Origin of the sequence: Bradyrhizobium sp. 45 (assembly GCF_023073155.1) — a bacterium.
GTDB classification, from domain to species: Bacteria; Pseudomonadota; Alphaproteobacteria; order Rhizobiales; family Xanthobacteraceae; genus Bradyrhizobium; species Bradyrhizobium canariense_D.
In genome coordinates, this window is record NZ_JADPIX010000134.1 from 1 (window position 1) to 55,942 (window position 55,942).

Here is a 55,942-nt window from a genome sequence, read left to right on the forward strand (position 1 = left end):
TCCGCAACCTGACCAGCTCCGACGGAGCAATCGCTACCGGCGTGTCACTGGAGAGAGGAAGAATGGTAGCTTGACAACAAACCGCAATTAAAGGGCCGATTGACAAGGTGCAAGTCTCGATCGCGCTCGACAGCTGAAGACCGCGAAGCATTTTCGGATTTCCTCTGCAACCATGGACGGCTTGTGACGTAGATGATGTCGGAGCTTGCGAGAACACTATGGTCGATCGATCACCAAAACACGCCGAGGAACTGGACCGATTCCGCAAGCTTCACGCCGAGACGACGGATCCTTTGGCTGCGCGGCTGCTGCAGGACATTATATCCGAACTCGAAGCAGATCTGAATCCGCAGCGGCAGGAGACCGGTTCGAAGGTGGAACGCGGCTAGTTCTCATGCTCCGCCACGGCCGCTTGGATCGCTCGGTCAAGACCATCCAACTGGAAGGGCTTGCGCAGCATCGGTCTATTCTTGAAGCCCTCGGGTATATCTTCTTGCCCGTAGCCACTCGCGAAGACGAACGGAACAGATCTCTTCGCGAGAATTTCCGCGACGGGAGTGCTTGTCGGACCTCCGAGGTTGATGTCTAGGATGGCAATATCGAAGGCCGGATCGTGCGCAAGTCGCACCGCATCCTCGATCCGCCCTGCCTCGGCGACGACAGCGTGTCCAAGCTCCTCGATCATGTCGACGAGCATCATTCGGATCAAGGCTTCGTCTTCGACGAGGAAGAAAGATCGTCTGGGGCGGTTCACGTGGATCCTTGGAGAAGGTCGATGCTCCCGCAGCGGCCGGCACGACGCCCGGAATTCACGAGGGAAACGGATAAACGACCTCGACCGGGGTCGAGGTCGCCAACCTATGGGCTAGGTTTTGCTCCCGGCTGGGGCTTTGGGGGGCAAGGGGGCCGAGAGCAAGGACTCGACGCGGTGGAATGCCGATCGTTCCCTTGCGGATCGACGTAGCGCTCTCAGAACCTCGTCGTACGCGTGATGAGCCTGAGCCTGACTGCTCCGCGAGGCTGATCGGCTGCCTATCGTTGGCAGCCACACGAGGCCCGCTGGAGCGGCAGACTGAACTGTCGATCCATCCAGAATGGCGCCGCCCTTGCGGGCGGCGCCTAGATCATCGATCACCAGCGGCCGGTACCGAAGCTGAAGCCGATGCTCGGCCCGCCTCCGTAATAGCCGTATCCGCGATCGTAATAGCCCGGACCGCCGTAGGAGCCATAGCTCCTGCGCACGACGTAGCTGTCATCGTCGCCGTAGTAACGCTGCACATAGCGGGGACCGCGGGTGCGGAAGCAGCGGCCGTACTCGTTGCAGACCAGGCGAACCTGATCGACGTTTGCCGCCTCCTCCGATCCAACCAGACTGGGATTGAGCGGAGCTGCCGAGGCCGCCGACGCGAGCATGGCGGTGGCCGCAAACGCTACGAGAGCAATAGTCCTCATGTTCGTTCTCCTTGTTGTGACGAGATCAATCGATCTCTTCGATGACGCGACGTTCCTGCGGTTCGACGATGTAAGTCCGGCTATCCCGGTTGATGTACCGGTACTCCCGCAGGCTCGGTGCGTCGCGATAGACCTCCTCGGGGAACGTCTCCACGTCTACGTCTGCCGGCAGGCGCTCACCCCTGCGGATTTCGGTGCGCGCGGTGCTGCCGGTGGTCTGCCGCTCGCGCTCGACGGGACGCGCCTCGGAACGCGCCTTGGCGTGCTTGCGGATCACTTCGCGATCGCGATCGCTGAACGTCACCTTGCGCTGTTCGGTGCGGGCCGGCGCAGCCGCGGTCGAACGACCCGAGTACGGGAGGACCGCGACGATCTGGTAGCTCGAAGGCTCCACGATCACGATCTCGTCCTTCACCAACACGAAGTTGTAGCCTCTGTACTGCGGCACGACCTCGACGACCTCCGCCGGGAGCGGCTGCAAGCGGACATCGCGCGGCACCGCCGTGCCCACCGACAACGAGAAGTTCACGTTGTTGAGGGGCTGCACGTTCAGATGCGAAATCGACGTGCTGATCCGGGTCCGTTGCTGATCGTTGATGTTCACCGACGCGTTCACGTTGGTGTTCGAGGAGCGATCGGCCGTGTTCTGCTGATTGTTCGGCTGCTGCGCCGTGTTGGTCGAACCGCTGCCCGCCGGGGACTGTGCCTGGTTGTTGCCCGGAGCAGGCGGATTGGCGCTCTGCGTCTGGGTATTCGTGTTCGAAGGAGAATTGGTCTGCGCCTGGTTGGAAGGCGTAGTTGTCTGATTGGACGGCTGATTGGTCTGAGCCTGGTTGGTCGAGTTGTTCGAGGCAGGCGCCTGCGTGGTGTTGGTGCCGGCACCCGAATTGGACGGCTGGCCTGCAGCGGTCTGACCGCTCGAGGACGGCGACTGCGTCTGGGCCGAATTCGTCGAAGGATTGGCGGACTGTGCGGATCCCAAAGATGAATTGGTCGGCGAAGTCGACGGCGTCGTGGATGTGGAATCCTGCTGACGAGACGGCGGATTGGAGTTCGACGTGCTCGGAGACGACTGGGCAAAAGCGGAAGTCGCGATCGCGACTGCAGCGGTGGTAGCCAAAAATAAACGCTTGTTCATCTGAACCTCCTTAATGCGGACGTCGGACAACCTGGGGCGAGACGCGTGGTTCCATTCGGGGAAAACTAGGCAATTGCGCGAGATGTGCATTTTCTTTTATCCCGAAATTGTGCAAATCGTGAGAGTGGGAACTTCGGTCGCGCAGCGTCGTTGGCAATGACTACTTACGAGTCATTTTCACTTTGAGGAGAACACCATGAAGAAGCTTATCGTGTGCGGCGCTCTTGCCGCTTTCGCCCTCGGCACGCAGGCCGCCAGCGCCGCCGAGTTCTACATCGTGCGCGATGCCACCACCAAGAAGTGCACCATCGTCGACACCAAGCCGACCACAACCACCACGACGGTCGTGGGCGACGGCGTCTACAAGACCAAGGTAGAGGCAGAGTCCGCGGTCAAGACCACGAAGGTCTGCACCGAGCAGTAATAGTCGCGACGGCGGTAAGAGCCGTTTAAGCATTCTGACAACGATTGGAGGAAAAAATGCCCGTACTGATTTTGTGGGCCGTTCCAGCCGTCCTGGTTGTTGGCGGCGTCGGCTATTTCCTGGTTCACATGCACTGAGCGGATGACCCCGCACGGATGAACGGCCCGCCCAATGATTTGGGCGGGCCGTTTTTCATTGCGCCAGATCGGTACACTAGCCCTGTGGGCACAAAAAAGGGCCCCGTAATGGGGCCCCAATTCGCCGAGAGCACTCGTCGCGCTTAGTTGTAGTCCGAATATTTGAACTGCGGTAGCGCCTTCAACTGCTCCTTATTGCCGCTCATGACGGCGTGGTCAGGAACCCAATCGTTCGCGGTGCGGTTCGTCGTGGTTGTGGACGCGGTCCCGGTCGTGGTGGTGTCGCGGGCCGGGGTCGACGTGCCGCTCGAGCTCGTTCGAACCGGCTCTTCAACGAACTTCAGCTTGTCCATGGAGACCGCGATGTCGTGCTCGCCCATGCCGAGGAAGCCACCGATGCCGATAACCACCGCGTTGATCTTGCCGTTCTTGTCGACGAGCAGTTCGTTGACATCGCCGAGCTTCTCGTTGGCCTCGTTGTAGACGTTCAGGCCCATCAGCTTCGAGGCGCGCCAATTTCCCTTGAACGCCATCTTCGCATCGGCGGGGTGGGCGGTGGCCGCCGGCGCCGTGCGATCGACGGGCTGAGTGGATTGCGCGAAAGCAGCGCCGCCGATCACAGCAGTGCCAAGCAACGCGACGGCAAGGAAGCTTTTCATGGATTATCTCCTCCAACGTGAGCCGCATCCGTTCGGATGCCCGGCTTCAACGCCCCGAATTACCGCTTGTTCCCGACGGGGAACGGATTGCCAAGGATTCGATCGCGCCTGTCCGACAAACCAGCCGCGCAATAGATCTCTCACGCGAGGCGTCCTCTGCGAGCGACCAAGTCGCGATATCGGGCGTCGTACTCCTTCGCCATCCGGCTTGCGGCGAAGCGCTCCTCGAACCGGGCGCGGACCACTCGTCTGTCCAGCCGGCCCAGTTCTTTCACTGCTCTGATCGCCTGCTCCTCACCGTCGACGATGAAGCCCGTGACGCCATCCTCCACGACTTCCGGTACCGAGCCTGATCGATAAGCGATCACGGGTGTCCCGCAGGCCATCGCCTCGATCATCACCAGACCGAACGGCTCGGGCCAATCGATCGGAAACAGCAGGCCCGCTGCGTTCGCGAGAAACGGCTGCTTCTTCGCGTCGTCGACCTCGCCGACGAGCTGAACCGCCTGGCCATCGATGTTCGGCTCGAGCTCGTTCTTGAAGTAGGCCGTCTCCGCCGAGGGATCTTGGCCGCGATCCGCAGCGGCATCCGGGCCGCGCGCGCGATTCGTATAGCGTCCTCCGGACCCTTGTCCGCCGTCAGCCGCCCCAGAAAGGCCAGGTACGAACCTGGTTCGTAGGAGGGCCTAAACATGTCCTTGGGCAGTCCGTGCTGGATCGTCGCGATCCAGTTCGCTTCCGGAAGCGGCCGACGCTGGTCGGCGGAAATCGAGACGAATGGAGCGTCCGCAAAGGCACCGATTACCTGGGGCAGGCCGGGCAGATCGAGCCGACCGTGCATCGTCGTCAGGAAAGGCACGCCGGTCCGGCTCAGCACCGGAAGAGGCAACCAGTCGACGTGGGAGTGGATCACGTCGAAGTCGCGCGCGCGCTCGGCGATGGCCTCGATCAGAAGCGCGCAGGCGGCGTTCGGATCCGCACCCTTCCGCCCCAGGCGCAACGCGCGCGGCCACACCGCGTGGAGCTTTCCCTTCGTCTTCGAGTCCCCGCTTGCGAACAGGGTGACGTCGTGCCCGGATTCGACCAGTTCGTCCACCAGCCAGGCTATCACACGCTCGGTGCCGCCGTAGAGCTTTGGAGGTACGCTCTCGGCCAAGGGAGCAAGCTGGGCAATCCGCATCGGCTAGGCCCCGAACACGGACCGCAGGACCGTGACGATCCCAGCGGAAATGAGGGATGAAATCGCAAGCAGCGTCCAATTGGGCCTCGTGCTTCCACGGACCACGCGCGCTGCGAGCGTCTTCACGATCGTCAACATTCGTCTGGAGGAAGCCGCTGCAGGTAGGCTATCCCAAGCCAGCGAGTTCTTCGGTATCGCTCTCTCGCGCTTCCGACCTGCTGTGGAGGTGGCGCTCCAGAAGGCAGCGCCGGCTGTCATGCGCATCGACCTCGGGGTGCCGCGCCCGATACACCGTCCAGGCGGTCTCCGTGGCGTTCTTCAAGACGACTTCGTCGACCATACTTACTCTCTCCGGAGACCGAACCCAGTCGCTGCCAACTCAAGGCAATCTGGAAGGTTTCCAGTTTTTCCCGGAAGTATACGAAAGGAGGTGAGTCAGGAGGCGAGGATCCATTGCCCCCTCGCCGCGGGGGTGCAGCTGCAACCATTGCCTATTTTTCCCGTTATCGACAGGGCGCAGCAATGTGAAAGGAATCTCGATGAAGAAGATCGCGATGTCGGCGCTGCTGGTCGGCGCTCTTGGTCTGTCCTCGGTGGCCGCCACGTCTCCTGCAGAAGCCCACTGGCGAGGGGGCTGGGGACCGGGCATCGCCGGCGGCCTGTTGGCCGGCGCTGTGATCGGCGGGCTTGCCTCGTCGGCGTATGGATGGGGACCAGGTTATGGCTACTACGGTGGCCCCGGCTACTATGGAGCGGGCTATTACGGCGGACCCTATGCGTACGACTACGGGTATGACGAGCCGTATCGCTGGGGTGGCGGGTACGCCACCACGACTTACTACACGGCGCCCGTGTCCTACGGCTACCGCTACCGTCGAGTCGTGCGACCTGCATACGCCTATTACCGCGGATCCTACCCGGTCGTTCGGCACCGCTGGCATCGCCACCACTGGTGAGAGCGGTCCGTCTGAACGCAACGAAGGCCGCGCACCCGAAGGCGCGGCCTTTTCTTTCCGCTTACCACAATCCACCGGAAAAACGGGTCGTGCCGTTCGAAGGCAAGGCGTCGTTCGGGCGCTCTCGTCGCCGGCCTCGTCGAGCGCTTTGGATGCGGGCGCGCCTGTGATGCGATGCGTCCGGGCGGTTCTTTCTTGACCTCGGGCTACGGGTGGCGCAGCCGCGCGGAGAACGAGGGCGAAGCGTGGTGTCCGGCGTAGATTGAACGAAGTGAGAGCGAAGACGGACGAACTGCTGCGAGGCGGGCGAAGGCGGCTGCAACATCAATTGCTTGGGCCGCCACCAAATTTTTCGGTGGGCCGGCTGATTTTGTTGGTGCTAGACATGATCAATATCACGACACCGTTGCGACACGCGATGTCCGCGAGCGCATCCAGCGGCGGATGTGTGGCGCCGCTTCGGCCTCTTTCACACCTGCCTCTCTCATTTCGGGACTGACCATGCGAAAGCTTCTGGCGATTTTGGTGATCTCGTGCTGGGCCAGTTTGGCTTACGCACAAAAGGCCGACCTCATTGTCACGAACGCAAAGCTCGTGACGCTGGATCCCGCATCGACGATCGCGCAGGCTCTCGCAGTCCGCGACGGCAGGATCGTTGCTATTGGCGGCAACGATGCCGTGGAAGGCCTGATCGGGCCCGCGACGCGCCGGGTCGACGCAGGTGGACGCACCATCATTCCGGGATTGATCGATTCCCATATTCACGCCGTGCGCGCCGGCCTCACCTACGCAACCGAGGTCAACTGGATCGGCGCAAAGACGATTCCCGAGGCCATGGAACGCTTGCGCCAGGCGGCAACAGCGCGCCCGGCATCCTGGATCATCGTGGCCGGCGGCTGGAGCGAATTGCAGTTTACTGAGAAGCGGCGGCCAACGCTCGCCGAGGTGATGGCGGCCGTTCCCGATAATCCGGCCTACATCCAGCTGTTCTATTCCGCGGTGCTAATGACGCCGAAAGCGCAGCAATCCCTCGGGATATCAGCGGATCAGTTGCCGGCCGGTATCACGACTGAGCGCGCCGCATCGGGCGACGCCACGGGGTGGCTCAACGGCTCCATCGTCAGTATCTCCGCGCTGTTCGATCGGCTGCCGAGGCCGAATTTCGAAGAGAATGTCGCGGGGACCCGGCAGTTCTTCACGGAGCTCAATCGTCTCGGCGTGACCGGGATCGTGGATCCCGGCGGCTTCAGCATCTATCCCAGCCACTACGCGGCCTTGCAAAAGCTCTGGCGTGACAAATCATTGTCGGTTCGCGTTGCCTTCAGCCTGTTCGCCCAGAATGTCGGCGCGGAATTCGACGAGTACAAGACTCTCACGCCGTTCCTGCCGATGGGATTCGGCGACGACATGCTGCGGTTCAACGGACTAGGCGAGCGGATCACCGGCGCCATGTACAACAACAATGCGCCCGACGCGGCCGCCAAGGACAAGTTCCGCGAGATCATTCGCTGGGCGGCCAAGCAAGGGCTGACAGTCACCATCCACTGGCAGGAAGACAAATCCGTCCATCACCTCCTGGACCTCTATGACGAGGTCAACAAGGAGACGCCGCTCGCGCCGTTGCGCTGGTCCATCGCCCATCTCGACAACACCTCGCCCCAAACGCTGGCGCGCATGAAAGCCCTTGGTATCGGCTGGACCATGCAGGACGCGATGTATCTCGGAGGCGACCGTATCGTGGCGCAGGTGGGCGAAGCCGCGCGCAGCATGCCGCCGATCGTGACGGCGTTGCGCATTGGGGTCCATGTCGGGGCCGGTACGGATGCGCATCGGGTCGCATCCTACAATCCGTTCGTGGCGCTGCAATGGATGCTCGACGGCAAGACCGTCGGTGGACACTCGACGCGCGGCCCGGACGAAACACCCAGCCGCGAAGATGCCTTGCGCCTCTACACAGTGGGAAGCGCGTGGTTCTGCTTCGACGAGACGCGGCGCGGCACGCTGGAGACCGGCAAGCTCGCCGACTTCGCGATTCTCGATCGGGACTTCATGTCGGTCCCCGTCGAGCAAATTGGCGCCACATCGTCTCTGCTGACGGTCGTGGGCGGTAAGGTCGTCTACGCAGCGGATGCTTTCGCGGGCGCAAGATAGAGCTGGAGGCTTGTTGTTCAAGGCGGCTGTCGGCTTACCGGCGCGATTGCATCTTTGCGCGGTTTCCGCAGGTGGCCATTTCGCACCAGCGACGGGATCTGTTTTTGGTGCGATCGATGAACAGCCAGTGGCAGTCGTGCTGTGGACATCGTTTCAATCGGTCGAGTTCGTCGCCGCGCAGCAGGTCGACCGCAGCCCAGGCAAGCGGACCAAGGATTCGGTCCCCGTGCGTGAATTCGATGGTGGCCGGCGAACCGGTCAGCAATGCGGCCGTGAAGGTACGGGCCGCAACATCGTGGATCACCGCCATGCCCAGCGCCGGCGGTTCGTCGCCGTCCGCGATCGCAGCGCCTACCTGGTCGATCGCGTTGCGCAGGCGCCGGCCATCGTAGACCAGCAACGCCCGCTGCCTTGCATTAGGCGAAAAATCGACGCCCACCAGTCCAGCATCCCTGGCCCAGGCCAGCATTCCCTCGGCGTCGCGCAAGTGATCGACCTCTTGGTCCGTGCCGCGCCAGCTGATCGTGTTGGCGAAATCGAGCGCCAGATTCCCCGCTACGCGGTGAAGCGGCGGCGGTCGATCGGCGATGCTGCGCAAACGCTTCACGTCGGACGTTCTTCCCAAGGCCGGAGCAGCGCCATCGCGGCGGCCACCAGCATGAGGGCAGCGCCGCCGATCTCGAGCCAGCCGATCGCCTCGCCGAACAACCACGCACCGGTGCCAAGCGCGATGATCGGAGAGACAAAGGCATACAGACCTGCGCGCATCGTACCCCATTCACGCAGCAGCACGAGATAGATCGTATAAGCCACGATCGTTCCGAGCAGCAACAGGAACAACAGGCTGCCGATTGCCGCCGGAGTGAGGAAAGCGTCGAGCGTGTCTCTCGATACGGGTTCCAGCACCAGCGAAAGGACGAGCAGGGCGGCGCCGCCGATCGCCGCCTGCACCATCGTCAGCGCCAGGGGCTTCACCGGACCGACCAACGGACGCGCGACCACGCTGCCGACGCAATAGCTCACGGTCGCGGCGACGATCGCCGCGAGCCCAAGGCCGCTCGCATCGGACTCGGCCCCGAGCCGCGCCCAGAACAGCCCGATGACACCGACACAACCGATCGCGAGCACGACGGCATGATGCCAGGTCGGCCTCTCCTCGCCGGTCAACGCGGCGAGGGCAAACAGCAGGACCGGAATCAGGGTAAGGTTGACCAGCCCCGACAGCCCTGATGGCACGTGCTGCATCCCCCAGAACAGCAAGCCGTAGGTGCCGGTGTTGACCAGCAGAGCTGAAACGATCGTTGGCCGTGCGCGGCCTTCGGCGAATGCGGCGCCGGCCCCGCGCACCCCGATGGCCAGCAGTGCGGCCGCCAGCAGGTATCGCGCGGCGGCGAGCAGCAGCGGGGGCAGATCGCCGAGCCCGACCTTGATGGCGGCCCAGGTCAGCCCCCAGATCAACGACATTGCGGCGAAGAGGACAAAGTTGCGCACCGTCGTGCTCAGCGCATGCCGTACCGATCGACCAGAACGCGGTGGATTTCCACCCTTTGAGGGAGTTCGATCAGGAGTTCGGGATCGCGGTCGAGGTGATGCACCTTGGTCGGCTCGGCCTTGGTGAAGGCAGTCATTGCCTGCATGTCGGACCAGTAAGAGATGGTCGTGAACCATGTCTCCTCGTCAAGGTCCTCGCGCAGCAGCTGGACGCCGAGCGCCGTCTTCTCGAGCGGCGGAATGCCTTCAGCGCGCAGATATTGCTCGTAGCTGTCGGCGATGTCCCGCCGGGTACGACCACGCCAGATTCGTGCGATGGAAGGATTGGTTGGCATGCTTGCTTCCTCCTTTAGGCGGCGAAGGGACACCAGCGCGGCGAAGGCCGCGCCGTGGGACGATCAGGCATGGACACCCGCAAGGAAGGCGCGGACCAGGGGCAGCGCCTCATCGAAATGCGTCTCGAGCAGCCAGTGTCCGGCGCCGTCGAGCAGGTGCAGATCGACATCAGGCAAGTCGCGGCGATAGGCGCGGGCGGACTCGGCCGGCATGTATCCGTCTTCGGGGCCCCACACCACGAGCGTTGGAGGACGGTGCTCGCGCAGATACGCCTGATAGCGCGCGAACCAGCCGAGATTCTCCTCCAGCTTCTCCATCAGCCCGACGCAGACCTGTCGGCGCACTGGCGTGTCCATGAGTGGCCAATGAAGCTTCCAGAGGTCGGGCGGCACCCGGGCAGCGACGTCGTCCGTCACTTCGCCAACGAACTCCGCACGGAAGCCATCCTCGCTCACGGCCTCCTCGAGCGGCCGGTGCCTCGCCGGCGTCTTGTCGGCCCACCAGGCCTTGATGGTCGCGTATTTCGGGCCCAGCACATCCTCATAGATATCGCCGTTCTGGATGATGAGCGCGGCGATCCGCTCGGGGTGAGCGATCGCGTGCCTTAGCCCGATCTGGGAGCCGTAATCGTGGAGCCACAAGGCGTATCGTCCGAGGCCGAGCGCATCGGCGAGGCCGGCCAGCACGTCTGCATAGGCGTCGAAATCATAGGCGAATTCCGACGGGTCGGGCGTGCCGCTGTAACCAAAGCCCGGCCAGTCGAACGCGATCGTCCGCCACCGGTCGGCGAGCGCCGGCATCAGCCGGCGGAACTGGAAGGAGGAACAGGGATAGCCGTGCGGCAGCAGCAGGACCGGCGCGCCGGCGCGTCCCGCTTCGCGATAGAAGATCGACATCCCGTTCAACGCCAAGCGCCGGTGCGTGAGCCCGCTCGCCATTCGGGCCTCCATCGTCTTTACACCACCTAAATGCATTTAGGCGGTGAACGTTCCGAGGCTAGGGAGCCGTGTGGCGACGAACAATCGGCGCGATCACGCGCCATCGTTGTGCGGGTGGTGCCGCAGCCGACATGAGCGTAGGGCTTATCTGGCACCGTTCGGCTGTTCCGCTGGGCTGCCCACCAGAAACGCTGCGTGTTCTCGCCGAGAACCCGCCCATACAATGCTCAATCAACCGCTCTTTCGCGGCAGGAGCCGTCCATGACCAATGAAAAAGGCCCCAACATCAAGAAGAAGCAGAAATGCAAGAACTGCGAAGGCAAAGGCCTGCTCAAGAAGGGCGACAAGGTGGTGAAGTGCCAGCGCTGCAAAGGCACGGGCGTGCGGTGATGATGAGGTGATGGCCTCCAATGCGGACGGCGTACTTTCCCAGGTTGCGCAGGCTCGCGACTGACGTGCACCGCATCTGACATCACGATTGGCACTTCCTGCGGCAAGACGCGTTGCGGTCTTTTCGAGGGAGCTGCAGATGACCAAGACCGACACGGAGGGCGTAAAGACCGGGACACCGCCGACGGGTTCGGCGGCGCTCAACCCCGGGGACGAAGCCGCACCGGGGACGATGGGCACCGGCGAAGATGTGTGTCCGGATTGCCATGGCAAGGGGCGGATCGACGGCGCGCCCTGCGCGACGTGCGGCGGCAGCGGGACCGTGATCCGGGCCGTCGGCGGGGCCTGAGCAAAGCGCGGGCCGCGCGGCGCTTGAGCCCGGCTGTGGCTTTCGATCGCGGCTTCATTGTTCCAGCAACGAACGGCCCTCGCCCGTGTTTTCCGGATGCGAGACACAATGAGGCGCGCCATGACCAAGGATGCCGGACTGAAGCCCGACGATTTTCCCATCGAAGCCGACAAGGACAAGCTCAGGACCCACAAGGGCGAGCCGGTGGCCTCGGCCGAGTCGGAGAAGATCGCGGATCAGATCGCCGAACGGCTGAACGAGCATGCTCACCAGGAAGAGCAGGATCGTTGGTCGGCCTAGGCAATTCGCCTTGCCGACACCCCCATCCGGAAAGAGCAACGGATAGTTTGTAGGACCGAGCTCGCAGGAACGACGTCGTTGGAACGACCTGGGGCCGTTGCGTATTGGGCCGCGCCGGGTCCTTGCGATTCCGGCAATGGCGGCCTCGGCTCGAAGCCCCGCCCCCGGGCCACAGGCCGGGGCCGCCTGACGGGGGATCGGCCCGGCATCTCAGGCCGTCTTGGAGGACTGCGCGAGAGACCATGGAGGCGCCCACACCAGGGATGCAAAACCCGCTTCGACAGGCGCGGCTCTACGGCTACCTGATCGAACGCGAGGGCGCGCTGTTTCATCCCGGCGGCAGCCACCCGCTGTGCAGCGCAGGCATGACGCGACGCATGATCGAGGCGGGCTGGCTGGTGAAAGCCGGCGATCGCTACGAGTTGACGCCGCAGGCGCAGGAACGGATCGCCCCGCGTGCGATGAGCTCGGGATGACTCATCGTCGCTGTCGCGGGATTTCCGCTCCCGCCCAGGAACAGGTGCGTGCCGAGATCTTTGCCTCGGCACGGCATGTGACGACGTCAAGCACAGGAGCGGACATGAAAAAGCTGGTTCTCGCAGGGCTCGTTGCGGCTCTCGCATTCCCCTCTTCCGCATTCGCGCAAGGCGGCGCGGGTGCGTCCAGGACCGGGTCGAGCATCGACTCCTCAGGCACCGGCGGCACGACGGGAGCGGGAGCCTCCGGCCTCAACACGTCATCGGACAACAATGGCGGCGGCGCGAACGCACCGGCCAAGTCCTCCACGACCCGGCCAGGCGACAACGACACCAGGCAAACCCAGGGCGGTCAGCAGGCTATGCCGGGCTCAGGCTCGACGGGAGCGAACCGCAAATAGGCGCGCCGCGAACCGCTGACCGATTGCCCTCACGCAAAAGGCCCGGATGATGGTCCGGGCCTTGTCTCGTCACCACCAGGGATCCCAATAGGGCGGTGGAGCGTAGGCGTAAGGCACATAATAGGCCCGCCGCACGACGCGCGGTCCATAATAGCCGTAGGGCGGGCCATAGAAGCGCGGGCCATAATAGGCATCGGCCGCCAGCCCCGCCGCAAGCGCACCGGCAACAAGACCGAAGCCGATGCCGGGACCGCCCCAATGGCCGTGCCAGCCGCCGCGCCAGCCATGGGCTTCCGCCGGCGAGGCCGCCGCCACGAACAGGGCCGAGATCATCGTCAGGACCAAAGCAAGTTTCTTCATGTGCGACTCCCAGAACTTGGAAACCGACCGCAAAACGCCAGACCGGAATTGAAGTTTCCGAGCGTTCCCAAAAATTTTGCAGCGAGCCGACGGACGCGAATGCGGCCGCCGGCCGCGCGCGGGCGAGAGCGGCGGCTCCCGCCCGCCGCTTCATGCTTACTTGCCTTTGATCGCGATGCGCCTCACCTTCTGTTGTGCCGCCGGTGACTTCGGCAGGGTGACGGTGAGAACGCCGTCGTTGAAGGAAGCCGCGACATTTTCCTGGTCGACGTCATCGACCGGAATGCGCCGCTCGAAACGGCCATAGTAACGCTCGCTGAAGAGACGCTCCTTGTCTTCCGTTTCGCTCTTCTTCTCGCCGCTGATCGTCAGCACGCCGTTTGCAAGCTCGACGTTGACGTCCTTCTGTTCGAGACCGGGAAGCTCGGCGACGACCTTGACTTCCTTGTCGCTCTCGTCGAGTTCGACGTTCGGCCAGCCCATTGCGGTCGAGGAGCCGAACGGACTGAGATCAAAGCTGCGGAAGGCGTCGTCGAACAGCCGGTTCATCTCACGATGAAGCGCAAGCAGCGGGTTGCCGGCTTCGCCGCGCTGAACGGCCATGTTGCGTGAGCCGTTGTTCCACGGAATGAGATCGCGTAGTGCCATTGTCGTTTCTCCTTATCTCCTGTCTTGATGGTCGATTGGCGCAGCTCGGCGCGCGGCGAGGGCCACGCACGCGCTGCAAAGCCCGGACGATCAGCTCGTCAGGCCGCCTGCTTGTGCTCGATTTCGGGTCGGCGTTGCCGGCAGCATCGATCGCGATGCGACGCGGCGGAACGGCGATCGAAACCGATGGTCGAACGCCAGAGGGGAGACATATCGTCGGTTCTCATAACCACATCCTCCTGTGAGCAACATGGATTAAGAGCATCACCGGGGCGAGCCCCGATGGCCTTGCTGGACCCTGCTTTGGCGTCCGGCACCGCACTCGCATGCGGCTGCCAAAAGAATTAGGAGGCGGCGATTTGGTTTCAAGAGCCGGCTGCCAGGCGCCCGCCGATAGCAGCCCGAACCTTTTCGAACGCGCGCATTTCGATCTGCCGCACCCGCTCGCGTGAAACGCCATACCGTGCCGCGAGCTGCTCAAGTCTCAGCGGCGGCTCGGAGAGCCAGCGCGCCTCGAGAATGTCGCGCTCGCGCGGCTTGAGGACGCCCATGGCGCCGGCGAGGGCTTCACGCCTCCGTCTGGTTTCTTCCTGCTCGGCGTACGCGGCTTCAGGACTGGACGCGGGGTCGACGAGCCAGTCCTGGACTTCGCCGCCGTCGGCGTCGTGCACCAAGGCATTGAGCGACAGGTCGCCGCCGAGGCGCCGGTTCATCTCGATCACGTCGTTCTCCTGCACGCCGAGCCGCCGCGCGATCCGGCTGGCGTGCTCGGGGCGGAGATCACCATCCTCCAGGGCGGAAATTTCCGCCTTGGTCCGGCGAAGCTTGAAGAACAGCTTCTTCTGCGCCCCGCTGTTGGCAATCTTGACCAGCGACCAGGACCGCAGGATGTATTCCTGGATCGACGCCTTGATCCACCACATCGCGTAGGTCGCGAGCCGAAAGCCCCGCTCCGGCTCAAAACGCTTGACGGCGTGCATCAGGCCGACGTTTCCTTCGGAAATGATGTCCGCAACCGGCAGGCCGTAGCCGCGATATCCCATCGCAATCCTGGCAACGAGCCGCAGATGGCTTGTGACGAGATGATAGGCTGCCTCGCGGTCGCCGTGCTCGCGCCATCGCTTGGCGTAGGCGATTTCCTGATCGGGCCGCAGCATCGGAAACTTGCGAATTTCCGCCAGGTAATGTGTCAATCCGCCCTCAGACGACAGCATCGGAACAGTTGCAGTGCGTCCCATTGCCCACCTCTTCGAGTTGGTCTGCTTACGCTCCAAAATCGACATGACAAAAAATGGTTTCGGCCGACGATGTAACGACCGGTGGGGCCGGCGCGTGAGTTTGCGGCGGCTCTGGCCGGGTCACGAGATAGAGCTCGCCCGCCACCAACAGGAGGGCAGCGACGGCCAGGGCCAACATGCCGAGCACCAGATCGCTGTAGTCATCCATGCGCGTTCGAAAGTATGTCGATGTCGAAGATCGGCAGCCATCGCTTTTGGCTGTCCGCGACGTCGAACGTCGTCACCGGAATTTTGTTCCGGACTTTCGGCGCCCCGCCGGGACGCGGCCTCACCCCGCCAGCGAATTCCTCGTCGCGCGAAGAATATCGTCCGACAGCTTGGGATCGTCCACGGCGCGGGCAAGCACGAGGGCTCCCACCATGGAGGCGGCGGCGGCGAGCGCCTTGTCCTCGCGCTGGCGTGGCTTCAGATCGGTGGCCATTCGGCTGCTCAGCAAGCCGATCACGCCGCGCACGCCGGCGGTGAAACGCTGCTTCAGGCCGCCGCTTTGACGTGACACTTCACAGGCGAGCGCAGCGAAGGGGCAGCCGGCGGCGGGATCGTCGCGATGCCCCGGCGAGAGATAGTGCGAAACATAGTCCTCGAGCTCGAAGGCCTCGGGGAATTCCTGACCCTTGGCGTCGATCGCATGGGCCACCGCCTCCTCGACCAGCCGCTCCTTGGAGCCGAACTGGCTGTAGAGGCTGCCGTGCGTCATCCCGGCCGCCTCGGCGAGTGCGTCGACACCGACGCCGGCGATGCCGCGCTCCCGCAGCAGGCGCGAGGCAGTCTCGAGAATATGCTCGCGATTTTTGGCGGCCTGTTCCTTTGAGACGCGCATGGGACCGATCCTTAGAGGCGGGGCTTGACTTTTATAATTACGATCGTCATGTATATCAATAGTTACGATCGTAATCAAACGATTTCAGGCCCGGTAGTGGCGTCGGAGAGGCATTATGAACAGGATTACACCGAAGATCGCGCTAGTGACCGGCGCCTCCTCAGGCATCGGCCAGGCGACGGCGGAGCGACTCGCGAACGCCGGCTACAAGGTGTTCGGCACCAGCAGGCGGGGCGCGCAGGCGGGCAAGCAGGCATTCGAGATGCTGGCTCTCGACGTCACCAGCGATGCATCGGTGGAAGCCGCCGTCGGCGAAGTGATCCGGCGCGAGGGTCGCATCGACCTGCTCGTCAACAACGCCGGCTTCGGCGTTGCCCCTGCCGGCGCGGAAGAGAGCTCGATGGAGCAGGCGCGCGCGATTTTCGAGACGAACTTCTTCGGCCTGATCCGGATGACGCGCGCCGTCGTGCCGCACATGCGGCGCCATGGAAGCGGCCGCATCATCAACATCGGCTCAGTGCTCGGCTTTCTGCCGATGCCTTACGGCGCGCTCTATGCCGCGACCAAGCACGCCGTGGCAGGCTATTCGGAATCGCTCGACCATGAACTGCGCACGCGGGGCATCCGGGTCTCCGTAGTCGAGCCCGCCTACACCAAGACGCCGTTCGACGCGAACTTCATGGAGCCCGACGCCACGCTCGACGAATATCGCGAGGCGCGCGCCGGCGTGACCAAGCGGGTGAACGAGGTGATGGCGACGGCCGAACAGCCCGGCGTCGTGGCCGATGCCGTGCTGAAGGCCGCGAGCGCGGTGCGCCCGCAACTCAAATACGCGGCCGGCAGCCTTGCGAAGCGCCTGCGATTTCTGCGCCGGTTCGCGCCCGCAGCCCTGGTGGATGCCGGAATCCGAAAGGATTTGCGGCTGGATGCGACGGCGGCGCTGCAGCCCGCCCGCACCGCGCGGGCTTTCTGAGGGCCGCAATCTTGCCAGTGCGAAGAACCTTCGGACCGAGAGAAAAAATGAGAGCCCTCGTGTTCAAGCGCTACGGCAAGCCGGACCAGATCGCGTTGGCCGATATCCCGCGGCCGACGCCGAAGCCGAACGAAATCCTGGTCCAGGTTCATGCCGCGGGGTTGAACCCGATCGACAACATGATTCCGAAGGGAACGTTCAAGCCGATCCTGAAGTTTGAACTGCCGGCCACGCTGGGCAGCGACCTGGCGGGCGTCGTCGTCGAGGTCGGAAGCCGCGTGACCCGCTTCAAGCCGGGCGACGCCGTCTTCGCCAGCATCTTTGATCTCGGCACAGGCGCTCTCGCCGAATTCGCGACCGTGCCGGAGGATGCCGCCGCGCTCAAGCCGCCGAACCTGGACTTCGTGCACGCGGCCTCGATCCCGATGGTCGGCCTGACATCGTGGCAAGCTCTTAGGGAGCGCATACGTCTCAAACCCGGCCAGAAAGTCTTCATCCCCGCCGGCGCCGGCGGGATCGGCACGTTCGCGATCCAGCTCGCGAAATATTTCGGCGCCAAAGTGGGGACGACGACCAGCACTGGAAATATCGATCTGGTGCGCAGCCTCGGGGCTGACGAGGTGATCGACTACAAGACCCAGCAATTCGAGGAAGTGCTGCGGGACTACGACGCGGTGCTGGGCACGCTCAGGGGCGATGCGGTCGAGACATCGCTTCGGATCCTGAAGCGGGGGAGCAGGATTGCCTCGCTGGTCGGGCCGCCGGACGCCGCGTTCGCGCGCGACCGCGGGATGAACGTCGTCATGGTGTTCCTGTTCGGATGGCTGAGCCGCAAGATCATTCGCCGCGCCGGCAAGATCGGCGCGGAGTATTCGTTCGTGTTCGTGCACCCGGACGGCAGGCAACTCGCCGAGATCGGCGAGCTTCTCAAGGCGGAGCGTATCCGGCCGGTGATCGACAAGGTCTTTCCGTTCGAACAGGCGAAAGACGCGCTGGCCTATCTCGAAAAGGGACGAGCCAGGGGGAAAATCGTCGTCCAGATGAGATGAGGGCGTGGATCCGCCCCGCGCGCAATCGCCTCAGTCCCCACCCCGCCACCGCTCCGGCACGCTCTTGAGCCCACACCCTCGTTCATCGTCGTTTCGAAAACGCAGATGCGTTTTCCGATACGCACGATCGCCCATGTCGGGCCTGATGCAATCTTCTGCATGATACCACATCATCGCTGCAGCGCTCTCATCAGCACGGGAAGACAGAATCCATGATGTCACAATCTGACGAGTCCGCGCCGATGGCGGACATTCCGTACGGTGAGCGGACGAAGATCACCATCGAGCGCAAAGGCCACATCGTGCTGATCGGCATCAACCGGCCTGGCATCGACAATCGGCTGGACCCGGAGGCGACAGAGAGCCTGGCGAGAGCCTACTACCAGTACGATCGAGATCCCTCGCTGCGTGCAGCGGTTCTGTTCGGCTACGGCGAACGCTTCTCCAGAGGTGTCGATGTCGACGCTTACAAGGCATTTGCTCAATCGGGAAAGACGATGATGGAGGGACCCGGCTTCATCGACCCTCTCGGGCGGACCAAACCGGCGCTCACCAAGCCGCTGATTGTCGCGGTGCATGGCGATACCTGGAATATGGCGCACGAAATCTTCCTCGTTGCGGACATCCGCATAGCATCGGAAGACACGGATTTCGGCCAGGACGAGAACACGCACGGCCGCTTTCCCGGCGGCGGCTCAACCGTTCGCTTCCCACGAGAAGCCGGCTGGGGAAATGCCATGCGGTTCATTCTGACGGGCGATCATTGGGATGCGAACGAAGCGCTCCGGATGGGAACGGTTCAGGAGGTGGCAACAAACCGCGACGCCGCTCGCGCGAAGGCCGTCGAGATCGCCGAGAAGATCGCCGCATGCGCTCCCCTCGGCATCAAGACCTCGATTGCGTCCTCGCACCTTGCGCTCGAAGACCCCGAGGCCGCGCTTGCCCAACTTGGCGACCAATATCGTGCGCTGCTCACGACCAGGGACTTCCAGGAAGGGCGGGATGCCGAGGCACAGAAGCGTCCACCCGTTTACGAAGGACGGTGAGAGCTTCACCCACTCTCACCCCTCCACTCTATAGAGTCTCCATTTTTCCGGCACGCCCTTGAGCCGGTGAATGCCGTGATCTTTCAGGTTGATCGCCGACTGCGACGCCATCAGCTCCTTCACCGCGCTCGACACCAGCACCTCGCCGGCGCTCGCCTTTGCGGCGACGCGGGTGCCGATGTGGAAGGCCAGGCCGACCGCCTCAGTGCCGCTCACGGTGTATTCGCCGGCATGCAGGCCGACCCTGATCTCGAGGCCGAGCGTACGCACGGCCTTCTGGATCGCGGTCGCGCAATTGATTCCGGCGGCCGGCGTCTTGAACGTCGCCAGCACGCCGTCGCCCGTCGTCGTGACTTCCTTGCCGCGCGAGCTCTTCAGCTCCTTGCGGACCGCCGCGTAATAATGGCCCATGATCTTGGTCCAGCGGACATCGCCGAGCTTTGCGGCTTTTGCGGTGGAGCCGACGATATCGACGATCAGGATCGTGGCAAGCGCCCGCTTGAGCTCGGTGTTGCCTGCGGCCGGTCGGCGCCGGAGCACGATCGCGCCGGTCAGCGGTTCATAGCGATGATTGCGGCGCCGCGCGATCGCGGCCTTGGCGTAATCCTGGGCACGCTGCGCGCTGCCGCAGCGAATTGTCTTCTGCTGCGGCAGACGCGTCCAGTAGACCTTTCGTCCGTCACCCGCGCCCTGGACTTCCACGGCGCCCCATTTCAGGAGGATCGCCGTGCCAACGCGCCGGACACACCACGCCTTCGACGTGTAACCCGATACGTTCGACTGATGGATTCCGATGCGGAGGAATTTTGGCATGTACTGCGGCCGATCGATGACACGCTTGGACGAAACGCTTGGTTGCGCTTCGCACCGAGCGTAGTCACACAATCCTGCGTTGGCAACAGGACTCGATGATCGCCCGCTGCTTAGCCGGGGGCCTCCGTCATCTTCAAAACGCAAAAAGCTCGATCGGATCGCTGAAGCCGCGCACCTCATATTTTCCGACATGCTCCAGCTCGAACTCTCGCTCGACCAGCTCGGCAAAGTCGCGTGACAGCAACACTTTCTTTCCCAATTGCTTGGTCAAGGCTTCGAGGCGTGAGGCCATGTTGACGGCGGGACCGATCACGGTGAAGTCGAGCCGGGTGGACGATCCGATATTGCCGTACATGACGTCGCCGACATGGACGCCGATGCCGTAGTTCAGCGGCGCTCGGCCGGTGCCGTCGTTGCGCGCGTTCAACGCGATCATGGCCTGCCTGGCTTCGGTCACGGCATGCAGCAGGTTTGCGCAGGCCTTGGGCTCGCTCAGCGGAAAGATGGCGAGCAGGCCGTCACCGATGAATTTCAGGATCTCGCCGCCATGCCGCGCGATCGGCTCCGACATCGCGTCGAAATAATCGTTGAGCAGATCGATGACGTCGTCGCGCGGCCAATTGTCGGAAATCTTGGTGAAGTCGCGCAGATCGCAGATCATGATCGCGGCGCGCACCGTCGTACCGGTACCGCGCCGCGTGGCGCCGGCCAGGATGAGCTCGCCGGCATGGGAGCCGACATAGGTCTCGAGCAGCGTTCGCGCCAATCGATTCTTAACGCGGATCTCGCTGACCAGCGCCAGCACAGGCAACAAGTTCTTGAGGGCAGCGACATGGGTGTCGTCGAAGCCGCCGGGCCGGTTGGTCGCGAAGGTGACGAGATGGCGCTTGCCGAGCGTATGATAGAGCGGCCAAGCCACATAGTCGGTGAGGCCCTGCGCGCGCATCTCGCGGTAGAGCGCGTGCTTGCGGCCGAGCGCTGGGTCCTGCTCGAGATTTTCGCGCAACTCGGTCGCGCCGTCGAACATTTCGTTGGCGGGACTGCCGATATATTCAGACCGCTCGCGGACGTCATGGTCGACCCGTGCAATCTCTGCCTCGCGCATGCCGTCGGCCCACATGAAGCGGGCGCCCAGCCATTGCGGGTGCTGGATCAGCACGTGAAGGGTTGAGCGCGCCAGCGGAATGCCGGCCTGCTGAAGCCGGATGCACATCTCGGCAAAGATATTGTCGATAAAGCGCTGGTCGCGCGTGCCGTTGATCAACCAGTCGACGACGCCGTCGGACAGCGTGGCGGATTTGTTCTCTGGCGCGGTCATATCTGCCCGTTCATATCGTGGCCGCCCATATCGTGCTTTGGCTTTTGGGCGGCGGCTGCATCAGGGCAGATATCGTGCTCCGGCGCGACGGCGTCAACCTAGCCAGTTGCACGGATTGTGCGCATCGCTCTGGTGGGCTGGAACGCCGTTCAGCCGACGATCTGGATAGAGCCCAGCACGGCCAGCCCCGAGACGAGCGCAAGCGTCGATGCCCCCGTCAGTTCGACTTTCAAGGTGTTTTCGTGCGAAATCGAAAAATCCGTGCCTTCGAGACGGATAGTGCAGTCGCCGCGCGCCGCATAAATTAGATGCGTGCCGGCGGACAATCGCCGCTCACCGGGCTCCTTAAGCGCTTCGAGCTCAAGCGCGACCGCACCGCGCCGGCCCATCAAATTCACCACCTCGACTGGCCCTTCCTCGAGCCTGGTCACGATCTCGAGTTCGCCGGTGAAGCGCACCGTCGTGAACGGCTCGCGCTCGTCGAATTCCTCGGTGGGCGACTTCAGCACCAGCCCGCGTCCGCCGACCACCATCTGCAGGCGGTCGATGCCGGGCATATGGGAGAATGGCCCCGGCGCCACAATCGGCGTGGTCGCGAAGCGCCACAGCAGGCTGTCCCAATCCTTCACTGGGGAATCAGCGCGGTGGGCATCCGCGATATCGGTGAAGATGCCGCCGCCGTTCTTCCAGGGCGAGCGGGCGTAGTCTTCGGATTTCAGCAGTGTGGTTTTCATGCCTTTGAGGCGTATCAGATGAGCAGGCCCTGCGAAACTGTCGCGTCGAGCCGCAGCCTGTTACGGATCGACGTCACATCCCGCTCAGGCCGTTATCGACCGCGAGCGTTTGCGCGGTGACGTAGACGCTCTCGTCCGAGAGGAAGAACAGCACGGCATAGGCGATTTCCCAGGCGGTGGCCTGGCGGCCGAACGGGACGTGACCCTTGCCGCGCGAGGGGCGGCCGGCGCCGGCCTCGCGGCCGTTCGGCGTGTCGACGAGACCGGGATAGACGAGGTTGGCGCGGATGCCGCGGCGCGATCCGAGATGGGCGATGTTGCGCATCAGGCCGCCGAGCGCGGCTTTCGAGGAATCATACACCGCCATCTGCGAGCCGGCCTTCAGAGCGGCGATGGAGGAGATGAAGACGATCGATCCGCCGTTGTCGAATTTCGGCAGGCCCGCGCGGCAGCACAGCATCGGACCGCGAACGTTGACGTCGTAGATCGCATTCCACTCCTCGGGGCTGACGGCGTCGAGGCCGACCTCGCCGAAGGTGCCGATGTTGAGGACCATGCCGTCGAGCCCGCCCATGGCGCGATGTGCTTCCTCGATCATGCGCTGGACGTCGGATTCAGAGGTGACATCGGCCGTGATGGCAAAGCCCTCGCCGCCTTCGTCGGTGATGTGCTTGACGGTCTGCTGCGCGGAGGTGTGGTTGAGATCGGCGACCGCGACCTTCGCGCCCTCGCGCGTGCAAAGAATGCTCATGGCGCGGCCGTTGCCGATCGGATCGGTGGCGGCGTCGAACACACGCTGGCCACCGCCGACGATCAGGATGCGACGCCTCTCAAGGCGCCCCCTGCCCGGCGCTTCACCCAGCGATTCCGCGCTCGGCGGGCGAACATAGCGCTCCGGCCTGGTCTCGGAATTCTCACGCATGCGCGCCGCCTATCTCTTGCCGCTGTCGTAGACCTTCATGCCGGCTGCCGGGTCGAGATCGGTCTCGGTCGCCTCGGTGACACGCGCCATCATCATGTAGAAGCCGAGCGCGACAATGGATTCGACGATCTCCTGGTCGCTGAAATGCGCGCGCATGGCGGCGAAGATCAGCTCGGGAACGCGAACGTGCTCGACCACTTCGCGGCCGAATTTCAGCAGCGCGCGCTCGGCCTCGCTCAGGCCGGCGGCATCGTAGTCGGCCCGCTCGACCGCATCGATCTGTGCTTGCGTGCAGCCCATTCCGAGCGCGATCGGCACGTGCTGGCGCCATTCATAGGCACCGCCTTCGAGCTGGGCGGCCTGAAGGATCAGGAGCTCGCGATGGACCGCACTGAGCTTCTGCTTGTGCAGGATCGAATTGCCGAGCCGCATCGCCGGGATCATGTTGGCCTCGGCATGGGCCATCATGCGGAAAATATTCAGCTTGACCGGCATGCGGTCGAACGAGGCGCGGATGTCGCCGCTCGTCGTCTCCGGATCAATCAGGGGCAGCCTTGCCACGAGTCTCTCCCTTGGCTTTTCGTTTCTTATTGTCCTGTGTCCCGCCATCCGCCGCGATCAGCGACAGGAAGAAGGCGAGATAGCAGTCGATCGCCTCGATCACCTTCGGCCGCGGCGACGGTGCCGCGCCCATCACGTAATGCTCGAGACGGATGTAGATCAGCCCGGCCGCGAACAGCCGCGCGGTCTCGCGTGGGTCCGGCGTCGAGACGAGACCGGCGAGCGCAAAGCCGCGGAAATAATCCGTCATCATGCTCTGCTCGCGCGCATAGAAATGATCGGCGAATTTGGCGCGGATGCCGGGCACGCGGTTGCGCTCGGCGGTGATCACTTTCTGGAACTGGTGCTCGCGCGGATCGGACCATTGCTCGACGAGATCCAGTGCAAACTGGCGGCAGAACGCGGCGGGCTGGCGCGCGAGCTGCTTGTAGCGCGGCTCTTTCAGCCGGCTCGCCGAGCTGGCCGGGCCGTGCTCGCTGACGATCGCCTCGAGGATCGCGGCCTTGCCGGCGAAGTGATTGTAGAGGCTGCTCTCGCGAATGCCGACGCGACGCGCGAGCTCGCGCATCGAGGCGCCGCCATAGCCGCTCTGCGCGAACAGATCGAGCGCCTCGGCGAGAATGCGCGCGCGGGTCGTGGGCGCAGCCGCTTCCGCCGCGCTGGTGGTGTGGACAGCCATGCGGGCTTGACTAACGAACGATCGTTCGCTAGTCAACCGCCGGCACGATCGCTCGTTCGGTCTTGCGCTTCAACTCCGCTGTCAAAAGAAGCGGAGAGCAATCTGGGGAGATCAGGTCATGGCGCGCTTCGTCCATTTTCGTCTGCTGCGCGCCGCAACTTTGTCATTGGTCATAACGTTCTCGGCAGTGCTGCCTGCGCGGGCCGAGGATCCGGCCGCCTATCCCACGCACAAGATCAGGATGCTGCTGCCTTATGCGGCCGGTGGCGGCGGCGACGTGATCGGACGACTGCTCGGCGACAGGATAGGCAAGACGCTCGGACAGAGCGTCTATATCGAGAACCACACCGGGGCTGCCGGCACGCTCGGCACCCAGATGGTCGCGGCGTCGGCGAATGACGGCTACACCATCACCGTAGGCGGCATGACCACGCATGTGCTGGCGCCGGCGATCTATCCGAAACTGCCTTACGATTCGATCAAGGATTTCACCACGATCGGGCGCATCGGCACGTCCTCGATCATGCTGGTGGCGACCAAGGATTTTGCCGCCAACGACATCAAGGGCCTGATCGCGCTGGCCAGGAAGGGCGAGCCGATCCAGTACGGAAGCTGGGGCGTCGGCTCGACCGGACAGTTCTGCGCGGAAATCCTGATGCAGCAGACCGGAATCAAGATGGACCACGTGCCGTTCAACGGCATCGCCAAACTGGCCGGCGATCTGCTCGGCGGCCACATCTCGCTGGCGACGCTCGACATGGCGACCGCGACGCCGCTGGTGAAGGACGGCTCGATCAAGGCGCTGGCCGCCTGCGGCGAACGCTCGCCGAGCCTGCCGGATGTCGCAAGCTACAAGGAACAAGGCGTGCCGTTCGACCGCAGCCTGTCCTGGGCGATGTATGCGCCTGCGGGGCTTGCCGAACCGATCGCAAGAAAGCTGTCCGCGGCGCTGAAGGACGCGCTCGCCGATGCCGAGGTGAAGGAGAAGCTGCTGGGGCTTGGCATCACGCCGCAATTCGTGCCGGGCGACGAGCAGCGTGACATCAACGCCCGCGACATCGCGGCCTGGAAGCAGGTTGCCAAGGACGCCGGCATTGAACTGAAGTGATCAAGCTGACAAGAGGAGCGCGGGCATGAGCCGCATCTTCGGCGCGGTACGCCAGAACGGTTATGTGGTGCGGGACATCCACTCCGCGATGAAGCACTGGATCGAGGTGATGGGCGTCGGTCCCTGGTACTACATGGACCGCGTCAAGACCGACTGGTTTTGCCATCGCGGCGAAAACTCCGCCGTCGAGATGAGCATCGCGCTGGCCAATTCCGGCGATCTCCAGATCGAGCTGATCCAGCAGCGCAACGACGCGCCCTCGCTATACAGGGAATTCCTCGAGTCCGGCCACGAAGGCCTCCAGCACATGTCCTACTGGAGCCACGACTACCAGGCGCTCTACGACAGGGCGCTCGGGCTCGGCTACAGGATCGGCCACGAGGGCCAGATCGGCGGCGACAGAGGGCGCTTTGCCTATTTCGACACCCAGGCCCATCCAGGCACCGTGATCGAGATCTCCGACATCAGCGGCACCAAGGGGCCGTTCTTCGAGAAGGTCCGGCAGGCGGCTTTGAGCTGGGACGGCACGCGGCCGATCCGCGAGGTCGGAGGGGGCCGATGACGCTGGCCGGCGAAGGCGATGCAGGAACCGGCCGGGTTCACCGCGCTGCTGGCGCGGTAGACGGCAATCCATGGTAACGTGAGCCTCGTCTCCGAACTTCAGCGAGGCAAGCATGTCCAACACTGACAAGGTTTTCGCCGGCTCGATCCCGAAGCTTTACGACGAATATCTGGTGCCGATGATCTTCGCCGTTTACGCCGACGACATCGCAAGACGTGTCGCGGCCCGGTCTCCCTCCGTGCTGCTCGAGATCGCGGCAGGCACCGGCGCCGTGACGCGCGCGGTGGCGGCGGCGCTGCCGCGCGGTGTCCGTTATGTCGCCACCGACCTCAACGAGCCGATGCTCGCCGTCGCGGCGCAGCGTCAGGCAGACGACGATCGAATCTCGTGGCGCCAGGCCGACGGGTCGGCCCTGCCCTTCGACGATGCAGCCTTCGACGTGGTCTGCTGCCAGTTCGGCGCCATGTTCTTTCCGGACCGCGTGAAGGCCTACGGGGAAGTGAAGCGCGTCCTCAACGGCAATGGCACGTTCGTGTTCAACGTCTGGGATCGCATCGAGGACAATGTGCTGACGCATGAAGCGACCGTCGCGCTCGAAAAGCTGTTTCCCGACGACCCGCCTCGTTTCATGGCCCGGACGCCGCACGGCTATCACGACAAGGCCGTCATCAGAACCGACCTCGAACGCGCAGGCTTCCGTGACATATCGATCGAAACGCGAGCTGAAATAAGCCGGGCCCCGTCGCCCGAGCACGTCGCGATCGCGCTCTGCCAGGGCACGCCGCTGCGCAGCGAGATCGAGGCACGCGATGCCAGCAAGCTTCAGGCTGCGACCGACATCGTCGCCGAGGCGATCCGAACGCGCCATGGGTCCGGACCGATCGAAGGCAAGATCCAGGCTATCGTCATCGAGGCGCGGCGATAGTGCGAGCTTCGATCCGCCCGCTCCTACCAGAAGCCCCGCTGCATCGGCTGTGCCGGCTGATAATATTGATACTGGCCGCGCCGGCGCGGATTGACGGGCTGCGGATTCGGATCGCGCTGGAAGAAGAAGCCGAAACCGTTGCCGCCATTGTCCCAGCCGTCATCGCTCGCCATGGCCATCGGAGGCGCGGTCGGCTTGCGCGTGATGAAACCGCCCTGGGGCTGGTTGCTCAGCACTGCGACGAACTCGGTGCGGTAGTTGGTCTCGCTGCTCAGCGGCTCGTCCGAGATGATGATCGAGGAGCGCGGCAACGCGGTCGGCGCGATGCGATCGAGCACCTCCTGTGGGATGGTGATGCGGTCGAGTGCGTTCTTGGCGTTGTCGCTGTCTTCGATCGTGACCACGCTCCAGCGCAGGCCGGTGTCGGTCTTCGCCATCGCGGTGAAGATATGCGTGCCGAGCGGCTGATCCGGATTGCGGATCGTGACGGGAACCTCGATGCTGGTGTCGAACACCTCGCCGCCGCCGTCCGGTGCCGGCTTGTGCGTGTTCCGCCGCACGTAGAGCTTCTGCGTCGCGCGGCTGATGTAGACCGAGACCGGCTCGAGTGCGAGCTTTGCGTCGGTCGCGGCCTTCACGGCATCGGCCTTCCTGGCCGCTGCCGCCTTGGCGGCCTCTTTCGTGGCAGCCACCGCGTCGCGCTTCGGTTGTGCGGCGCTCTTGGCGGCATCGAGCTGCGTCGCCGCGTCGGCGGCCTTCTGCTTCAGCTCCTCGGCCTTGGCGCGGGCCTGATCGGTCTTGGCGGCCGCGAGCTGCCTGTCGGCGAAGGCGAGCTCGGCGTCGGCGCGGGTCTTCTGCTGTTCCAGCTTGCGCAACGAGGCCGGCAGCGATGCCGCCTCTTTCGCGGCCGCCGTCGCGGCCTTCTTGGCCTCGTCGGCCGCCCTTGTGGCCTCCTCGGCCTCTCCGGAGAGCCTGCCGATTTGGCCCGGCGCCGCCGCAATGGCGTCTCGCTTCGGCATGAACAGTGCGGGATGAACGATGTCGATCGGAGCCGCGTCGTTCGGCGAGATGATCACCCGCATCCCGATGTTGGTCTTGTCGAACAGGCCCTCCGCAAAGCCGAACGGCATCCGCACGCAGCCATGCGAAGCGGCGTAGCCGGGCAGCGGCCCGCCATGCAGCGCGATGCCGTTCCAGGTGATGCGCTGCATGTTCGGCATCCAGGCGTCGTCATACATGGTCGAGTGGTGGTCCTTGTCCTTCTCGATGATGGCGAAGACGCCGGCCGGCGTCTCGCGTCCCGTCGTGCCGGTGGAAACCGGCGCGCGAAAAATCCAGCCCTCGGCGTCGTAGAAGGTGACCTGCTGGCTCTTGATCGACACGATCGCCATGATCGGTTCGCCGGCCTCGCGCGGTGCCACCGCCTCGGCCGGCTGACGCGCCTGCTTGGCCGCATTGGCCGGAGCCACGGCCGCAAAGGCGAGCATTGCCGCCAGGGTCACAATTCCGGGGGGCCCCCAACGCCGCATCGCCACGGTGGATTGCGCCGTTGTCATCAGGTTTCTCATGCCATCCTCGGTCGAAATGCCAGTCCGCCGGTCATTGATCAGATTGCGATCTTTGAATTAAGAAATCGCAGCCGCCTTACGTTCCGTCTGTGGCGACATTCGGCACGTTCCGGCGATAAATCTCATATACGACGGTTAACGCAGGCGGAAGGGCGCCGCGCGGCCGAAGCTGGCGGTCTATCGCTGCGACAGAATGACCGGGGATCGGTGACACGGCTGCCAGCGCCCGGCGTCGGACGGCGAAGCCACGTTGAACGGCCGCTAGACGCCCATCGCGTTCCGATCGCGCGGATTCACGCCGGTCGGCGGCCGCGCGGGGCGGCGTAAAGCTAAGCCACTGGAGTCAAGGCTGCCTTTTCAAACAAGGCTGCCTTGCCAAACAAGGCTGCCTCTCCAAAGGAGACGAGCCGCTGCCGTTCCTCGTCCCACAAGGTCAGCCGCACGGTCCGCAAACTCTGGAGCAGCGTGATCCGCCCGACACCAGCGAACTGCGGATGGTCGCGCAATACGTCCTGCAAGCGATAGCAGGGAATTCGACTGGACAAATGATGGATGTGGTGGACGCCGATATTTGCCGTGAACCATCGCAAGACACCCGGCAATTGGTAGTGAGAGCTGCCGTGCAGCGCGGCGTCGTGAAAGTTCCAGGTCTCGTCGTGGGCCCAATGCGTGTGCTCGAACTGGTGCTGGACGTAGAACAGCCACACACCGATCGACGCCGCCAGGACAACGATCGGCAGATGCACAAGCAGCAACGGCCCATAGCCGACCAGCCAGATCATCGTGACGGCGAGAACCGCGAGGGCGATGTTCGTGCCCATCGTGCTCAACCAGGGTTTCCAGCCGCGACGCATCATCCCGACCGGCAATCGGTGCTTCAAGATGAACAAATACGAGGGACCGGCGCCAAACATCACGAGGGGATGTCGATACAAGCGATACAGCGTCCGGCGCCATCGCGACCGCCCGAGAAATTCGCGCGTGGTCAACGTATCGATGTCGCCCAAGCCCCTGTGGTCGAGATTGCCGGAATTCGCGTGATGGCCCGCATGGTTATGCCGCCAGTAGCCGTATGGCGTCAGTGTCATCACGCCGATGGCACGGCCGACCCAATCGTTGGCAACGCGGCCGCGGAAGAACGAGCCGTGTCCGCAATCGTGTTGGATCATGAAGAGGCGGACCAGCAAACCCGCCGCGGGCACCTCGAGCAGGAGGGCAAACCAATAGCCCTGGTCAAGAGCGACCCAGATCAGAGCCCAGATGACGACGAACGGGATCGCCGTGATCGCCAGTTCGAGGACACCCCGCGTATTGTCAGGCTCGCGATAGCGGGCAAGCAACTGCGCCGATGCGCGGATTTCCGGCGTTCCTTGGGTCATATCTGCTCTGCTCCCGACATGCCGCCCAAGAAGCACAGTTATGGCCACGGACGCAACAAAATCGCCCTCCGCCCTAGACCCGGGCGGCTGTGCGCTTCCGGTCGGAACCGAGCCATCGCCAGGCCAGGCGGCGCTTTCAGAGCTTCAGACGCTGAGGCCGAGCCTCGTCAGGCATCGCGGCTTAAACGCCCAGCGCCTTGCGGTTGAAGGTTCGCAGGAAACGCAGCGACAGCGTCCGGACGTTTGCGATGTTCAGCAACCACGCGGCAGCGGCATAAGCGAGCCCGCCGGCGAGGCTCACGAGCATGAGCGGGACGAGGCCGATGCCATTGACCTGGGATCGTGCCACGAGGATCGCAGCCGCCATCGCCGCGGCGGAGACCGCAACGCCGGCGAGGCGGTGGAGGTCGAACGGGACCGGATGGGCGCGATGCATCAGCACGACGGCAACGAGGAAACCGATCGCTTCGGTTGCAAGGGTCGCCAGCGCCGCGCCGTAGAGACCATGGCCGGCCACCAGCACGAACATCAACGCCACGCTGACGACCAGCGTCAGGAACGACTGCGCCGCCAGCATGAACGGTCGCTCGGCAAGCTGGAAGCTGATCTGCACATAGAACTGATTGGCGATGCCGAACAAGCGCGCGAGCACCAGGGTCGGCAGCAATACCGACACGCCGGCGCGGAAGTCGACGCCGACGAGCGTGCCGGCGACCTGGTCGGCTGCGAGCGCGAGCCAGACCGCGACGGGCGCAACTACGACGAGCAGAAGTTCGAGGCTCTCGGTCAGCCGCTCCCGCGTCGTCTCGATGTTCTTGTCCGACAATGACCGGAACACCAACGGCACGGTCGCCGCGGCGACGCTGGAGGCGATCATGACCATGAACTGTCGCGGCAGATCGGCGGCGACGCCAAAGATTCCGGCGGCGTCCTTGCCGAGCAAATAAGCCACGATGAGGCGGTCGCAGGCCGAGTAGACCGCAATCGACAATCCGGCCAGCGTCAGCGGCAGGCCGTAGCGCGCGAGCTGCACGAACTGGCTGCGCTGAAAGCGCGCGATCCTGGTGCGGTCACCGAGAAGGTTCAGGATGATCCCGGCGAGCGAACCCAGGCCGAATGCGGCGAGCAGTCCCAGTCCACCCCAGCCGAGCCAGATGCCGAGCAGGCCGAAACCGACGCCCGACACGCTGCGCACGATCGAGATCGCCGCGAACCTGTAAGGGCGCAGTTTTGCGCGCTCGAACTCCTGGCCGACATCGACGGCATTCGCCATGATCGCGACGAACATGCTGGCAAGCAGCAGCCCAACGCTGAGATCATTGCGGAACAGGAAAACCAGCGGCGTGGTGGCGCAGAGGACGGCAACGGTGAGCGCGAAGGCGACCATTGCAGTGCCGCGGAAATCCACCTCGGCCGACATCGCCTGATAGCGCGACACCGACAGCTTGATCCAGGCGAAGAAGATCGCGCCTAGAATGCCGGCCAGGCTGATGCCGACGACATAAACGCCGTACTCCGCCGGCGTCAGCAGTCGCGTGTAGGCCGTGACGGCGAAGAAACCCACCGCCGCAGGCAGGATGTAGGCGACGAGATAAATCGAGAAATGGCGGTTCAGCATGCGAGCACGGGACCGACAACATTGTTGCGAGTGTGACGGCCGTTCATCAATTGGACCATGGCGGGGCGAACGAATTGCGCCGCAACATCTCTCAAGAGTGTCACATAAGTCTGGAGATCGGGCGGCGAATCCGGTTTTGAAGCCGCTTTCGCGGGTTAGCGTTAAATTTGCCCTTCCCTGACGGCGCCACGGCCACCGAAAGGAACCGTGATTTCGCACTGGCAAAGTTAACCCAACGAGGGAAATCCCCGGCGTTGCAAGGCGTCGCTTGGTACGGTGGCGCGTTGGCTCAAGGAATGCCGTGACCAGGCTCGACAGACGCGAATTTCTCCTCGGCAGCGCCGCAGCACTCGCGGCAGCCGCATCGGCGTCCCCAGCGCCGGCGTCGAAACTCGCCCAGCGCTATCAGGGATTTGGTGCCGCGGCCACGCTCTGGGATCTGCAAGCGGATCCCAGGCTCGGCGAAGCCATCAGCACCTACTGCACACAAGTCGTGCCGGTGCTCGAGCTGAAATGGCCGATGCTGCGTCCGGACGCGCACACCTTTGCCTTCGAACGCGCCGACGCGATCCTGGATTTCGCCCGGCAGAACGACCTGACGATGCGCGGCCACGCGCTCGCCTGGTATCACGACATTCCGGACTGGACCAAGCAGATCAAGGATACCAAGGGCGTCGAGCGCGCCTATGTCGACCACATCGGCACCGTCGTCTCCTATTACAAGGACAAGCTGACGTCGTGGGACGTCGTCAACGAGCCGATCCCGGACAATCCGCACAGCCCGAAAGACCGACGCGAGTCGTTCTGGACGCAGCATCTGGGCAACCGCTGGATTCCGCTGGCGTTCCGCACGGCGGCCGCGGCCGATCCCTTCGTCAAGCTCGCGATCAACGAATACGACATCGAGTCGGCCAAGGACACGTTCATCGCGAAGCGCGCGGCCTACCGCCATCTCATCATGGAGCTGCTCGACCAGGGCGTGCAGTTGCACGCCGTGGGACTGCAATCGCATCTGCATGCCGAGCTCGAGATCGACACCCATGGGCTTGCCGAATTCGTCACCGAGCTGCGCGCCTGGGGCCTCGAGGTGCTCGTCACCGAGCTCGATGTCGACGACCAGAAGCTGACGGGGACGCCGGCGGAGCGCGATGCCATCGTCGCCAAGCGCGTCGATGATCTCCTGACCGCGATCTCGACCAGCGGACCAGTGCGCTCGATCCTGACCTGGGGCCTCTCGGACCGCTACAGCTGGATCAACGGCACCTTTGCCCGCGCCGACAAGCAGCCGAACCGTCCTTTGCCGCTCGACGGCGAGTTCAAGCCGAAGCCGTTCATGAACGTGATCAGCAAGTTCACGAGAGACGTGTAAGGTCTAGCGAGCTTTCGGCACTTCGAACTGGGCCTCGTCGCCCATGTGCTCGGGCGAAAGACTCGGACCGCGACGGTCGCGCGAGCTGAGGCGGAACACGTCGCGGATGTCGTCGATGGAGGTCGACGAATAGGACTGGATGCACAGCGCGACCTGGTCGGGCGAAGCGGCCCGCATCATCGCTTCGATGGCGGGACGGTCGAGGCGCGTGTCGTCCCAATGCGAGACCGCGATGCTGTCTTCGGTGACCCGATGAGCGGCCAGATGCGCGGGCGAGTTCGCGACGAAATGGCCGTACATGAGATATTCCGAGAACTTCTTCTTCCGGCACAGCGCCAGAACCCAGTTCAATCCCGTTGCCGACTTGATCGAATCGGTCATCGCGCGCGCGGTGTCCCTGTCCCAGACCAGCGCGTTACCGACATAGTCGTCCGCGGGGAAGGACCGGTCCTTGATGCCAAGGAGCTGATCGACGGTGCGGAGCCACAGGACATGCAAGGGGTGGGCGGCGTCGATCCCGTTGCGCGTGACGAACAGCGGGGTCTTCTCGGCGCCGGCATACTCACCGACGTCGAATTCGCGGAAGAACAGATTGTCCGAATCCAGGATGCAGACGCGCTGCTCGGGCGCGTTGAGGACGCCGGCGATCTTGAGGATCTGCTGAATGTGCCAGCCATGAACAGGTGACGACAGCAGCGACAGCCAGACGCGCCGTTTGCTGATGAACTGCAGAGCCGGCGGCAACGCCCACAGCCATTTCGGCAAATAGCGCGAGGCCGGAACGATGACGCGTTTGTCGGAAGCGAACCGCGCGAACAGCGGCAGATCCTCATCGTTAACGAGAACATAATGCCGTGTGTAGCCCGTCAACCATGTGTCGATGCTCTCGCTGAGCAGCGAAAAGCGCTCGATGTCCTTGGCGTAGCTGGCGGTCAGCAGGGCAACGGAATGCATGGCGCGCGCTCGTATGGCGATCAGGCCGCAGTCATAGCGGCGCCGAGACGCGTTGGATACTTACATTCGCAATCAAGGTAAAATGAAACGAAGCATTAGCCATCCGACGGCAACCCCTGCGCGATGCCGCGAAAGCGCAGTGGCGCCAGCGCGGAGGCGCGCTGCCACCAGTCGGCGACGCGGTCGTCGAGCGCGGTCCGACCGCGGCCTTGGCCTGGAAATATCCGGATCTGCTGCACCGCCTCGGCTTCGAACCCACTGCCCTTGCGGGTGATCTTGAGGGCGGCGCCTTCGCGGTCCCGCTGGGTCAGCGGCACCAGAAGCCGGCCGCGCGGACGAAGCGACCGAAGCCAGAGCGGATGCGGCTGCGAGAAGCCGGCATGAACGATGATCACGTCGGCGGGTTCGCCGATGTCCTCGCATCCGTCGCCATGGACGACCGCGACGTTGCGATAGGCGCCAACATAGGTTGCGGCGCGCGCCGCAAGCCGCTCGTCGCATTCGATTGCCTGCACCCTGCCCTTGGGGCCCACGATCTTCGACAGCACGGCTGAGAAATAGCCGAGCCCGCAGCCGATCTGGACCACACGGTCTTTTTCCCCGACGTCGAGCAAATCGATGAAATGCGCCCACAGGCTCGGAAGTCCGGTATCAAGCTTGCGGCGCGCATCGATCGCGACCAGCACATTGTCCTGGAGATGAACGGGATCGGCATCCGGCGTCAGCCGATAGTTGCGCGCCGCCTCGGTCTTGATGCGCCACGGCCCCTTCGCCAGAAACTTTTCGCGCGGAACAGTGCCGAGGGCTTCGAGCAGGCGCGTTGAAGAGATCCGTTCGCGTTTTGAGATCAGCTCCACGTAACGCGCACGCGCGGCGGCAAGATCGCTCATCTCACGGAATCGGCCTGTTTACGAACAAGCGCGTCCACGCCGAGCTCGTCGATCAGTTGCATCGCCTGTTTCAGGTCCGGCGTGGAAAAGCCCTCGCTGAACTTGCCGATGATCGGTACGAGCAGGAGACGAGCGTGCTCGCGCTTGCCGGCTTGGTACGACAGGCGCGCGAGGCTGACGGCGGTGCGAAGCTCCCAGGACAGAGCGCCCTGCTTACGCGCGATCTCCAGCGACAGGTTGAACAGGTCCTCGGCCTCCTGCACCGAGGCCGGATTCTCATCCGACAGGGTGATCTCGCCTTGCAGGCGGTAGACTTCGGCGAGGTAGGAGTGGTCGCCGGTCCGTCTTGCGGTCGCGAGCGCACCGTCCAGCGCGCGCAAGGCGGCATCGCGCATTCCGACCTTGGCGTAGGCCTCCGCGAGCAGGCAGCGGAACCAGCAGCCGGCGAGCCAGGAATCCATCGCTTCGTATTCGTCGAGGCCGAACCGCATCTGGCTGAGGCCTTCGTCGGCCTCGCCGAGCTGCGCCAGCGCCCAGCCGCGCAGGATCGCCGCCTGCTGCTTCCAGTGCAGGAAATTGTGCTCCGTGGCGATGATCATGGCGCGGTTGGCGTGGTCGCGCGTGCCCTCAACATCGCGCAAATGCTGGCAGAGATAGGCGCCGAACACGAGCGCGAAGGCGAGCGTGAATGGGTGGCGGATCTTCTCGGCGTTCGCGATCGCCTGTTCGCTGTGCTGGCGCGCCGCGTCGGGCCGGCCGAGGAACCACAGGAGGTAGCCGAGATAGGACAGCGAGACGACACCGGGATCGGTGCCGTGCCGCTCCATCAGATCGGAGTGCAGGTCGGGGCTGTAGAGGTTGATGCAGCGGTGCAGATGATGCTGGGACGCGGCAAAGCGCCCGCGATAGAGCATAGTCATCGCGATCGAGCGATGCGCCTCGATCAGATAGCCGGTCTGCTGCGCCGGTTGCGTCCCCTCGTTCAGCCGCTCGCGCTTGGCGAACTTCAACAGCTCGACGCTGAGATCGTGCGCGCGGGTCAGATCGGCGCGGATGAAATGACAGACCCAGAGCCCGCGCGTGGCGGCGAAGGCCTTTTCGTCGTCGTCGAGCTGCTGGCCGAGTTCGAGGGCGCGGACGTAGTTCTCCTCGACCTCCTGCACGGCATAGCCCTTGGCGGCGATCAGCGCGTTGCCGAGCGCGATGCGCAATTCGAGCTCCATCTCGTCGGCGCCCTGCATGCGCGCATTGGCCTGCACGACGCTGAGGCCGCGGCCCAGATGCCCGATCGCCTCCAGATTGGCGCCACTCTTGGCCGCCTGCTTACCGGCCTTGAGCCAGAAGCTGGCGGCGCTCTCGCTCTGGCCGGATTCGGTCATATGATGGGCGAGCAGTTCCGGTTCGCGCTCGGTCTTCTCGGGATACATCTCGGCCAGCACCTGGGCGATCCGGGAATGCAGCTTGCGCCGCTCGCTGTGCAGCAAGCTCGCATGCGCGGCGTTCTGAATCATCACGTGCTTGAAGGAGTAGAGCGCGTCGGGCGGATGGCCGCGGCGCATGATCAGTCCGGCCTCCTCCAAATGATTGAGCGCGGCCTCGATCTGTTCGGCGGGTGTGTTGGCGACCGCGTGCAGAGTCTCGTAGGAGAATTCGCGGCCGATGGTGGCACCGATTTGCGCGATCCGCTTGAACGGCCCCATCCGGTCCAGCCGCGCCATCAGCGAGTCCGTCAGCGTCGCCGGGATCGCAAGCTGCCGCCACGGACCCGACAGCACGTAGCGCCCGTGCCGTTCGGTCAGGAGGTTGGATTCGAGAACCGTCTTGGTCAGCTCCTCCAGGAACAGCGGCACGCCGTCGGTCTTGACGATGATCTCCTCGATGACCTCCTTGGGAAGCTCGCGTCCCGCCACGCGCTCGACCAGCGTCGCGCGCAACTGCCGGCTCAACCGGTTCAGCACCAGGGTCGTGATATGCGAATGGGCGTTCCAGCTCGGCTGGAATTCGGTGCGCGCGGTGATGATGACCAGGATTGCCCGGTTCTGTGCCCGGTCGACCAGGAGATCGATCACCTCACGGGACGTCGGGTCGATCCAGTGCAGATCCTCGAATGCGATCACCAGCGGCTGCTCGCGCGCAAGGCCGAGGAAATGATTGACCAGCGCCGCGACGGTCGCATCCTTTTGCTGCTGCGGCGACAGCTCGAGCGGCGGATAGCGGTCGCCGGTCGGAATGGACAACAGCACGGCAAACAGCGGCGCAACCTGCTCGATGTCGCCATGAGCGGCGGCGATCGCGGTCTCCAGGCTCGCCAGCGACTGAACGGACGCATCCTCGCGATCGAGACCGAGAGAGAATTTGAGCTGCTCGGCGAACGGATAGAACGCCGTGGAGGTGTAATAGGGCGAGCACTGGAACGAGACCTGTCCATGGCGATCGCCCGCGATCCGGTCGAAGATCTCCTGGATGATGCGCGACTTGCCGATGCCGGGCTCGCCGAACTTGACCACGACCTGGCCCTCGCCCTCCTTGGCCTGCTGCCAGCGCCCCATCAGCAGCGCAATCTCCTCCTCCCGGTTGACGAGCGGGGTCAGCCGCGTGCCCATGGCGGCGGCGAAGCGGGTCTCCACCCGCGAGGCGCGCATCACGTGCCAGGCCTGGGCTTTCTCCGAGATTCCCTTGAGCACGTGGACGCCGAGATCGCGGTAGTCGAACTTCCCCTTCAGCAGCGACTGGGTCGACGTGGAAATCACCACACCGTTGGGCGGCGCCAGGCCCTGCAGGCGCGCGGCGAGATTGACAGTTTCTCCGACCGCGGAGTCGCGCTCTTCGGTGCCCTGTCCGACGAGGTCGCCAACCACGACGAGACCGGTTGCGATGCCGATGCGGACGGCGGGTGAGTGGCTGAGCGCGCCACGCGGCTCGATCGCGCGAGCGGTCGACAGCACCCGGACGATTTCCAGCCCCGCACGCACGGCGCGCTCGGCGTCGTCCTCATGTGCGGTCGGATAGCCGAAATAGACCAAAATACCGTCTCCGACGAAGCGGGCAGCAAAACCTTCGTAATGCTTCACGACGCGGACACAGGTTTCGCGGAAGCTCGCGATCATGTCGCGCACGTCTTCCGGATCGAACTGCACCGAGAGCGAGGTGGAATCCACCATGTCGCAGAACATGGTGGTGAGCTGACGCCGCTCGGCGCCGACCTCCGTCCGGATTTGCGGGCGAGCCGTCGCGTCGGGCTTCTCCGCGGTTTCGGCCCGGAACAACGCGGTCATGGCGCGCTGGAGCCGCTTCCGATCGCCGAGCGGCAATCCGAGCTCGATCAGATCGGATTCGGTCAGGTCCGCCATGACGTCGAGATCGAGACGGTGCTGCGCGAAGAGATCGGTATAGTGGCTAAGACCGATACCCTCGAGCCAGCGCTTCAGCCCGCCTTCCGCTCCCGTGCCCGGCTCATTCTCCAGCATGGTGATTCCGCCCGACCAATCACTCCGTCGAAGGGCTTAGGGCCCCGCAACCACAGATTTTGGGGCCAAAACTTCACCTCAGACTGGACGCGTTTCCTAACTTCTTGGAAGAATAGCCCAATCGGATCAAAAGGGAACGGAATTGTCGGACGCCACACGCCCAGCCCCGCGGGAAGCGAGCACGACGGCCGAAGCGAAGATATTCGAGGATATCGGCGGTCTTCTCGATTTCCATGCCCGCAAGATGCCGGTGGCCCCCGCCCTCCTCGCCCCCGGCCGGCCGGTCCTCAACTACGGCGGGATTGGCGCGCGGACGCAGGATCTCGTCCGCACGCTGCGCGGGCTCGGCATCGCTCCTACCGACCGCATCGCGGTTGCGCTGCCGCGCGGTGCCGACAGCGCACTGGCCCTGATCGCGGTAGCCTCGAGCTGCGCTTGCGTTCCCGTCAATCCCGATCTGACGGCGGACGAGCTGCAACGCTATTTCAGCGAATTGAAGCTGACGGCGCTCGTCACCCGGGCCGACACGAACTCGGCGGCCCGCGATGTCGCCAAGGCGCTCGATATTGCGGTGATCGATTTCGTGCCGGGGCCGCAAGACGATCTCGGCGGCTGCGCGTTGGTCGGGCCGGCGGTCGGACCGGCGAGCAGCAGCGGCGCCTCGCGCGGCGACGACGACGCGTTCATCCTGCTGACCTCGGGCACGGCGGCGCGGCCGAAGATGGTGCCGCTGACGCATCGCAATGTGTGCCTCTCCGCCTACAATGCCGGCCGCGTGCTCTCGCTCGCGTCCCACGATCGTCTGCTCAACGTCCTGCCGCTGTTTCACGCCCATGGTTTGATTTCCGGCCTGCTGACGGCGCTGGCCGCGGGCTCCAGCGTAGTCTGTACCGAGGGTTTCGACGCAGCCTCCTTCTTCGGCTGGATGCGGCAGCTGCGACCGACCTGGTACACGGCAGTGCCGACCATCCATCGCGCGCTGCTGACGGCGGCGGAAGCCAACCCGGATCTTGCCCGATCGTCGTCGCTGCGCGTGATCCGCTCCGCCTCGGCCTCGCTTGCGCCTGCGATCCTCGACGGGTTGGAGGCGACGTTCGGCGTTCCCGTGCTCGAAACCTACGGCATGACGGAGGCGGCCTCGCAGATCGCGGCCAACCCGTTCGAGCTGCGCAAGGTCGGATCGGTCGGCCGCGCCGCGGGCCCCGAGATCACAATCATGGACGAGACGGGCCGCCCGCTCGCCAGCGGCCAGCACGGCGAGATCATGCTGCGCGGACCCAACATGAGCCGCGGCTACTATAATGACGAGGCGGCGACGCAGGCTGCCTTCCGCGACGGCTGGTTCCGGACCGGCGATCTCGGCTATCTCGATGCCGACGGCTATCTCTTCATCGTCGGCCGCATCAAGGACGTCATCAACCGCGGCGGGCAGAAGATCTCGCCTCTGGAGGTGGAAGAGGTTCTGCTCAGCCATCCGGCGGTGCTGGAGGCCGGCGTGTTTGCCGTCCCGCACCCGAAGCTCGGCGAGAACGTCGCCGCAATCGTGGTGCTGCGGCCGAATTCCGAGGCGACTTCGGACCAGTTGCGCCAGTTCGCCCGGAAACGGCTCGCGGCCTACAAGGTGCCGAGCCTGATCCGCAGCGTCGCGACGCTGCCGAAAGGCGCCAGCGGCAAGGTCAAGCGCAATGCGCTCGCCGAATTGATTGCAACGGGCGGCGGCGAGGAGGAGGCCCGTCTGCCGCGCAACGCGCTGGAGACCGAGTTCGCCGGGATCTGGGCCGATCTGCTGGAGCTGCCGCAGGTCGGGGGCGATCAGGACGTCTTTGCGCTCGGTGCCGACTCGCTCGCGGTGACGCAGATGCGTTCGCGCCTGCGCGAACACTTCAATGTCGATTTCTCGTTCGAGGACGTTTTTGATTGCGCCACGGCCGCCGCGCTTGCGGCCCGGATCGAGACCGCCGCAATCCATCGCGAAACGATGCTACCGGCCTGGCGCCAGGCCGGGGAAGCAGACGCGCCGCTGTCGTTCCAGCAGCAGCGGATGTACGTGCTCTCGCGGCTCGACCCCACGCGCTACAATTATAACGTCGTCGAAGTCGCGCTCCTCAAGGGTGGGCTCGACGTCGCCGCACTTTCTGCGAGCCTCACCGCCGTATCGGCGCGCCATGAGGCGTTGCGGTCGGTCATCGTCGAACGCGAGGGCGAGCCGGTGCAGCTTGTGCTGCAATCGCCACCGCGGTTCGAGCGGATCAAGCTCAAGCCCTGCCCCGCGAACAAGCGGGTCGCTGTTGTCAGGCGCGAAGCACTCCGGCTCGCGCAACATCCGTTCGACCTTGCGAACGAGGCACCGCTGAAGGTCACGCTGCTCTCGTTCGACAAGAGCAGCCATGTGCTGGTGGTCAACGTCCACCACCTCGTCACCGACGGCTGGTCGCAGCGGCTGTTCTGGGAAGAACTCGCCGCCCATTATTCGGCAGCGCGCAAGAACGACGTGGCGGCACTGCCTTCGCCCGCCTTCCAGTATCGCGACTTTGCGCTCTGGCAGCAGAGCTGGGCGCAGACGCCGGCGGCCAAGGAGCAGCTCGATTACTGGCGGGTGCAACTGGACGGCGTCACCACGCTGCCGCTGCGAACCGACCGCCCAAGGCCGGAGGTCTGGAGCGGCCACGGTGCCCGTCACTATCTCGAATTCTCCAAAACCCTGTCGGCCGACCTGCGCGCGCTGAGCCAGAACCAGGGCGTCACGCCCTTCATGACCCTGCTCGCCGTGTTCCAGTGCCTGCTGTTCCGTCACACCGGACACGAAGATGTCGCGACCGGATCGCTGATCGCCAACCGCAATCAGATCGAGAGCGAGCGCCTGATCGGACTGTTCGCCAACACCCTGATCCTGCGCAATGATTTTGGCGGCGATCCGAGCTTCGGCGACATGTTGCGCCGGGTACGGCAGGTCACGCTCGATGCCTATCGCAATCAGGATCTCCCGATCGAGGAAGTCCTGCGCTCGCTTCAGATCGCACGAAGGACGGACGGCAATCCGCTGTTCCGGATCATGTTCATCCTCCAGAATGCCTCGATCGAGGCGGCACGATTCTCCGGTCTGTCGACGCGGCGGATCGAGATCGATCCAAAAGTGGCGCGATTCGACATCACGCTCGAACTGGTCGAGGCCGACGGCCGTTTCACCGGCTTCTTCGAATACGCCACCGATCTGTTCGACGCGGCGACGATCGAGGGCATGGCCGCTCAGTTGAAAACCCTGCTCAAATCCGTCATCGCCGATCCGGAGCAGCGCATCTCCCGCCTGGCACTCCTGACCGAGGCCGAACGCCGGCAGCTGCTGGCGCAGGGCCGGGGCGTGCTGGCCAATTTCGTCGCGCGCGGCAATTTGAGCGAAGGTTTCGATCGCCAGGTCAAGAAGACGCCGAACGCGATCGCGGTGTCGGACGGCCGCACATCCCTGAGCTACCGCGAGCTGGCGCGCCGCAGCCAAGCGGCTGCGCGCTGGCTCACTCTCGAAGGCGTCGGCGCCGAGGCCGTGGTCGCCTTGCTTGCAGATCGCGGGCCCGACCTGCTCGCCGCGATGATCGCCGTGCAACGCGTGGGCGCCGCCTTCCTCAATCTCGATCCCGACCAGCCGCGGGAACGGCTCGCAACCATCCTCGGATCGAGCGGGGCCCGCATGCTGCTGATCGGACGGGCGCAGTCATCCATGGCGGAGGCGCTGCTCGAACCGCTGGTCGAGCGCATCCAAATGGCCGAGCTCGAGGACGCGATCGCGCCAGCGTCGACCAAGCCGGCCCGTGCGGCGCGGCGCGCGGCTTCGAGCCTCGCCTATCTCATCTACACCTCCGGGTCCTCCGGGGCGCCCAAGGGCGTTATGATCGAGCAGCGCGGGCTTTCGAACCATCTGGCCTCGCTCATCTCCGAGCTGAACCTCTCGTCCCGGGACGTGATCGCGCAGACCGCGCCACAGAGTTTTGTCATCTCGGTGTGGCAGTTCCTCGCGGGGCCCATGGTCGGCGCGCGCGTCCATGTCTGCGGTACCGCGATCGTGCAGGACCCGATTTTGCTCGCGCGCGAGATCGAGCGCGAGGGCATCACGGTGCTCGAGATCGTCCCGTCGCTGCTGCGAGTGATCCTCGATCGTATGGACGAGGCACAAATCCGACGCGCCTTTGCGAGGCTGCGCCTTCTGATTTCGACGGGCGAACCGCTGCCCGTCGATCTGTGCAAGGCCTGGTTCGCCCGCTGTCCGAAAGTGCCGCTGATCAACGCCTATGGTGCGTCGGAATGTTCCGACGACGTCTCGCTGCATCGCCTGACCAAGGCGCCGGCGACCGACATAGGCCATGTCCCGGTCGGCGCGCCGCTGCCGAACATGCAGCTCTACGTGCTCGACGCAAACCTGCAGCCGCAGCCGGTCGGCGTGACCGGCGAGCTCTGCATCGGCGGCGCCGGTGTCGGCCGCGGCTATGTCAACGATCCCGCGCAGAACCGGCAGCGCTTCCTGCCCGATCCGTGCTCGCGCAAAGCAAGCAGCCGGCTGTACCGGACCGGCGACCTCGCCCGCCGCCGTGCCGACGGCACGATCGAATGCCTCGGTCGCGCCGACCATCAAGTCAAGGTCCGCGGCTACCGTATCGAGCTCAAGGAGATCGAGAACGCGCTTGCCGACCATCCCAGTGTGCGCGCCGGCATCGTCGAGCCGCGTCGCGAAGCGAGCGGCGATGTCAGGCTGATTGCCCATATCGTCGCAAGATCCGGCAGCCGGAGCAGCGCCAGCGAGCTGCGCGACTTCCTGAAGAGCCGGCTGCCGGACCATGCCATCCCGTCCGCGTTCTTGTTCCTGGATCAGGTGCCGCTCAATGCCCATGGCAAGATCGATCGGACCGCGCTGCTGGCGCCGGCGCAGCAGGAAACGTTCGGACCGGATGCGGCCGCGCCGGCGCGGCGCTTCACCGAAAAGGTGCTGTCCGACATCTGGATCGACCTGCTGAAGGTCGAGAGCCTCGGCGTCACCGACAATTTTTTCGACCTCGGCGGCCATTCGCTGCTGGCGGGCCAAGTCATGGCGCGGGTCGCTCGGGCGCTCGGCGCGTCGCTGCCGATCAAGACCATCTTCGAGGCACCGACGATCGACGAGCTTGCCCGGCGGGTCGACGAGGTCGTGGCGGCAAAGCCGCGCAAGCCGGCTGCAAGTTTTGCAAGGCTGGCTGGCGCGAGCCTGGCCGAAGGCAGCCCACCCACGCTCTCGATCGCGCAGGACCAGATGCTGCGGATCGAGCAGAATCTTCGCGGACTGCCGCTGTTCAACCTGCCTTTCGCTTTCCGCCTCCAGGGGCCGCTGAATCCGGCCGCCCTGGCGCAGGCGATCGACGACATCGTGCGCCGGCACGAATCGCTGCGGACTCATTTCGGCTGGAGCGGCGGGGAGCCCGTCAGCCGCATCGCCGCGCCCGGCGCCCTCGGCCGTGTCCTGACTGTCGGGACGATCGGCGACGGTCAGCCCCACAACAACAAGCGGCGCAAGGCGCTGGAGCTCCGCAAGATCAATCTCCTGATCGAACAGGAGACCTATGTCCCGATCGACACCACGCGCGCGCCGCTGCTGCGCGCCCGGCTGTTGCGGCTCCACGATGGCGATCACGTGTTGCTGCTGACGCTGCACCACGCCGTCGTCGATGGCTGGTCGATCGGCGTGCTGTTCGAGGAATTGTCCTACCGCTATGCGGCGCTGGCCGGATATTCGTCGGTGCCGCTGCCGAAACCGCCGCCGGCCTTTTCGGACGTGGCGCGCTGGCAGCGCTGGTGGTGCGGCACCGATGCCGCCCGCCGTCAGGCGGCCGACTGGACCGAGAATTTGCGCGGGGCGGCTCCCCTCTTCGAGGGCGAATCAAGGCCGGGCCCGTCCAGGGGGCACCATCCGGTCAGTCTCAAGCGTGAGCTGATCGGCCGGCTCGCGGCTTTCGCCGGCCAGCACAGTTGCACGGCGTTCATGTGCCTGCTGGCCGGCTTGAAAGCCGTGCTGCTGGCGCGGACCGGCCGCCACGACATCTCTATCGCCACCGCCATGGCCAATCGCGCCCAGCCGGACACCGACCGGATCGTCGGTCCGTTCGAGAACACGGTGATTGTTCGTACCAAAATCACGCCGGAGCTGTCGTTCGCGCAAGCCTTAGTCCGGGTCCGCCAGAGCGTGCTTGACGCGCATGCGCGCCAGGAGCTGCCTTTCAACATCCTGGCCGATCATTTGGAGCAGGAGGGGGTCAATCCAGCCTCGCTGCTCCAGGTCTATTTCACCCTGCAAAATCCGCTGCGCCAGCCGCTCGATCTGCCTGATCTCACGACAGGATCGATCGGCAACATCGCCCGCGAAGGCCAGCCGGTGCTGCCGATCGACCAGACATGGCTGTCGCTGATGCTCAAGGAGCGGCCGACGGGAATCACCGGTTCGTGCAATTACAAGAGCGAGCTGCTCGACGGCGCTACGGTCGGCCAGTGGATGGAGGATCTCGTCGCGCTGCTCGCGGCCGCCCTCGCCCAACCCAACACACCGCTCGGCCGATTGCTCAATCGCAGGGCGGCATGACCGACCGTACATCACGGACGAATACGGGGTCACTCGTCAAAGCTGTGAATGACCAAGTTGCATCTTGATTATTTGGCGCCATCGCGCAAGATTATTCTCGCGTTTTGATTTGGACGAGTATTTTCAACCGGGGAGTTCGTTATGGGTTTCATCAAATTTACCAAGGGCACCTCGTTGAGCGACAAGGACCGCAAGGCCCTGCAGAAGTTGCTCGGCGCCGAGAAGAAGAAGCTGCAGTCCGCGCTGAAGGACGTCGACGCCAGCATTTCGATGTTGGGCGGCTCCAAGAAGTCCAAGAAGAAGAAGACGTAAGACTCGTCGGCCGGGACGCCGCACGAATCTTCAGGCTTCAGTTTTCGGGCTTCATTTTTCACATTTGGCCGCTCGCGTGTCGAGTTGGGGTCTCGCACAAGCTTGCGCCCGTAAACCGGCCAGCAATCGACAAGGATTCGCCCGAGTGGACCGCTAGAAGCGGTCCGCTTAGTTGATTCTTGCTCAGTTGATTCTTCCGTCATGGCAGGGGATTTGGCCCCGGCTTGGCGCCATGGGCCCAATTGATGGCAGACGACAGAATTGAACTGTTTGTCGGATTGATCGAGAATTTTGACACGCCAGGTGCGATCGATACGTGCCGGCGCCTGCTCTCGGTCGACGAACGGGTACGAGCCGACCGCTTCGTGTTCGAGCGGCACCAGCGACAGTATATTTTCGCGCACGCGATGTTGCGCCTTGCGCTCTCGCACGTCGCACCTGAGGTCGCACCGACCGACTGGTCATTTGCGGCCGGGCGTTACGGGCGGCCGTTTGTCGCATCACCCAGGACATCGAGCACGCTGCATTTCAGCCTGTCGCACGCCGACGGCTGCGTCGCCTGCGTCGTGTCGGGGCATGAGACCGTCGGCGTCGATGTCGAGACCGTGTCGCGTCGGGTGGCGCCGCTGTCGACCGCGCTTCGGTTCTTCGCGCCGGAAGAGGTCGAAACGCTGCGCAGGCTGCCGGAGCCCGCCGCGACCGAGCGCTTCTTCGACTACTGGACGCTGAAAGAAGCCTATCTGAAGGCCAGGGGTTTCGGCCTCAATTTGCCGCTCGACGCCTTCGCGATGCAGGTATCGCGCGAGGCCATCGAGATCAGCTTCAAGCCCGATATCCCCGACGATCCGCAAGGCTGGCGATTCCAGCTGATCTCGCCGTCGCCCTCGCATCGTCTCGCGATCGCGGACGGCTCCCGCGCCACCGGCGGCCTTCCCATCACCCGCAATGGATGGCCGCTACAGGAGGCGGCTGAATGACGCCGCGGCGGCTGCGCGTCTTTCCCGCGATTTCGCGCAACCGCGACCCCAAGAAATATGTCGACGAGCTGATGCGGGTGGCGCAGTTCGCCGATCGCAACGGCTTCGAAGGCATCCTGCTATTCGAAGGCAACGACGTGTTCGTCGAGCCCTGGGCGATGGCCCAGCACATCATCGGCGAGACGACCCGATCCTCGCCGCTGATCGCGGTCAATCCGGTCTACATGCACCCGTTCACGGCGGCAAAATTCGTCTCGTCCTTTGCGCAGCTCCACGGCCGCAAGGTCTATCTCAACATGATCACGGGGACGGCGGTCAGCGATCTGCAGGGGCTCGGCGACGAGCAGTCGCACGCCGATCGCTATGTCCGGCTCGGCGAATTCGTTGCGCTGATGCGCCAGCTGCTGGCAAGCCCGCGTCCGACGACTTTCGAGGGCCGGTTCTACCGCGCCAGCAACCTGCAACTGCGGCCGCGCCTGCCGCCGGAGCTGATGCCGGAATTTCTGGTCGCAGGCCAGTCCGAGCCGGCACAGCGCGTCGCAAAGGAGACCGGCTGCATCAAGATGCAGATGTTGCCGCCGGATCTCGACCGCGGCCTCGATGCGCCGGGCATGAATTTTGGAATTTTCGCCCGCGAGGGACGCGACGAGGCGCGGCAAGCGGCAAAGGCGCGTTTCCGCGATAATGCCGACGATCGCGAGCTGCTCGCGCTCACCGTGGAGAACAGCGATTCCGTGTGGAAACGGCGCCTCTACGAGAGCCAGAGCGGCGAGCTCGCGGACAATGGCTATTGGCTGCTGCCGTTCCTGACCTTCCAGGCCGACTGCCCCTACCTCGTCGGCAGCTACGCGGAGATCGGCGCGAAGCTGAAGGAGTTTGCCGCGAAGGGGCTGACCACGATCATGCTCGACATGGTCGCGGACGAGACCGAGATGCAGCACGTCTGCAAGGCGCTCGCGGCAAGCGGGATGTTTTGAGTTGTGGATGAAGTCGACCTAACCATCCACATCGTCATTGCGAGCGTAGCGAAGCAATCCAGAGTCCCTCCGCGGAAAGATTCTGGATTGCTTCGCTACCCTCGCAATGACGGAGAATGATGGGCCACTCAGCGAGAATCAGCGCGCCTCTTCGAATCCGGCCAGCACCGAGGTCAGGTTCGCGCCGAGGATGTCCGAGAGGTAGCCGCCCTCCTGCACGAACACGGTCGGCAGGCCCATCTTCGCGATGGCCTGTCCGATGCGGCGGAAGCCCGGCGTGGTGACGGCGAGACCCTTGAGCGGATCGTGCTCGGAGGCGTCGAGGCCGAGCGCGATGACGAGGGCGCCGGGCGCAAAGGACTCGATCGCCTTGCGCGCGACGTCCATCGCCTGGATATAGCCGTCATCGCCGGTGCCGATCGCCAGGGGAATGTTGAGATTTGTGCCAAGGCCGGGACCTTCGCCGCGCTCATGCGCATAGCCCCACACGTAAGGATAATACGCGACGGGATCGGCATGGATCGAGACCGTGTAGACATCCGGCCGCGCGTAGAAGATTCCTTGCGTGCCGTTGCCGTGATGGACGTCGACGTCGAGGATCACGACACGCTCGTGCCTCTGCCGCAGATGCGCCGCCGCGATCCCGCTGTTGTTGAGGAAGCAGAAGCCGCCGGCCATGTCGCGATAGGCGTGATGGCCGGGCGGCCGGCAGAGCGCATAGGTCGCATCCTCGCCGTCCATCACCATCTGTGCCGCGGTGACCGCGACGTCGGTCGCAGCGCAGGCCGCAGCCCAGGTGCCCGGGCCGATCGGCGCCGCGGTGTCGGCGGTGTGCCAGCCGAGCTTGCCGGTGATATGGGTGGGATAAGTCGCGGCATGGCGCACCGGATGGATATTGCCGATCATCTCCGGGCCGGAATCGCCGAGCGCGGTCCAGGCCTCCCAGGCCTCGCTCAGGAACGACAGATATTCCGGACTGTGGATGCGCGCACGCGGTCCCTGCCCGAATGTGGTCGGCTCGACCAGTTGATGCTTGCCGTCCTTGAGCCCTTTGAGCAGGCGGTCGGCACGTTCGGGCTGCTCGGTGGTGCGCTTGACCACACCGCGAACCAGGAAGAATTGCGGATCGTGGCTGCGATGCAGCTCGGTATGGACGGCTTTCACTCGAACACTCCGTGGTCGCTTTGAGGGTGCCACAGATGTCTAAATCCCCGCGGCGGCGAGATGCAAGCAAGAAGAATGCCGCCCCTGTCGCACCGCCCTGCGCCGGAAGCAGATCCCTCGTGAAGCTCAGCAGCGCCCGCGCTGAAGGCAGTGCTCGCGGCCCTGCTGGTCGGTGCGGAAGGACTCGACGAAGCCGCCCTGACGCTGAGTGACGAAGATCGTCTTGCCGTCGTGGCCTCCGAAGGCGAGGTTGGTCGGCTCCTTGGCTCTCAGCGTGATCTCCCGCTCCACCGCGCCATTGGCCTTCATCAACGTGATCGTGCCCTTGAGGATGCGCGCAACATACAGGCGGCCAGCGATGTCGGTGCGCAGGCCGTCGACAGTGTCGGGCTGAAATGCCTTGACGAGTCTTGGACTGGTGAGCTCGTTGCCGGCGACCGTATAGGACCAGATCTGACCGCTGCTGGATTCCCCGACATAGAGCGTCTTGTCATCAGGGCTGAGATCTATGCCGTTGGTCGTGCCCATCGCGCGCGGCGCCGACATCAGCTGTCCCTGCACCGTTCCGTCGGCTCCCTTCGCGATGCGCCAGATGTGGCCTTCGCGACCTTTCCAGTTCGGATCGCTCGCGTAGATCGTGCCGTCGCGGGCGATGGTGATGTCGTTGGGCTGGTTCATCTCGTCGGAGTGAAACCAGATGGCGGGCTCGGTCGATCCCTTCGGGATCGCGAAGATGTTGTGCTTCTTGTAGTCGGCGATGAACATGGTGCCGTCGCGCGCGAAGCGGATGGCATTGCCGACGCTGCCCTCGGGCAGCGCCGTGAACGGCTCGGACGCCGTGCCGCCGACGGGCAGCTTACCGATGGTGCCGGGCTTGCCGAAATTGACGACGAAGAGATTGCCGTCGAGATCGGCGGCCGGCCCTTCGATGCCGAACGTGTATTCGCCTGATGGCGTCACCTGCACGCTTTCGAACAGTTTCGTTTCCGCTCGGGCCGGTGCCGTCGCAAGGACGAGAACAACGCTACTGCACAGGCACCAGAAATTCCTGCCGGATGTAATAGCCATCGCCGTCGCTGCACTCGCCATTCAGATAGGCATCGGCCGATCGGAAGAAGCGGCTGAAACCGGGTTTGTCTACAGCGTTCCTTTGTGTCACGACGACGACCTTGGCAGCCGGTATTTCGCCGCATTCCTTGTTCGTTTTGCCAAAGAACTTGCGCTGCGGCGGGCCGGACTTGATCCGCATCCGGATGCCTGGAACCATTCTTGACACCAGCAGATCCGCCGTGTCGAGCAGGCGCGTGTAACCGGGTTCGGCCTTCGGCAGGCCGTCGCCACCCGGCGGCATCAGTTTCTCCGCGCCCAACCCACGAAGCCGCGTGCGCAACTTTCCGGAATCGGGACCACCAGGATAGATCCAGCCATCCTGCGACAGCATGAAGCGAAGCACCGTCGCGTCCTTCTGAGCGTCCGATAGGCCCCCGCTTCAGGCCGAAATCCGAGTGACAGCCGACGCAGTGCTTTTCGACGAGGCCCTTGCGCAAATTGGTGAGCCGGACGCTGTTCTGCGCGTCCCTGGCCACGAAGACCGCCAGTTGCTCGATCAGCGCCTGGCTACGCACGTCGCAGGGCAGCGGCGACGGCGCATCGCCCGCGGCGCGGTCGATCCGGATCACGGTCTGGTTTTTGTCCTCGACCAGCCAGATTGCGCCGTCCTCCGCGACCGTCATGCCGACCGGCGCACCTTGCGGCCGCGCGCCGTTGACGCGGTGCCAGCCTGCGATCAGCTCCTCGAACGGCGCGGCGGCGACGGCGCCGGCCTCGGTCTGAAAGCTGTGGGTCGGATCGGCCGCGCAACTGACATGATAGCGTACCGGCGCCGGGGCGGGCTTCGGGAAGCCGTGATCGTCGACGTCATAGACGATGACGCGGCTGCCGGTCGGGCGGTAGCCATGCAGGCCGACCAGCAGCTTGCCCTCGAGCTCCGGAAATTTCGCGCCGTGATAATAGAGCATCGCGAGCGGCGCGCCGTGCGGCGGCAGCAGCGAGAACGGCGCCTTGTAGAGAGCGTTGGCGGTGCACAGCGATTTGTAGACCCCCGACCGCAATACGATCCTGAATTCTAGACTCGGCGTCGACAAATCGTAGCAATAGGGCCAGCCGTAATGCCTGCCCTGCTCGATCGCGTTGATCTCCTCGTTCGGCTTGAAAATGTCAGGCAGGTCGCGGCCGTTCTCGCCTTGCAGAAAGGCATAGCCCGCATCAGGGAAGTTCGGATGCAGCGCCAGCGCCATCGAGTTGCGCAGGCCGCGCGCATAGACACCGTGCGGCGGGTCGGGTTCGCCAGGCTTCAACGCCGGGAAGATACCGCCCGGGGGCGGCGTGAACAGCCAGATCGACGCCATTGCGGAAACGCCCTCGGCCGCCGCGCAAGGTCTCGTGATCGGCGCCGGCGTGATGCAGTCGTCGCTGTGCGAGCCGACATTGACGAACAGCCGGCCGTTCTTATCAAAGACAAACTGCTTGAATGGATGCGCGCTCTCGTCGAGCTTTTTGCCGTCGGGCAATGTGATCCGGCGGCCGGGCATGTGACGGACGACGGTCTCGACCGTGTCGCGCGGATTGTCGGCGAGCGGATCGAACCGGAAGATCGTCTCCGCGCTCGAGGCATAGAGCTTCTTGTCCGGGCCGATCGCGAGGCCGAACGGATATTCGATTGCAGTCAGCAACTCCTTGAACCGCTGTCCCTGGGGTGCCCGCGGGTCGAGCAACAGCAGCCGGCCATCGGTATGGCCCCAGCCCGCCATGTCGGCGACCACGAACAGGTCACGACCGGGCACCTGGATGATCGAGCGCGGGAATTTCAGCCGATCCTCCTCGCTGGCGACGAGGCCAGCGCAAAATCCCGCCTTCATGTCGATCTGGATTCTGGGAAAGGCGAGATCGGCGCTGCCGCAGGTCTCCGTGCCGATCGCATAGCCGCTCTTGCGGACCGGTTCTGATGAGCCTACCGAGGCGAGGGTCAGGAGGACCACCAAGGCGCCCGTGCATGCGCGCAGGCTTCGGCTTTCACGCCAAAATGTGAGGTGGTTCACGGCGCCTCCCGGACGTTCCGTCCAGGGTTGTTCCATGCCGCGGGAACGCCGTCCAGTTGATCAACACCCCCTTGTGATCAAACCAGCAGGGGGCTTGGCGCCGACCAATCTCCGTAGATTCCCTTACCGGGCTCGACCCGAATGTTTCGCGAAGGCTTGGAATGGTATCGGTTTGCCGTCCCAATCGCTCCCAATAGGAGACGCATATGGTCCAGGTCTATTTTCACTGCTCCAACTTGGACGGCACGCTGATCGATCGCAGCGGCACAGCCGTGACCAACCTGACCGAGGCGCGCGACCGTGCCGCCCAGATCATGAACGCGATGATCCTGACGCCCGGCGCTGAGGATTGGCGCGACTGGGTAATCCATGTCAGCGGCTCCGACGGCGAGGAGATCTTCGACCTCCCCTTCACTGCCATGCTCGGCAAGCCGCACTGAGGTGATGCCATGTTGCTCGCGTCACTGACCCTGCTCCGCCAGCCCCTGAACTTCATCGCCAGCAAATGGCTGACGCTGATCCGGATCGCGGGCAATCCCTACCGCCCCGAGCTCCACTACATGCGCGGGCCTGGCCCGAAATGGCACGCCAGGTATCAGGCCAGCCGGCTGGATCGCGCGCGCTGAGCCCTGCGGCTTCCGCTTCCCACTGATCGGTCTCATAACTCGTCATGCCCGGGCCTGTCCCGGGCTTTCTCGTCTTGGCATCTACGTCTTGCCGACTGCGCCACCCCCGCTGTTACACACCAGCCATGCCGCGTCGCCCTTTCGATGTTCTCGATGGGGGCGATGTGCCATTCTTCGCGGAGCTCAGCGCAACGAAGCCAAACCGAAGACAGCACACAGACATCATCATGCCGCACCAGTTCAGCCACACCCAAACCGTCCGCAAGCCCGCCGTCACATCCAAAGGCGGCATCGTCGCCGCGCAATCGCGGCGGGCGGCCGAAGTGGGGGCGCAAGTGCTGGCGGCGGGCGGCGACTGTGTGGACGCGATCGTCGCCACCACCTTCGCGCTTAACGTGCTGGAGCCCTGGAACAGCGGCATGGGCGGCGGCGGCGGGATGGTGCTCTACCGTGCCGCGGAAAATCTCTACGAGGTGATCGACTACGGCATGTGCGCGCCGCAAAGCCTGCGCGCCGCCGACTATCCGCTCAGCGGCGAAGGCGCGGCTTCCGACCTGTTTCCCTGGCAGCGGGTGAAGGACGACCGCAACATCCACGGCCCCGGCTCGATCGCCGTGCCCGGCGTCGTCGCCGGCATGGAGGAGGCGCATCGCCGTCACGCCAGGCTGCCGTGGAACGATCTGGTCGCGCCGGCCGTCGCCCTCGCCGGCGAAGGCCTGCTGGTCGATTGGTGGACCACGCTGACGATCGCGGCATCGGCGTCCGATCTTCGGCGCTATCCCGCGAGCGCGACAACGTTCCTGAAGGACGGCCTCCCGCCGAGCGCGCCGTGGGGCATCAAGTCCGAGACGCGGCTGCCGCTGGACACGCTGAAGGCGACACTGGCGCACCTCGCCGACGCCGGTCCGCGCGATTTCTACCAGGGCGACCTCGCCAGGAGCATCGCGTCCGACATCAAGGCTGACGGCGGCGCGCTATCGGTGGAGGACCTCGCCGCGTTCCGAGCCCATCTGCGCGATCCGCTGGCGATCCCCTATCGCGGCGGCAAGGTGTTTGCGACACCGGAGCTGACGGCCGGACCGACCATGGCGCATGCGCTGCGCCTGTTGCAGCAGAACCTGAAGCCGGGAAGCGCGCCCGATGCGGGCGCCTATGCCGAATATGCCGCCGCGCTGCAATCGGCCTATCGCGAGCGGCTCAAGGATATGGGCGATGCCGACGGCAAGCGCTCGCTCGGCGCGGACTATCTGGCGCCCGCCTGCACCACGCACTTCTCCGTGGTCGACCGCCACGGCAACATCGCGGCGGTGACGCAGACGCTGCTGTCGTCCTTCGGCTCGAAATACGTCACGCCGCACACCGGCATCGCCATGAACAACGGCATCATGTGGTTCGACCCGAAGCCAGGCACCACCAACTCGCTCGCCTCTGGCAAGCGCTGTCTCACCAACTACACGCCCGTCATCGCCGAGGCCAAGGACGGCAGACGGCTCGCGGTCGGTGCCTCCGGCGGTCGCCGCATCCTCCCGTCGGTGATGCAGATCGTGTCGTTTGCGATGGATTTTGGCATGGATCTCGATGCCGCAATCCATCAACCGCGCATCGACGCCAGCGAAGGCGCGATCGTGATCGGCGATACCAGGTTGCCGGCGGACACACGCGAGACGCTCGCGGCGCGATTCGACTATGAGGAAGCGCGGGTGCAGTCCTTGCCGCAGAAGTTCGCCTGCCCGAGCGTCGTGATGCGCGACGGCGACACCAATTCCGGCGCGGTCGAGATCTTCCAGCCCTGGGCCGACGCGGTGGCGGAGGGCTGAGCCTAGATCCCCAGCCGGTCGCGCAGGCGACCAGCGATCACTGCCGTCGTCACGCCGACCGGCCAGAAGGCATGCATCGGGATCGGCTTGATGCCGGTGACGGGCATGTCGAGCTCGGCCTTGGCGCCGCCGATCAGACGCCGCGCGAGCTGCGCGCCCATCGCGGTCGAGAGCGCGACGCCGCGACCGTTGCAGCCGAGCGAGATCAGGATGTTGTCCGCGGGCTCGTGCACGTGCGGGTAATGATCCGCGGTGATGGCGAGCCGGCTGTTCCAGCCATGGGTCCAGGCCACGCCCTTGAGCTGCGGCCATAGCCGTTCGGCGTATCGCATGAGATAGGCGACGTCGCGCGGCGAACTGATCCAGCGCATCGGGCCGCGGCCCCCCATCAAGAGGCGGTTCTGCTGATCGATGCGGTAATAGACGGTGATGTGGCCGCTCTCGTAAAGGACGGGACGCGTCGGCATGATCGAACGGGCCACGTCGTCAGAGAGCGGGGCCGTGGCCGCGATCGAGGAAAACACCGGCACGATGGTGCGGCGAAGCGCCGGCCAGAGATCGTCGGTAAAACCGTTGGTCGCGAGCAGCACCTTGTCGGCATGCACCACCGCGCGCGGCATTTCGATGCGCCAGCGGCTGCCCTCGCGACGGAGTGATAGTGCGGGTGTTTCGCCGTGCACCTTCGCGCCTGCCGAGATTGCAGCACGCGCGAGACCACGGGCGTAGCTGAGCGGATGCAGATCGCCGCCGCGCGCATCCAGCATGGCGCCGATATAGCGATCCGTGCCGGTCATCCCGCGCAATTGCTCGCGATTGAGATACGACACCGGCATTCCGCGGGCGATACACTGTTGTGCGGTTTTCTCGATGGCGGCCGCGCTGGCCTCGTTATAGGCCGCGCGCAACGTACCGTTCTGCCGCGCTTCGCACGGGATCTGGTAACGGCGGATCAGATCATGCGTAAAATTCGTGGTGCCGTAGGAGAAGTCGATCATGCGGCGGCCGAGCTCAGCGCCGAAATCGGCCTCGATCTGATCGGGGTCGTGCTTCAGTCCCGGATTGGTGTGGCCGCCATTATTGCCGGATGCGCCCCAGCCCGGCTCCTGCGCCTCCAGCACCAGTGCCTCGACACCCTGCTCCGCCAGGTGCAACGCCGTGGACAGGCCGGTGTAGCCGCCGCCGACGATCGCGACCGAGACCGTCCTGTCGACGTCGAGCGGCGGCGTAGTCGGCGGCACGACGGCGGTGTCGGCGTAGAGGGACGGCGGCAGAGGCAGGCGCGTGGTCATGGCGAAGACCGGTCAGAGCGGATGCAGCACGCGGCGCAAAAAGTCCTGCGTGCGCGGATGCTGGGGTTGATTGAGCAGCGACTTGGCCGGCCCCTGCTCGACGATGACGCCGCCGTCGATGAACAGCACGCGGTCGGCGACGTCGCGGGCAAAGCCCATCTCATGGGTGACGACGACCATGGTCATGCCGTCGTCGGCGAGCTTGCGCATCACGCCGAGAACGTCGCCGACCAATTCAGGATCGAGCGCCGAGGTCGGTTCGTCGAACAGGATGGCCTTGGGCTGCATCGCCAGCGCCCGTGCGATCGCGACGCGCTGCTGCTGGCCGCCGGAGAGCTGGGGCGGATGCTCGTTGGCTTTCTCGGCAAGGCCCACCTGGGCGAGCAGCGCGCGGCCACGCTCGAATGCGGCAGCGCGTGGCTCCTGCTTCACATAGAGCGGACCTTCAACCACGTTCTCCAGCACCGTCCGGTGCGGAAACAGATTGAAGCGCTGGAACACCATCGAGACCTGGGTGCGGACTTTCACGATCGACGGCGCGTCGCGGTCGACCTTCAATCCCTCGACGCTGATCTCGCCGCGGTCGTAGCTTTCGAGACCGTTGATACAGCGCAAGATGGTGGACTTGCCGGAGCCGGAGGGGCCGACGATGCAGACCACCTCGCCCTTCTGGACGGACGCCGTGATGCCCTTGAGCACCTCGTTCGCACCGAAGCTCTTGTGGACGTCGGTCAACTCGATCATTTCTTGCCGGCCCGCTTCTCGAAGTGACGGACCAGCAGGATCAGCGGAATGCTCATGGTGAGATACATCAGCGCGACAAGCGTGAACACGTTGGTGTTCTTGAAGGTCGAGGACGCGATCAGCTTGCCCTGAAGGGCGAGCTCGGCGACCGTGATGGTCGAGGCCTGCGAAGAGTCCTTCAGCATCATGATCATGACGTTGCCATAGGGCGGCAGCACGATCCGCACCGCCTGCGGCAGCACGACCCGGCGCATGGTCAGCCACCAGCCCATGCCGATCGATTGCGCCGCCTCGATCTGCCCTTTGTCGATGGCCTCGATGCCGGCGCGGAAATTCTCCGCCTGATAGGCCGAGTAGGCGATGCCGAGCCCGAGGATCGCGGCCTGCAACGCGGACAGGGTAACGCCGAGATCGGGCATCACGAAATAGAGGTAGAACAACAGCACGATGATCGGAATGCCGCGGATCACGTTGATCAGGCTGGCGCTGAGCAGCGACAGGACGCGG

At 64.4% G+C, this 55,942-nt stretch carries 54 protein-coding genes and 2 pseudogenes (1 of these 56 cut by a window edge); 23 read left to right on the plus strand and 33 right to left on the minus strand.

Going from position 1 to position 55,942, the window contains the following annotated elements; all coding sequences use genetic code 11:
* The first annotated feature begins 218 nt into the window (after positions 1-218).
* Positions 219-389 carry a hypothetical protein gene (locus IVB42_RS31140; protein WP_162847249.1) on the plus strand — a complete coding sequence of 57 codons (171 nt, stop codon included), beginning with the start codon at positions 219-221 and terminating at the stop codon, positions 387-389.
* Here the strand turns inward: IVB42_RS31140 and IVB42_RS31145 are convergent.
* The 3 genes from IVB42_RS31145 to IVB42_RS31155 form a co-directional block, all read right to left on the minus strand.
* A complete protein-coding gene (locus tag IVB42_RS31145; RefSeq protein WP_085350358.1) occupies positions 386-760 on the minus strand; it encodes a response regulator in 375 nt (124 codons plus the stop codon). The genes IVB42_RS31140 and IVB42_RS31145 overlap by 4 nt on opposite strands.
* A gap of 371 nt (positions 761-1,131) precedes the next feature.
* Positions 1,132-1,452, minus strand: coding sequence for a hypothetical protein (locus IVB42_RS31150; RefSeq protein ID WP_085350357.1), 321 nt, complete (start codon positions 1,450-1,452; stop codon positions 1,132-1,134).
* A gap of 25 nt (positions 1,453-1,477) precedes the next feature.
* Positions 1,478-2,590 carry a DUF1236 domain-containing protein gene (locus tag IVB42_RS31155; protein WP_247399187.1) on the minus strand — a complete coding sequence of 371 codons (1,113 nt, stop codon included), beginning with the start codon at positions 2,588-2,590 and terminating at the stop codon, positions 1,478-1,480.
* Between the two features lie 196 nt (positions 2,591-2,786).
* Here IVB42_RS31155 and IVB42_RS31160 point away from each other — a divergent pair, with 196 nt between their 5' ends.
* A complete protein-coding gene (locus IVB42_RS31160) occupies positions 2,787-3,014 on the plus strand; it encodes a hypothetical protein (protein WP_085350355.1) in 228 nt (75 codons plus the stop codon).
* 280 nt (positions 3,015-3,294) lie between these two features.
* Here the strand turns inward: IVB42_RS31160 and IVB42_RS31165 are convergent, their stop codons facing one another.
* The 3 genes and pseudogenes from IVB42_RS31165 to IVB42_RS31175 all read right to left on the minus strand — a co-directional run bounded on the left by IVB42_RS31165 (position 3,295) and on the right by IVB42_RS31175 (position 5,330).
* A complete protein-coding gene (locus tag IVB42_RS31165) occupies positions 3,295-3,810 on the minus strand; it encodes a PRC-barrel domain-containing protein (RefSeq protein WP_085350354.1) in 516 nt (171 codons plus the stop codon).
* A gap of 140 nt (positions 3,811-3,950) precedes the next feature.
* Positions 3,951-4,990: pseudogene (locus IVB42_RS31170) on the minus strand (glycosyltransferase family 4 protein).
* Between the two features lie 166 nt (positions 4,991-5,156).
* Entirely contained in the window at positions 5,157-5,330 is a 174-nt protein-coding gene (locus IVB42_RS31175) for a hypothetical protein (RefSeq protein WP_240543238.1), read from the minus strand.
* Positions 5,331-5,514: 184 nt separating this feature from the next.
* On the opposite strand from IVB42_RS31175, the gene IVB42_RS31180 reads away from it, so the two are divergent.
* Both IVB42_RS31180 and IVB42_RS31185 read left to right on the plus strand, forming a co-directional pair.
* Positions 5,515-5,946, plus strand: coding sequence for a hypothetical protein (locus tag IVB42_RS31180; protein ID WP_240543239.1), 432 nt, complete (start codon positions 5,515-5,517; stop codon positions 5,944-5,946).
* A gap of 501 nt (positions 5,947-6,447) precedes the next feature.
* Positions 6,448-8,097, plus strand: a complete 1,650-nt coding sequence (locus IVB42_RS31185) for an amidohydrolase (protein WP_247395452.1) — start codon at positions 6,448-6,450, stop codon at positions 8,095-8,097.
* 34 nt (positions 8,098-8,131) lie between these two features.
* Here IVB42_RS31185 and IVB42_RS31190 read toward each other — a convergent pair whose 3' ends face one another.
* The 4 genes from IVB42_RS31190 to IVB42_RS31205 form a co-directional block, all read right to left on the minus strand.
* The gene (locus tag IVB42_RS31190; RefSeq protein ID WP_247395451.1) at positions 8,132-8,704 is read right to left on the minus strand and encodes an ABATE domain-containing protein; all 573 of its coding nucleotides are present in this window, start codon (positions 8,702-8,704) and stop codon (positions 8,132-8,134) included.
* Positions 8,701-9,561 (minus strand): EamA family transporter, encoded by an 861-nt coding sequence (locus tag IVB42_RS31195; RefSeq protein WP_256467254.1) that lies wholly within the window; start codon positions 9,559-9,561, stop codon positions 8,701-8,703. The genes IVB42_RS31190 and IVB42_RS31195 overlap by 4 nt, the downstream gene beginning before the upstream one ends.
* Before the next feature lie 35 nt (positions 9,562-9,596).
* Complete coding sequence (locus tag IVB42_RS31200; protein ID WP_085359688.1) at positions 9,597-9,923, minus strand: hypothetical protein; 327 nt, start codon at positions 9,921-9,923, stop codon at positions 9,597-9,599.
* A 63-nt stretch (positions 9,924-9,986) separates the two neighbouring features.
* The gene (locus tag IVB42_RS31205; protein WP_247395448.1) at positions 9,987-10,862 is read right to left on the minus strand and encodes an alpha/beta hydrolase; all 876 of its coding nucleotides are present in this window, start codon (positions 10,860-10,862) and stop codon (positions 9,987-9,989) included.
* Positions 10,863-11,123: 261 nt separating this feature from the next.
* Between IVB42_RS31205 and IVB42_RS42090 the strand changes: the two genes are divergently transcribed.
* From IVB42_RS42090 to IVB42_RS31225, 5 genes are all read left to right on the plus strand, one after another.
* Entirely contained in the window at positions 11,124-11,252 is a 129-nt protein-coding gene (locus IVB42_RS42090) for a hypothetical protein (RefSeq protein ID WP_018455653.1), read from the plus strand.
* Between the two features lie 139 nt (positions 11,253-11,391).
* Entirely contained in the window at positions 11,392-11,601 is a 210-nt protein-coding gene (locus IVB42_RS31210) for a hypothetical protein (protein WP_018455654.1), read from the plus strand.
* A 120-nt stretch (positions 11,602-11,721) separates the two neighbouring features.
* The gene (locus IVB42_RS31215; protein WP_018455655.1) at positions 11,722-11,901 is read left to right on the plus strand and encodes a hypothetical protein; all 180 of its coding nucleotides are present in this window, start codon (positions 11,722-11,724) and stop codon (positions 11,899-11,901) included.
* A gap of 242 nt (positions 11,902-12,143) precedes the next feature.
* Entirely contained in the window at positions 12,144-12,377 is a 234-nt protein-coding gene (locus IVB42_RS31220) for a hypothetical protein (RefSeq protein ID WP_026232996.1), read from the plus strand.
* A 104-nt stretch (positions 12,378-12,481) separates the two neighbouring features.
* Complete coding sequence (locus IVB42_RS31225) at positions 12,482-12,778, plus strand: hypothetical protein (RefSeq protein WP_026232997.1); 297 nt, start codon at positions 12,482-12,484, stop codon at positions 12,776-12,778.
* Positions 12,779-12,847: 69 nt separating this feature from the next.
* Here the strand turns inward: IVB42_RS31225 and IVB42_RS31230 are convergent, their stop codons facing one another.
* From IVB42_RS31230 to IVB42_RS31250, 5 genes are all read right to left on the minus strand, one after another.
* Positions 12,848-13,138 (minus strand): hypothetical protein, encoded by a 291-nt coding sequence (locus IVB42_RS31230; protein ID WP_018455658.1) that lies wholly within the window; start codon positions 13,136-13,138, stop codon positions 12,848-12,850.
* Between the two features lie 156 nt (positions 13,139-13,294).
* Positions 13,295-13,786 (minus strand): Hsp20/alpha crystallin family protein, encoded by a 492-nt coding sequence (locus IVB42_RS31235; RefSeq protein WP_247395447.1) that lies wholly within the window; start codon positions 13,784-13,786, stop codon positions 13,295-13,297.
* A 365-nt stretch (positions 13,787-14,151) separates the two neighbouring features.
* Positions 14,152-15,024: an RNA polymerase sigma factor RpoH gene (rpoH, locus tag IVB42_RS31240; protein ID WP_247395446.1), complete on the minus strand. Its 873-nt coding sequence runs from the start codon at positions 15,022-15,024 to the stop codon at positions 14,152-14,154.
* Between the two features lie 25 nt (positions 15,025-15,049).
* Positions 15,050-15,232, minus strand: coding sequence for a hypothetical protein (locus IVB42_RS31245; protein ID WP_018455661.1), 183 nt, complete (start codon positions 15,230-15,232; stop codon positions 15,050-15,052).
* 120 nt (positions 15,233-15,352) lie between these two features.
* The gene (locus IVB42_RS31250; RefSeq protein ID WP_247294627.1) at positions 15,353-15,904 is read right to left on the minus strand and encodes a TetR/AcrR family transcriptional regulator; all 552 of its coding nucleotides are present in this window, start codon (positions 15,902-15,904) and stop codon (positions 15,353-15,355) included.
* A gap of 115 nt (positions 15,905-16,019) precedes the next feature.
* On the opposite strand from IVB42_RS31250, the gene IVB42_RS31255 reads away from it, so the two are divergent.
* From IVB42_RS31255 to IVB42_RS31265, 3 genes are all read left to right on the plus strand, one after another.
* Positions 16,020-16,877 (plus strand): oxidoreductase, encoded by an 858-nt coding sequence (locus IVB42_RS31255; RefSeq protein WP_204513725.1) that lies wholly within the window; start codon positions 16,020-16,022, stop codon positions 16,875-16,877.
* Positions 16,878-16,924: 47 nt separating this feature from the next.
* Entirely contained in the window at positions 16,925-17,926 is a 1,002-nt protein-coding gene (locus IVB42_RS31260) for an NADP-dependent oxidoreductase (protein ID WP_018455665.1), read from the plus strand.
* A gap of 212 nt (positions 17,927-18,138) precedes the next feature.
* Positions 18,139-18,972, plus strand: a complete 834-nt coding sequence (locus IVB42_RS31265) for an enoyl-CoA hydratase-related protein (RefSeq protein ID WP_247395445.1) — start codon at positions 18,139-18,141, stop codon at positions 18,970-18,972.
* Between the two features lie 15 nt (positions 18,973-18,987).
* Here IVB42_RS31265 and IVB42_RS31270 read toward each other — a convergent pair whose 3' ends face one another.
* From IVB42_RS31270 to IVB42_RS31295, 6 genes are all read right to left on the minus strand, one after another.
* Positions 18,988-19,785 carry an adenylate/guanylate cyclase domain-containing protein gene (locus tag IVB42_RS31270; RefSeq protein ID WP_247372482.1) on the minus strand — a complete coding sequence of 266 codons (798 nt, stop codon included), beginning with the start codon at positions 19,783-19,785 and terminating at the stop codon, positions 18,988-18,990.
* 133 nt (positions 19,786-19,918) lie between these two features.
* The gene (locus IVB42_RS31275) at positions 19,919-21,103 is read right to left on the minus strand and encodes an adenylate/guanylate cyclase domain-containing protein (RefSeq protein ID WP_085350341.1); all 1,185 of its coding nucleotides are present in this window, start codon (positions 21,101-21,103) and stop codon (positions 19,919-19,921) included.
* A gap of 149 nt (positions 21,104-21,252) precedes the next feature.
* Positions 21,253-21,837: a HutD family protein gene (locus tag IVB42_RS31280; RefSeq protein WP_247395443.1), complete on the minus strand. Its 585-nt coding sequence runs from the start codon at positions 21,835-21,837 to the stop codon at positions 21,253-21,255.
* 73 nt (positions 21,838-21,910) lie between these two features.
* The gene (locus tag IVB42_RS31285; RefSeq protein WP_247395442.1) at positions 21,911-22,759 is read right to left on the minus strand and encodes an SDR family oxidoreductase; all 849 of its coding nucleotides are present in this window, start codon (positions 22,757-22,759) and stop codon (positions 21,911-21,913) included.
* Positions 22,760-22,768: 9 nt separating this feature from the next.
* Entirely contained in the window at positions 22,769-23,320 is a 552-nt protein-coding gene (locus tag IVB42_RS31290) for a carboxymuconolactone decarboxylase family protein (protein WP_247395441.1), read from the minus strand.
* Positions 23,298-23,999, minus strand: a complete 702-nt coding sequence (locus IVB42_RS31295; protein ID WP_247395440.1) for a TetR/AcrR family transcriptional regulator — start codon at positions 23,997-23,999, stop codon at positions 23,298-23,300. The genes IVB42_RS31290 and IVB42_RS31295 overlap by 23 nt, the downstream gene beginning before the upstream one ends.
* A 118-nt stretch (positions 24,000-24,117) precedes the next feature.
* On the opposite strand from IVB42_RS31295, the gene IVB42_RS31300 reads away from it, so the two are divergent.
* From IVB42_RS31300 to IVB42_RS31310, 3 genes are all read left to right on the plus strand, one after another.
* Positions 24,118-25,107 (plus strand): tripartite tricarboxylate transporter substrate binding protein, encoded by a 990-nt coding sequence (locus tag IVB42_RS31300; protein ID WP_247372474.1) that lies wholly within the window; start codon positions 24,118-24,120, stop codon positions 25,105-25,107.
* Between the two features lie 25 nt (positions 25,108-25,132).
* Positions 25,133-25,669: a VOC family protein gene (locus IVB42_RS31305; RefSeq protein WP_247372473.1), complete on the plus strand. Its 537-nt coding sequence runs from the start codon at positions 25,133-25,135 to the stop codon at positions 25,667-25,669.
* Positions 25,670-25,781: 112 nt separating this feature from the next.
* Positions 25,782-26,594, plus strand: a complete 813-nt coding sequence (locus IVB42_RS31310; protein ID WP_247294648.1) for a class I SAM-dependent methyltransferase — start codon at positions 25,782-25,784, stop codon at positions 26,592-26,594.
* A 23-nt stretch (positions 26,595-26,617) separates the two neighbouring features.
* Here IVB42_RS31310 and IVB42_RS31315 read toward each other — a convergent pair whose 3' ends face one another.
* The 3 genes from IVB42_RS31315 to IVB42_RS31325 form a co-directional block, all read right to left on the minus strand.
* On the minus strand, positions 26,618-28,162 hold the full coding sequence (locus tag IVB42_RS31315) for a L,D-transpeptidase (RefSeq protein ID WP_247372470.1): 1,545 nt from the start codon (positions 28,160-28,162) through the stop codon (positions 26,618-26,620).
* A 329-nt stretch (positions 28,163-28,491) separates the two neighbouring features.
* Positions 28,492-29,541: a fatty acid desaturase gene (locus IVB42_RS31320; protein WP_018455677.1), complete on the minus strand. Its 1,050-nt coding sequence runs from the start codon at positions 29,539-29,541 to the stop codon at positions 28,492-28,494.
* A 181-nt stretch (positions 29,542-29,722) separates the two neighbouring features.
* Complete coding sequence (locus IVB42_RS31325) at positions 29,723-31,159, minus strand: oligosaccharide flippase family protein (protein WP_247372467.1); 1,437 nt, start codon at positions 31,157-31,159, stop codon at positions 29,723-29,725.
* Positions 31,160-31,460: 301 nt separating this feature from the next.
* Between IVB42_RS31325 and IVB42_RS31330 the strand changes: the two genes are divergently transcribed.
* Positions 31,461-32,528, plus strand: coding sequence for an endo-1,4-beta-xylanase (locus IVB42_RS31330; RefSeq protein ID WP_247372465.1), 1,068 nt, complete (start codon positions 31,461-31,463; stop codon positions 32,526-32,528).
* Between the two features lie 3 nt (positions 32,529-32,531).
* Here IVB42_RS31330 and IVB42_RS31335 read toward each other — a convergent pair whose 3' ends face one another.
* The 3 genes from IVB42_RS31335 to IVB42_RS31345 all read right to left on the minus strand — a co-directional run bounded on the left by IVB42_RS31335 (position 32,532) and on the right by IVB42_RS31345 (position 37,839).
* Positions 32,532-33,482 carry a DUF6492 family protein gene (locus IVB42_RS31335; RefSeq protein ID WP_247372463.1) on the minus strand — a complete coding sequence of 317 codons (951 nt, stop codon included), beginning with the start codon at positions 33,480-33,482 and terminating at the stop codon, positions 32,532-32,534.
* A gap of 95 nt (positions 33,483-33,577) precedes the next feature.
* On the minus strand, positions 33,578-34,372 hold the full coding sequence (locus IVB42_RS31340) for an rRNA adenine N-6-methyltransferase family protein (RefSeq protein ID WP_247372460.1): 795 nt from the start codon (positions 34,370-34,372) through the stop codon (positions 33,578-33,580).
* Positions 34,369-37,839, minus strand: a complete 3,471-nt coding sequence (locus IVB42_RS31345) for an AAA family ATPase (protein WP_247372455.1) — start codon at positions 37,837-37,839, stop codon at positions 34,369-34,371. Before IVB42_RS31345 ends, IVB42_RS31340 begins: the two co-directional genes overlap by 4 nt.
* A 142-nt stretch (positions 37,840-37,981) precedes the next feature.
* Between IVB42_RS31345 and IVB42_RS31350 the strand changes: the two genes are divergently transcribed.
* From IVB42_RS31350 to IVB42_RS31365, 4 genes are all read left to right on the plus strand, one after another.
* Complete coding sequence (locus IVB42_RS31350) at positions 37,982-44,431, plus strand: non-ribosomal peptide synthetase (protein ID WP_247372452.1); 6,450 nt, start codon at positions 37,982-37,984, stop codon at positions 44,429-44,431.
* A gap of 141 nt (positions 44,432-44,572) precedes the next feature.
* Entirely contained in the window at positions 44,573-44,743 is a 171-nt protein-coding gene (locus tag IVB42_RS31355; protein ID WP_162847227.1) for a hypothetical protein, read from the plus strand.
* A 245-nt stretch (positions 44,744-44,988) separates the two neighbouring features.
* Positions 44,989-45,720: a 4'-phosphopantetheinyl transferase superfamily protein gene (locus IVB42_RS31360; RefSeq protein ID WP_247372448.1), complete on the plus strand. Its 732-nt coding sequence runs from the start codon at positions 44,989-44,991 to the stop codon at positions 45,718-45,720.
* Positions 45,717-46,697 carry an LLM class flavin-dependent oxidoreductase gene (locus tag IVB42_RS31365; RefSeq protein WP_018455685.1) on the plus strand — a complete coding sequence of 327 codons (981 nt, stop codon included), beginning with the start codon at positions 45,717-45,719 and terminating at the stop codon, positions 46,695-46,697. Before IVB42_RS31360 ends, IVB42_RS31365 begins: the two co-directional genes overlap by 4 nt.
* Before the next feature lie 138 nt (positions 46,698-46,835).
* On the opposite strand, the gene IVB42_RS31370 is transcribed toward IVB42_RS31365, so the two are convergent.
* The 3 genes and pseudogenes from IVB42_RS31370 to IVB42_RS31380 all read right to left on the minus strand — a co-directional run bounded on the left by IVB42_RS31370 (position 46,836) and on the right by IVB42_RS31380 (position 50,959).
* A complete protein-coding gene (locus IVB42_RS31370; RefSeq protein ID WP_018455686.1) occupies positions 46,836-47,861 on the minus strand; it encodes a histone deacetylase family protein in 1,026 nt (341 codons plus the stop codon).
* A gap of 126 nt (positions 47,862-47,987) precedes the next feature.
* Positions 47,988-48,929 carry an SMP-30/gluconolactonase/LRE family protein gene (locus IVB42_RS31375; protein WP_026233001.1) on the minus strand — a complete coding sequence of 314 codons (942 nt, stop codon included), beginning with the start codon at positions 48,927-48,929 and terminating at the stop codon, positions 47,988-47,990.
* A pseudogene (locus IVB42_RS31380) lies at positions 48,886-50,959 on the minus strand (PQQ-dependent sugar dehydrogenase). Before IVB42_RS31380 ends, IVB42_RS31375 begins: the two are co-directional and overlap by 44 nt.
* A 206-nt stretch (positions 50,960-51,165) precedes the next feature.
* Between IVB42_RS31380 and IVB42_RS31385 the strand changes: the two are divergent.
* The 3 genes from IVB42_RS31385 to IVB42_RS31395 all read left to right on the plus strand — a co-directional run bounded on the left by IVB42_RS31385 (position 51,166) and on the right by IVB42_RS31395 (position 53,402).
* Positions 51,166-51,399, plus strand: a complete 234-nt coding sequence (locus tag IVB42_RS31385) for a hypothetical protein (protein WP_007606355.1) — start codon at positions 51,166-51,168, stop codon at positions 51,397-51,399.
* 9 nt (positions 51,400-51,408) lie between these two features.
* The gene (locus IVB42_RS31390) at positions 51,409-51,585 is read left to right on the plus strand and encodes a hypothetical protein (protein WP_018455689.1); all 177 of its coding nucleotides are present in this window, start codon (positions 51,409-51,411) and stop codon (positions 51,583-51,585) included.
* 227 nt (positions 51,586-51,812) lie between these two features.
* Complete coding sequence (locus IVB42_RS31395) at positions 51,813-53,402, plus strand: gamma-glutamyltransferase (RefSeq protein ID WP_204513710.1); 1,590 nt, start codon at positions 51,813-51,815, stop codon at positions 53,400-53,402.
* Between the two features lie 2 nt (positions 53,403-53,404).
* On the opposite strand, the gene IVB42_RS31400 is transcribed toward IVB42_RS31395, so the two are convergent.
* The 3 genes in view from IVB42_RS31400 to IVB42_RS31410 are tightly spaced (at most 12 nt apart) and all read right to left on the minus strand, a layout consistent with a single transcriptional unit that may run on beyond the window.
* The gene (locus tag IVB42_RS31400) at positions 53,405-54,691 is read right to left on the minus strand and encodes an FAD-binding oxidoreductase (RefSeq protein WP_204513709.1); all 1,287 of its coding nucleotides are present in this window, start codon (positions 54,689-54,691) and stop codon (positions 53,405-53,407) included.
* Between the two features lie 12 nt (positions 54,692-54,703).
* Entirely contained in the window at positions 54,704-55,435 is a 732-nt protein-coding gene (locus IVB42_RS31405) for an amino acid ABC transporter ATP-binding protein (protein WP_018455692.1), read from the minus strand.
* A protein-coding gene (locus tag IVB42_RS31410) for an amino acid ABC transporter permease (protein ID WP_018455693.1) crosses the window boundary here: on the minus strand, positions 55,432-55,942 show its 3' portion. Its footprint extends 143 nt past the window's final position; only the last 511 of its 654 coding nucleotides appear in the window; the start codon falls outside the window, past its right edge — the gene reads right to left on this strand; its stop codon occupies positions 55,432-55,434. Before IVB42_RS31410 ends, IVB42_RS31405 begins: the two co-directional genes overlap by 4 nt.

Bases quoted from the DNA above. Each gene is read 5' to 3' on its own strand.
- IVB42_RS31140 (WP_162847249.1), top strand. From the start codon at position 219: ATGGTCGATCGATCACCAAAACACGCCGAGGAACTGGACCGATTCCGC.
- IVB42_RS31150 (WP_085350357.1), bottom strand. From the start codon at position 1,452: ATGAGGACTATTGCTCTCGTAGCGTTTGCGGCCACCGCCATGCTCGCG.
- IVB42_RS31155 (WP_247399187.1), bottom strand. From the start codon at position 2,590: ATGAACAAGCGTTTATTTTTGGCTACCACCGCTGCAGTCGCGATCGCG.
- IVB42_RS31160 (WP_085350355.1), top strand. From the start codon at position 2,787: ATGAAGAAGCTTATCGTGTGCGGCGCTCTTGCCGCTTTCGCCCTCGGC.
- IVB42_RS31165 (WP_085350354.1), bottom strand. From the start codon at position 3,810: ATGAAAAGCTTCCTTGCCGTCGCGTTGCTTGGCACTGCTGTGATCGGC.
- IVB42_RS31175 (WP_240543238.1), bottom strand. From the start codon at position 5,330: ATGGTCGACGAAGTCGTCTTGAAGAACGCCACGGAGACCGCCTGGACG.
- IVB42_RS31185 (WP_247395452.1), top strand. From the start codon at position 6,448: ATGCGAAAGCTTCTGGCGATTTTGGTGATCTCGTGCTGGGCCAGTTTG.
- IVB42_RS31195 (WP_256467254.1), bottom strand. From the start codon at position 9,561: ATGTCGTTGATCTGGGGGCTGACCTGGGCCGCCATCAAGGTCGGGCTC.
- IVB42_RS31200 (WP_085359688.1), bottom strand. From the start codon at position 9,923: ATGCCAACCAATCCTTCCATCGCACGAATCTGGCGTGGTCGTACCCGG.
- IVB42_RS31205 (WP_247395448.1), bottom strand. From the start codon at position 10,862: ATGGCGAGCGGGCTCACGCACCGGCGCTTGGCGTTGAACGGGATGTCG.
- IVB42_RS42090 (WP_018455653.1), top strand. From the start codon at position 11,124: ATGACCAATGAAAAAGGCCCCAACATCAAGAAGAAGCAGAAATGCAAG.
- IVB42_RS31210 (WP_018455654.1), top strand. From the start codon at position 11,392: ATGACCAAGACCGACACGGAGGGCGTAAAGACCGGGACACCGCCGACG.
- IVB42_RS31215 (WP_018455655.1), top strand. From the start codon at position 11,722: ATGACCAAGGATGCCGGACTGAAGCCCGACGATTTTCCCATCGAAGCC.
- IVB42_RS31220 (WP_026232996.1), top strand. From the start codon at position 12,144: ATGGAGGCGCCCACACCAGGGATGCAAAACCCGCTTCGACAGGCGCGG.
- IVB42_RS31225 (WP_026232997.1), top strand. From the start codon at position 12,482: ATGAAAAAGCTGGTTCTCGCAGGGCTCGTTGCGGCTCTCGCATTCCCC.
- IVB42_RS31230 (WP_018455658.1), bottom strand. From the start codon at position 13,138: ATGAAGAAACTTGCTTTGGTCCTGACGATGATCTCGGCCCTGTTCGTG.
- IVB42_RS31235 (WP_247395447.1), bottom strand. From the start codon at position 13,786: ATGGCACTACGCGATCTCATTCCGTGGAACAACGGCTCACGCAACATG.
- rpoH (WP_247395446.1), bottom strand. From the start codon at position 15,024: ATGGGACGCACTGCAACTGTTCCGATGCTGTCGTCTGAGGGCGGATTG.
- IVB42_RS31245 (WP_018455661.1), bottom strand. From the start codon at position 15,232: ATGGATGACTACAGCGATCTGGTGCTCGGCATGTTGGCCCTGGCCGTC.
- IVB42_RS31250 (WP_247294627.1), bottom strand. From the start codon at position 15,904: ATGCGCGTCTCAAAGGAACAGGCCGCCAAAAATCGCGAGCATATTCTC.
- IVB42_RS31255 (WP_204513725.1), top strand. From the start codon at position 16,020: ATGAACAGGATTACACCGAAGATCGCGCTAGTGACCGGCGCCTCCTCA.
- IVB42_RS31260 (WP_018455665.1), top strand. From the start codon at position 16,925: ATGAGAGCCCTCGTGTTCAAGCGCTACGGCAAGCCGGACCAGATCGCG.
- IVB42_RS31265 (WP_247395445.1), top strand. From the start codon at position 18,139: ATGATGTCACAATCTGACGAGTCCGCGCCGATGGCGGACATTCCGTAC.
- IVB42_RS31270 (WP_247372482.1), bottom strand. From the start codon at position 19,785: ATGCCAAAATTCCTCCGCATCGGAATCCATCAGTCGAACGTATCGGGT.
- IVB42_RS31275 (WP_085350341.1), bottom strand. From the start codon at position 21,103: ATGACCGCGCCAGAGAACAAATCCGCCACGCTGTCCGACGGCGTCGTC.
- IVB42_RS31280 (WP_247395443.1), bottom strand. From the start codon at position 21,837: ATGAAAACCACACTGCTGAAATCCGAAGACTACGCCCGCTCGCCCTGG.
- IVB42_RS31285 (WP_247395442.1), bottom strand. From the start codon at position 22,759: ATGCGTGAGAATTCCGAGACCAGGCCGGAGCGCTATGTTCGCCCGCCG.
- IVB42_RS31295 (WP_247395440.1), bottom strand. From the start codon at position 23,999: ATGGCTGTCCACACCACCAGCGCGGCGGAAGCGGCTGCGCCCACGACC.
- IVB42_RS31300 (WP_247372474.1), top strand. From the start codon at position 24,118: ATGGCGCGCTTCGTCCATTTTCGTCTGCTGCGCGCCGCAACTTTGTCA.
- IVB42_RS31305 (WP_247372473.1), top strand. From the start codon at position 25,133: ATGAGCCGCATCTTCGGCGCGGTACGCCAGAACGGTTATGTGGTGCGG.
- IVB42_RS31310 (WP_247294648.1), top strand. From the start codon at position 25,782: ATGTCCAACACTGACAAGGTTTTCGCCGGCTCGATCCCGAAGCTTTAC.
- IVB42_RS31315 (WP_247372470.1), bottom strand. From the start codon at position 28,162: ATGAGAAACCTGATGACAACGGCGCAATCCACCGTGGCGATGCGGCGT.
- IVB42_RS31320 (WP_018455677.1), bottom strand. From the start codon at position 29,541: ATGACCCAAGGAACGCCGGAAATCCGCGCATCGGCGCAGTTGCTTGCC.
- IVB42_RS31325 (WP_247372467.1), bottom strand. From the start codon at position 31,159: ATGCTGAACCGCCATTTCTCGATTTATCTCGTCGCCTACATCCTGCCT.
- IVB42_RS31335 (WP_247372463.1), bottom strand. From the start codon at position 33,482: ATGCATTCCGTTGCCCTGCTGACCGCCAGCTACGCCAAGGACATCGAG.
- IVB42_RS31340 (WP_247372460.1), bottom strand. From the start codon at position 34,372: ATGAGCGATCTTGCCGCCGCGCGTGCGCGTTACGTGGAGCTGATCTCA.
- IVB42_RS31345 (WP_247372455.1), bottom strand. From the start codon at position 37,839: ATGCTGGAGAATGAGCCGGGCACGGGAGCGGAAGGCGGGCTGAAGCGC.
- IVB42_RS31355 (WP_162847227.1), top strand. From the start codon at position 44,573: ATGGGTTTCATCAAATTTACCAAGGGCACCTCGTTGAGCGACAAGGAC.
- IVB42_RS31360 (WP_247372448.1), top strand. From the start codon at position 44,989: ATGGCAGACGACAGAATTGAACTGTTTGTCGGATTGATCGAGAATTTT.
- IVB42_RS31365 (WP_018455685.1), top strand. From the start codon at position 45,717: ATGACGCCGCGGCGGCTGCGCGTCTTTCCCGCGATTTCGCGCAACCGC.
- IVB42_RS31375 (WP_026233001.1), bottom strand. From the start codon at position 48,929: ATGGCTATTACATCCGGCAGGAATTTCTGGTGCCTGTGCAGTAGCGTT.
- IVB42_RS31385 (WP_007606355.1), top strand. From the start codon at position 51,166: ATGGTCCAGGTCTATTTTCACTGCTCCAACTTGGACGGCACGCTGATC.
- IVB42_RS31390 (WP_018455689.1), top strand. From the start codon at position 51,409: ATGTTGCTCGCGTCACTGACCCTGCTCCGCCAGCCCCTGAACTTCATC.
- IVB42_RS31395 (WP_204513710.1), top strand. From the start codon at position 51,813: ATGCCGCACCAGTTCAGCCACACCCAAACCGTCCGCAAGCCCGCCGTC.
- IVB42_RS31400 (WP_204513709.1), bottom strand. From the start codon at position 54,691: ATGACCACGCGCCTGCCTCTGCCGCCGTCCCTCTACGCCGACACCGCC.
- IVB42_RS31405 (WP_018455692.1), bottom strand. From the start codon at position 55,435: ATGATCGAGTTGACCGACGTCCACAAGAGCTTCGGTGCGAACGAGGTG.